Source organism: Nocardiopsis listeri NBRC 13360 (genome assembly GCF_001570765.1).
In the GTDB taxonomy this organism is placed as follows: domain Bacteria; phylum Actinomycetota; class Actinomycetes; order Streptosporangiales; family Streptosporangiaceae; genus Nocardiopsis; species Nocardiopsis listeri.
Genome location: NZ_BCSH01000009.1, coordinates 56,061 through 113,731, shown reverse-complemented (window position 1 = coordinate 113,731; position 57,671 = coordinate 56,061). Strand labels below are relative to the sequence as shown.

Sequence of the window (57,671 nt, the reverse complement as noted above, 5' to 3'; positions counted from 1 at the left end):
CACGGCCCCCTGGGACAGTGACTGCTCGAAGTCGCGCCCGTAGTGGTTTGAGGTGCCCCGAAAAGTCAGGAATAGGTCGAAGGGAACACCGTGGCGCCTACGGTGTGACCTCGTGGTCCACAAAACAGTCTTTAGGCGCCCACCGGTCGGTCGAAGACGTACAGGTGGGGCGGGTGCGGTCTGGGCGGGGTGAGCGCCAGGGCGAGCGCGCCCTCGACCGACCCTCCCTCGGGAGCCACGAACTCGGTCTCGGGCATGTGACGCAGCACTTCGGCGCGCATCGGCCCCAGCACGGTCTCGCCCACCGAGAAGAGTCCGCCTCCCCAGGACAGGCGCCGGTCCAGCCCGGGTGCGGCGGCCGCCACGGCGGCCCGACCCAGGTGGGCTCCCGCCTCCTGCCAGATCCGTCGGGCCACGGCGTCCCCGTTTCGCGCGGCGGCGGCCACTTCGGGGGCGAAGCCGGCCAGGACGGTGGCTGCGTCCACGGCCGAGGCCGCGTAGACCCGGTGTTCCAGCGCACCCACGTTTCCAAAGCGTGCGGTGAGGCGGTTCGACAACATCGACGAACCACCGCTTCGGCCGTCGTGGGCACGCAGCGCGGCCTGGAGTCCCTCCCTGCCCACCCAGGCTCCCCCACCGTGGTCACCGAGCAGGATCCCCCACCCGTCGACCCGACTCCAGGTGCGTTCCAGGTCGGTGCCGAGCGCGACCGCGCCGGTGCCGGCCGCGACCACCACTCCGGCCCGACCGCCCAGGGCTCCCACGTGGGTGGTCACCGAGTCCCCGGCGAGCACGACGGTGCCCACCGGTACGCGCTCCCGCAGGCCTCGGACCAGCTCACCGGGGTCGGGGACCAGGTCGGGCAGGCCGGTCATGCCGATGGCCACGCGGTCGAACATCGGGGCGACCCGGGTCAGGAGCACGGACAGGCGGGCTGCCAGCGCTTGCAGGTCCATCCCCCGCTCCCCTCGGGGCGCCGGGACGTCCTCACCGGAGCGGACCGTGCGGTCGCCGTCGTGGACGAGCACGCGGATACCTCCGCCGCCCACGTCGATCCCGGCGCGTCTCACCTGAATCACCCCCCGATCGAAGCGCCGTCGTCGCGGTCGGCGCCGTAGTGGTCCAGGAGTCGGCGGGAGAGGACGAGTGTGCTCTCGGTGGGCGCGGGCCGGACCGGGGGCCCGTGCCGCAGGAACCGTTCGGCGTGGTCGCTGAGGCGGTCGGACAGGCGGGCGGCGGCCCGTCCGGGTTCGTCCAGGGCTTGGGGCAGCAGCCCTCCCCACAACTGCCAGCGCACGCGGTAGTGGCCGCCGACCAGGCCCGACCACAGGCGCGCGGCGTAGTCGTCCAGCCGCAGGTTGTCCAGATTGATCCAGACGGTGAGGATGCGGCGTGCGTTGTCGGCCAGCACACGGTGGTCCTCGGTGCTGGTGGCCCAAGAAGTGGCCTTGGCCTCCCAGGTGGCGAAACGGTACTCGGGCCGGGTGTCCAGCAGGGCGTCCAGGTCGTCGAACACCCGCAGGAACCGGCCGAGTAGATCCTGGGGGACCTCCCGGTGTCGCGCCGCGTGTTCGACCAGGTCCAGGTGGCGGCGGTCGGCGACCCGAGAGAGAACCGCCATGGCCACGTCGACCAGGTCGTGCGCCAGTGGCCCTTCGGCCAGTGCCCGGTCGGTCTCGGCCGCGCCGACCAGGTCCGCCCACGCCCGCAGTAGCCGTGGCCAGTGGTACCAGACGAGCCCGTCGACCTCGGCTCGATGCCGTTCGGGTGCGGCCAGGTCGGCGAAGTCGGGGCGTCGGGTGAGGACCCCGTTGAACTGTTCGGGGAAGATCCGCACCCCCGAGGCGCCCAGGACGGTCTCCGCCAACCCCCGCCAGCCGGACAGCAGGGCGGGGGCGTCGGAGCCGTAGCGTTGCCGTACGAAGTCGGGCAGCCAGTCGGCGACCACGTCCTCGGTCCGCCACCAGATCTGGTCGGCGACCAGCTCGAAGAACGCCGGGTTGTTGCGGGTTCCCTCCATGGCCAGGCCGATGCCGGTCGGCGGGTGCTCGGCCCGTTCGGCCTCGCCGACGCGGTCCACGGCGCCCTGCAGGTCGGCGATGGGTTCGCTGCGCCCACCGAAGTTGAGCAGGGCGCACCAGGTCCAGGGGGTGCCGCCGAAGGCGTCGAAACGACTCCACTGGGGGTCGTGTTCGGCCCACAGATCGAGCAGGTGCAGGCGTTCGTCGGGGATGGCGTCGAGGAAGGCGGTGACGCGTTCGGCGCTCCAGAACCGACTCTGGTAGGAGAACGGCCAAGTCTGTAGCGCCCACACGGCGTGGGGGTCGGCGCTGGTGAGCCCGTCCAGGGTGGCGCGGGCCAGCCGCGCCGGGAATCCGGGGTCCGCGTCGACCGGGACCATCTCGATGAACGGGTCGATGGCGTAGAGGTGGTCGGTGCCGAACAGTTCCCGTTGGACGCGCACGATGTCGGCGGCGAGCTCAGGGTAGCGGGGGTCGTCGGGGTCCAGGACGTGGGTGGTCAGGCCGTGCCAGGTGCGGGCGCGGGTCCGGTCGGGGGCGAGTTCGGCCGGCACGTGTCCGGTGAACCCGGGCAGCAGCGGGGTCATGCCCAGGGAGCGTTGGCGCCGCAGGATGCGCAGACCCAGGTCCCGATGACCGTCGATCCAGGACGCGGGCAGGGGGCCGGCGAAGCCGTCCAGGTTTCCCATGTACTGCCAGGGCAGGTAGCCGGGGCCGCCCAGGAAGGCGCGCACCCGATCCGGTTCCAGGCCACGGCGGGTGTAGGTCTCGAACAGGACGGCCTCGTGTCCCACGGCGGTCAGCGGCATGGTGACGCCGTGCAGCGCCATCCAGTCGATCTCGCGTTCCCAGTCGTCCCAGTCCCAGTAGGCGCTGGTGTACCCGGTGGTGCAGAAGTTCAGGTAGTAGCCCTGGTCGACCTCGGCGGCGCCGTGTACGGGTCGTACCTGTCGGGGGTGGTCGACGCGCAGCGGCAGCGGAGTGTCCCAGGTGACCGAGCGTCCGCATTCGCGGCGCAGGTAGGTGTGCAGGGCCACGGCCGCGGCCACCGCGTCGGTCGCCTCGATGGTGAGCCTTCCCCCGTCGACGTGGTAGGTGAAGGAACGCTTCGCGCCTGGGCGCTCACGAAAGTCGATCGGACGGTGTGATCGGCCCAGGACCCGGTGGGCCAGCGCGTCCACGGATTCGCCCCACGTGGGAGGGTCCTTCGGAGTGTCGGCCATCGGATCGCTCCTCTTGCCGGGATGCTCAGGAGTTACGTACGGTACATACCTAATTCACCGACGGGCAAGGGTGGAAAGGGGCGAGGGCACGTGGACGTGCCGGTCGCAGCGGGCACGCGGTACATGCGCGAGGTCAACACGGCCGCCGTGCTCACCCTGTTGCGCACGGTCGAGCACACCAGCGCCCCTGAACTGGCCCGACAGGCGGGATTGTCCCGGCAGGCGGTGTCGCGTTCGCTGTCCGACCTGGGCGAGGCCGGACTGGTGGAGTTCCTGGCCCCGGTGCGCTCGGGGGTCGGTTCGGGGCGGCCCGCCCAGCGAGTGCGGTTCCGTGCCGAGGCCGGACACGTGTTGGGCGCGTCGGTGTCCCCGGAGAGGATCCGGGTGGGTCTGGCCGACCTGTCGGGCCGGGTCGTGGCCGCCCACGACACACCACCGCCCGTGTCCGAGGAGATCGGTTCCGAGGTCACAGCGCGGGCGCTGACCGACGCCGCACACCGGGTCCTGGCCCAGGCACGGATCGAGGTCGGTGGGGTGTGGCACGCCTCGATCGGGGTGCCCGGCATAGTCGACCCCGCCACCGGACGGGTGCGATTCGCGCCCAGCATGCCCGGCGTCACCGGCGACGTGCTGATCCGTGCGCTGGGTGAGGCGACCGGTCGCGAGGTCTACCTGGACAACGACGTCAAGCTCGCCACCGTGGGCGAACTCTGGCACGGCGGCGGACACCGCTCCATGGTGTTGATCCACTGGGGCGAGCGGGTGGGCGCGGGCGTCGTCGTGGCGGGTGCCCTGCATCGTGGCGCCGCCAACGACGCCGGGGACCTGGGTTACCTCGACCTGTTCACCGACGCGCCCGCGCCCGATCGAGGAGAAGACGACGCCTTTCTGGGCGCGTTCGAGGCCTGGACCGGCACCGGCGCGTTCGCCGCCCTGGGCCGCGAGGCCGCTCGTGAGCGGGGCGACCACACGCTGCTCACCCGACTGGCGCGACCGGAGACGCGGACCGCCACCCTCGTCGCCGCCGTGACCGATGGGGCACCCGCGGCCCTGGCGGCGTTGGAGGAGATCACCCGTCGCTTCGCCCAGGGCGTCGGCGCCGTCCGTGCCCTGCTCGACCCCGGCGTGGTCGTGGTCGGCGGCCCCATGGCGCGGTGCGGCCCCACGCTGTTGACGGCCCTGCGCGCCCACCTGCGCCGCCAACGCCTGGACCCTCCCCCGTTGGAGTTGTCCCGGCTGGGTGAGGACGCCGTGGTCCAGGGCGCCCTACGCCACTCGCTCGACCAGGTCGAACACACCCGACTGAGACCTCCTTCGACGACCGGCTGAACCGATCCGGCCCGGCAGACCCGACAACCACGGAGGACACCATGTCCACCAGGTCCACCGATCCACCGCCCATCCGTTCACGAATCGACCGAGCGCTGATCCGGGGCGCGGCCGGTGCCACGGCCGTCCTGCTCCTCACCTCGTGCGCGACCCTGTCCAGCGGGAACGGCGAACGCGACAACGTGCCCGAGGACGTGTCCACCGACATCACCGACGAACCGGTCGAGCTGACCTTGGCCTACACCGACGACCCGCCCTCCACCGAGTTGGTCGAGGGATTCACCGAGCAGCACCCCAACGTCTCCATCGAGCTTCAACAGACCCCGTTCACCGACTACGTCAAGACCGTCACGTTGTCGATGTCCTCCGACGAGGCGCCCGACATCGCCCAGTACAACCCGGGGGCGATGCGCTCGCTCATCCCGAGCGGGCACGTGATGGACCTGGAACCGTACGTGGAGGCCTACGGGTGGGAGGAGTCCTTCCCCGAAGCGACCCTGGAGCCGTTGCGCGCCGACGAGGACGCCACCCGGTTCGGCACCGGAAGTCTCTACGCCGTCCCGGGGGCGCTGTCCGTGCTGGGGGTGTTCTACAACCGCGAACTGTTGGCGCGGGCGGGGGTGGAGGAGCCGCCCGCGACCTTCGAGGAGTTCGAGGACGCCCTGGCGGCGGTGGACGAGGAGGGCATCGCCCCGTTCAGTGTGGGCGGGTTGGAGGTGGGCGGCTTCCAGGTCTGGAACACGCTGCTCAACGCCTTCGGCGACCACGAGGCCTACCGCGACTGGGTGCACGGTGCGCCCGGCTCCACCATCGAGACCGACGAGGCCATGACGGCGACCGGGATCCTCACCCGGTGGGTGGAGGCCGGGTACATACCCGAGAGCGCCAACGCCACCTCCGACGACGACGCCAAGGCCGCCTTCGGCAATGGTGAGAGCGCCTTCCTGATGATCGGTAACTGGGCGGCGTTCGAGATGGAGGAGGCCCTGGGCGAGGACGTGGGATTCTTCCTCCTGCCGGGTGAGGATCCCGATCAGGTGCCGATGACCTCCGGTTCCAGCGTCTCCTACACGGTCTCCTCGGGCACCGAACACCCGGACGTGGCCGCGGCGTTCCTGGACTACCTGTCCTCGCCGGAGGCCGCGCGGATCCAGTTGGACACCGGGTTCATGCCGGTGGACACCGATGCCTCCACCGGGGAGGGCGGTGTGTTGGAGGAGATCAACAGCGTCTACGGGACGGCCGCCGAGCAGGACGGCATCGTGCCCTTCCCCGACTTCGCCACGCCCGGCATGATCGACCAGCTCACCCCGGGGGTGCAGGGGCTGATCGCCGGGAGCACCGACGAGGAGACGTTCCTGTCCGACCTACAGGCCGAGTGGGACCGCGTCCATGGCTAGTGGCGCTCTGCTGCGCGGGAACGCGACCGCCGGGACCCGGCGTCCCAGGCGGTCGCGCCTTCGCGCCTGGCTGTACCTGCTGCCCGCGCTGGTCGTCTACGCCGGTTTCGCGATCTACTCGGCGGCCGGCACCGTGTGGTTCTCCTTCCTGGACTGGGACGGGGTGGCGCCGCCCACCTGGGCGGGCCTGGCCAACTACACGCGGGTGCTCACCGAACCACTGCTGGCCGGGGCCATCCTCAACGGCCTGGTCCTCATCGTGTTCTTCTCGCTCATCCCCATCGCGGTCGGGCTGTTGCTCACCGGCCTGTTGCTGGGCCGGGTACGTACCGGGATGACGTTCTTCCGCACCGTGTTCTTCCTGCCCCAGGTCCTGCCACTGGTGGCGGTCGGCATCACCTGGCGCTGGCTCTACAGCGACGACGGCATGATCAACCGGGCCCTGGAAACGGTCGGGTTGGGCGCCATCACCCACGCCTGGCTGGGCGACTACCACTTCGCGCTCATCGCCCTGGGACTGATCGGCACCTGGTGCATGAGCGGGCTGTGCATGGTCCTGTTCATGAGCGGCGCCCAGCGCATCGACCCGTCCCTGCACGAGGCCGCCGCCATCGACGGCGCCGGCCCCCTGCGCCGCTTCCGCTACGTGACCCTGCCCGGGCTGCGCCGCGAGGTCGGTATCGCCGCGGTCATCACCACCATCGCCGCCCTGGCCAGCTTCGACCTGGTGTTCGTCACCACCAACGGCGGACCGGCCGGACAGACCAACGTGCCGGCCCTTTTGGTGTACCGGTTGGCGTTCAACGAGGGCACCATCGGCGGGGCGAGCGCCCTGGCGGTGGTGCTGACCCTGATCGTCATCGTGCTGGTCAGCGCGATCCGCCTACTCACCCGGGAGGCCAAGTGAACCGCTCGGCGATGACGACCGCGCTGCGGTACGGGCTGCTGAGCACCCTGGCGGTGCTGGTGCTGGCGCCCTTCGTCGGGATCGCGCTGGCCTCGGTGCACCCGGCCGGCGGACAGGTCGGCGCGTTCTCCCTGCCCGAGCAGTGGTCGTGGTCCAACTTCGCACTGGCCTGGGAGAGCGGGAACTTCGGCCGGCTTATGTGGTCCAGCGCCGTCATCGCCGTCTTCGTGGTGCCGCTGACCGTCTGTTTCGCGGCACTGGCCGGGTACGCGCTGTCCATCCTGGGGGTGTGGGGCGGCAAGGGCATCTCCCTGGCCTTCGTGCTGGGCCTGACCCTGCCGGTGGAACTGCTGGTGATCGCCCTGTACTTCAACCTGCGCGAGGTGGGGCTGACCAACTCCTACACCGGGGTGATCCTGGCCGAGATCGCCCTGTTCCTGCCCTTCGGCGTGTACTGGATGCAGTCGCACTTCGCCTCGGTGCCCCGGGAGCTGGTGGAGGCCGCCCGGGTGGACGGGGCCCGTGACCACACCGTGCTGACCCGGGTGTTGCTGCCGATCTCGTGGCCGGCCATCACCACCCTGGCGGTGCTGGTGTTCATGTGGTCATGGAACCAGTTCCTGCTGGTGCTGGTCATGATGCAGGACCCGGACCTGCGCACCGCGCCCACCGGGCTGGGCTTGTTCGTGGGCCAGTACGGCACCGACATTCCCTTGTTGTCCGCGGCGAGCCTGATCGTGATCGCCCCCATCGTCGTGGTCTACCTCCTCTTCCAGCGCAGCTTCGTCAACGGCCTCACCCAGGGCGCGGTGAAGGCCTGAAGGAACACCAACGAACGGAGTCCCATGGGTTCACCCGAAGCCGCCTACCGAGCCGTTGAGGGCGGCGCCCTCGACGTCGACACCGCCTTCTACGACCGATTGGCCACGCACACCGACGACCGTGACCCGGTGGAGCGGTTCACGATCCCGATCCGTTCGGGCCGGGCCTGACGGGTGCCCGCCGGTCACCTGTTCCAGATCCTGACCCCCAGGGCCCGCAGGTGGGCGACCTGAACGTGTGGAACCGGCGCAATCCCCGGGAGCGCCTGTGGGCCTCGCCCGCCCGTCCCGGTGACTTCCTGGAGTTCTTCGCCGAGCAGGACCTGTTGTGCGCGCTGTCGACGTGTCCGGGCGGGGACCTGTCGGTGCCGTTGTGGGGTCCGCACGCGCGGGACCCGATCGACGTGTGCCGCCCCCTGGCCGTGGAGGTGTACCGGCTCGCTCCAGAGCTGTTGGAGGGCTGGAGCGTACCGGAGCCGGCCGCCTACCGGGGCGCGCACGGATTGCGTTTCCAGGGCTGAGGGGACCGGGGCCCGGAACACCTACACCACCCGGCCCTCGTCCAGGGTGAGACGGTGGTCGGCGCCCGCGGCCTCGTCCGGGAAGTGGGTGGCGTGGACGATGGTGGTCTCGCCGCGCAATTCGGCGATCACCCGCGCGATGTGTTCCCTGGCCCGACGGTCCAGGCCGGCGGACGGCTCGTCCAACAGCAGCAGGTCGGCTTCCTGGGCCAGCCCCTGGGCGATGAGCGCGCGCTGGCGCTGACCTCCGGAGATCTCTCCCAGTTGGCGGCCGGACAGGTCGTCGATACCGACCCGTTCCATCGCCCCTTCCACCACCGCGCGGTCGTGTCGGGTCGGTGGTCGCCAGAGGCCTTGATGGGCCCAGCGCCCCATGGCGACGGCGTCGCGCACCGTGAGCGGCAACGTGTCGGGGACCGCGCTGCGCTGGACCACGAAGGCGGGGCGAGCACGCCTGGCCCGAACGATCTCGCCGCCGCGTGGTCTGAGGGTCCCCGCCAGGACCGCGAGCAGGGTGGACTTGCCCGCGCCGTTGGCCCCGACCAGTGCCGTGACCCGACCTCGGGGGATGTGCGCGTCGATCCCCCTCAGCACGTCCTGGCGCCCGTACCCGGCGTGAACGTTCCGCAACTCCGTGTGGATCATCCGCTTCCTCCGCCTTTCCGATACTCGACCCGATGTGAAAACGATAATGATTGTCGTTGTAGAGTGTCGCATCATGGAAGCACTGATCGATCCGTTCGGGGTCACCTTCGTCCAGCGGGCGTTGTGGGGTGGCTCCCTCGTCTCCCTCATCTGCGCGATCGCGGGAACGTGGGTCGTCCTGCGCGGGATGGCCTTCCTCGGGGACGCGATGTCGCACGGCATGCTCCCCGGGGTGGCCCTGGCCGCCCTGCTCGGCCAGAGCCTGTTCCTGGGCGCCGCCCTGGCGGCCGGGGCCATGGCCGCGGGGGTCACCCTGTTGAACCGCTCCCGACGGCTGTCGCAGGACACGAGCATCGGACTGTTGTTCGTCGGCATGCTCTCCGTCGGCGTCATCCTGGTCTCGCACTCGGCCACGTTCGCCGTCGACCTCACCGGGCTCCTGTTCGGTGACGTGCTGGCGGTGCGCGAACGTGACCTGTGGCACCTGGGGATCTGCCTGTCGGTGGCGCTGGCGATGGCGGTCGTGGGGCACCGGGCCTTCATGGCCCTGGCGTTCGACCCCCGAAAAGCGCACACCCTGGGGCTGGCCCCGCGCGCCACCCACGCCGCGATGCTCGCCCTGGTCACCCTGGCCGTGGTCGCCTCCTTCCACGTGGTCGGCACCCTGTTGGTGTTCGGCCTACTGATCGCACCCCCCGCGGCGGCCGTGCTGTGGGCCAGGAGCGTGCCGATGATCATGTGCGTCGCCGCCCTGATCGGTGTCGCCTCGACCTACTTCGGGTTGTTGGCCTCCTGGCACTGGGAGACCGCGGCCGGGGCGAGCATCGCGGCGACCGCCGTGGCGTTCTTCTTCGTCTCCGTGGCGCTCTCGGCCCTGCGTTCTCGGCTCGCACGACGAGCACGCCCCAATCCCCCTTGCGCCACGTCCCCTTCCCACCCTCGACTCGAAGAGAGGTCGATGACCCCGTGAGACCCCTGACCACCGCGAAGGCCACGGCAGTGGGGCTGTGCGCCCTACTCCTGGCCGGCTGCGCCGGAGAGGCTCCCCAAGACGAGACACCCGAGACCGAGGAGACGCCCCACGGCTACGTCGAAGGAGCGGAGGAGACCGCCGAACCGCAGTCCCGGCTGGTCCTCGCCGACGCTGACAGCGGCGAGGTGCGGCTGGTGGACCTGATCACCGAGGAGGTCACCGAACTCGACGCCGTCCCGGGGGCGGACGGCATCGCCGAGGACGGTCGGTTCGCCTACCTTCATTCATCCGGTGATAGGACCACAGAGGTGTTCGACAGCGGGGTGTGGACGGTCGACCACGGCGATCACAAGCACTACTACCGGGCCGACACCGGGCCGGTCGGCACGCTGGAGGGGGTCACCATCGCCACGGTCGTCACCGACACCGTGCTGACCTCGGCGATCGATGACGCGGGCACCTCCCTGGTCCTGGAACGGGAGGGGTTGGAGGAGGGAACGGTCACCACCTCCGGTGACCTGGTCCCCGAGGAAACGACGCTCGCCCTGCCGTTCGCCGGTGGCCTGGTCACCGTGGGCGAGGACGGCACGGTCCAGGGTCTGGAGCGGGACGGAGAATCCGTCCAGACGTTGGACGAGTCCTGCGCCGACCCCCGAGGGGCGGCCGTCACCCGTCGCGGCCTGATCGTGGGCTGCGCCGAGGGCGCCCTGCACCTGAGCGAGGAGGACGACGCCCTCGAAGCGTCCGTCCTGCCCTATCCGGGCTCCGGGCGCGTCGACTCCTTCCATCACCGCCCCGGCTCGGCCGTCCTGGCCGCACTGTCCACCGACGGTGACCCGTGGGTCCTGGACCTGGCCGCGTCCGAGTGGCGTGCCCTCGACCTCGACGACACGGTGGCGGTGACCGCGGTCGGTGAGGGGATGCCCGTCCTGGCCCTGGACGGTGCGGGCACGCTGCACTCCTTCGACCCGCAAAACGGCGAGGAGACGGCCGGCGTCGCGCTGGTGGCGACCATCGACGCCGAACACCCGCCCACGCTCCAGGTGGACACCTCCCGCGCCTACGTCAACGACGCCGAGGCCGGTCTGGTCCACGAGATCGACTACAACGACGACCTTCGTACGGCCCGCACCTTCGAGGTGGACATCGCACCGCACCTCATGGTCGAGACGGGACGGTGATCGACGTGTATCCCCGCAAGGCGCTGACCGCGCTCACCGTCACCGGACTCGTCGTCGCGCTGGGCGCCTGCTCTCCCGACGACGGCGGTGAGGGAATCGTGGTGACCACCAACATCCTCGGCGACATCACGCGGGAGATCGTCGGCGACCAGGCCGAGGTGACCGTACTGATGAAGCCCAACGCCGACCCGCACTCGTTCGGTGTCTCCGCCCAGGAGGCCGCGAGGCTGGAGAACGCCGACCTGGTCGTGCACAACGGTCTCGGTCTGGAGGAGGGGATCGCCCGCAACGTCGCCGCGGCGGAGGAGGCGGGCGTGCCCGCTCTGGAGGTCGGCGCGAACGTCGACCCCCTCCCCTACACCTCCGACGAGAGCGAGGGCGAGCCCGACCCGCACTTTTGGACCGACCCGGCCCGTGTGCTCATGGCGGTGGACCTGATCACCGAACACGTGGTCGAGGAGGTCGACGGTGTGGACCCCGACTCGGTCCGGGCCGCCGCCGAGGCCTACGCCACCCAGGTCCAAGAACTCGACACGTGGATGGGCGAGGAGTTCGGCGCCCTGCCGGACGAGGACCGCCGGCTCGTGACCAACCACCACGTCTTCGGCTACCTCGCCGACCGCTACGACTTCGAGGTCATCGGCGCGGTCATCCCCAGCGGCACGACCCTGGCCTCCCCCAGTACCTCCGACCTCAAGGACCTCTCCGACGCCGTCGCCGAGTCGGGCGTCTCGGCGGTCTTCGCCGACTCCTCCCAACCCGACCGCCTGGCCACCGTCATGGCCGAGGAGGCGGGGGTGGAGATCGAGGTCGTCCCGCTCCACTCCGAATCCCTCACCGAGGAGGGCGGAGGCGCCGCCACCTACCTGGAGATGATGCGCGCCAACACCGAAGCCATCGCCGCCGGACTCGACGGCGACTGACCCGATCCCCGGGTCCCCGGGCCGTGGTCTCCCGCCACGGCCGTTTTCTCCCACACCGAGAACCGAAAGAGAACCATGCGCACACCACACCACCGACGCCGGGCCGCACTACCCGTCCTGCTCTGCGCGGGGCTGCTGCTGACCGCCTGCGGCACCGACGACGACACCGCGTCCGAAGCCGGAGCGGAGACCTCCGACGAGACCGGCGTCTCGGTGAACGAACCCGTCGTCACCACCTACGACGGTGGCCTCTACGTCTTGGACGGCCAGACCCTGGAGGTCATCGAGGACATCACGCTGGAGGGATTCAACCGCCTCAACCCCGCCGGGGACGAGCAGCACGTGTTCGTCTCCACCTCCGAGGGCTTCCAGGTCCTGGACGCCGTCGGCGCGCGGTTGACCGACACGGTCTTCGCCGCCGACACCCCCGGGCACGTGGTCCGGCACGCGGGACGCACCGTACTGTTCGCCGACGGAACCGGTGAGGTGACCGCCTTCGACACCGACGCGCTCGGCGAGGGAACACCCGCCGACCTCGACACCTACACCACCGAGGAGGCCCACCACGGCGTGGCCGTCGAGCTGGAGAGCGGGGAGCTCCTCGTCACCCTCGGCGACGAGGAGGAACGTGTCGGCGCCGTCGTCCTGGACGAGGACCGCGAAGAGGTCGCCCGGAGCGAGGAGTGCCCCGGCGTGCACGGGGAGACCACGGCCGAGGGCGAGGCCGTGGTCATCGGTTGCGAGGACGGTGTCCTGATCTACCAGGACGGCGACTTCACCAAGGTGGACGGCGAGGACGACTACGGGCGCATCGGCAACCAGGCCGGTTCCGACGACTCCCCCATCGTCCTGGGCGACTACAAGACCGACCCGGACGCCGAGCTGGAGCGCCCCGAGCAGGTCGCCCTCGTCGACACCGCCGACTCCTCCATGGAACTGGTCGACCTGCCCTCCAGCTACACCTTCCGTTCCCTGGGCCGTGGCCCGGACGGTGAGGCCCTGGTCCTGGGCACCGACGGCACGTTGCACGTGATCGACCCCGAATCGGCCGAGATCACCGACGGCATCGACCTGATGGACGAGTGGGAGGAGCCGCTGGAGTGGCAGGAGCCCCGCCCCGCCCTGTTCGTGCGCGGTGGCACCGCCTACGTGACCGACACCGCCACCGACCAGGTGCACGCCGTGGACCTGGCCAGTGGTGAGGTCACCGCCTCGGTGACGCTGGAGGAGACCCCCAACGAGCTCAGCGGAGTCGATCACTGATCGACTGCTCGCTCCCCGGCTTGTTCCGGGTCGCGCAGCATGGTGTGCAGGATCGGCCCGTCGGGCATGGGGACCTCGGCCAGGACACGGAACCCGAAGCGTTCGTAGAACGGCAGGTTCTCCGCGTTGCTCGATTCCAGGAAGACCGGTGCGCCGTGCAGGTCGGCCCGTTCCAGCCCATGACGCAGCAGGCCCACACCGGCCCCGACGCCCCGGGCGTCGGGGTCGGTGCCCAGTTCCGCGAGGTACCAGTGCGGCGTTCGGGGCGTGTGTTCGGAAAGGCTCGTGAGGCCCCGGAACACGGTGGGCAGCCGTTCCACCCCCAAGAGCGCGGCCAGGTGCGGAAGGGAGCGCAGGGCGCCCGGGCCCGTGGAGACGTCGGGTCTGCCCCACAGGGCCGCGCCCACGACCCGGTCGTCGAGCACGGCGACGTCGATCAGCCCGTACGGCAGGTACTCGAACCCGGCCTCGATCGCGTAGAGCCGGCGTGCCCGCCGCCCGAGGTCCTCGGGGAACATCCACGCCACGAACGGGTCCTTCTCGAAGGCCCGTGCCAGTACCCGGGACACCGCCGTCACGTCCCGGCGGCCGGCCGCCCGTATCGAGAGCCCGTCCCCTCTTTCCTCCGCGCGTCCCATACCTCCCCTTTCATGAACCGTCCAGACGGTACAGTACCGGAGGCCGGGGCATGGGAGTACCCCACCTTGGGTGTCAGGGAACGCGGTGACCTGCGGCGCGGGTCAGTTCGTACCACTCCGGGCGGGTCAGGTTCAGCTCCGATCCCTGGGCCGCTCCGGTGACCCGTTCGGGTGTGGTGGTGCCCAGTACGACCTGCATCCGCGCGGGGTGGCGGGTGATCCAGGCGGTGGCCACCGCGATGGGCGGCACTTCGTACTTCTTCGCGAGGCGGTCGATGACCGCGTTGAGTTCGGCGTGTTCGGCCGAACCCAGGAACACCCCGTCGAAGAACCCGGCCTGGAAGGGCGACCAGGCCTGCACGGTGATGTCGTGCAGGCGGGCGTGGTCCAGGACGCCGCCGCCGTCCAGGGTGGCCGACTGGGGTTCGCCGAGCATGTTCGACGCCAGGCCCTGGGTGATGATCGGGGCGTGGGTGATGGACAGTTGGAGCTGGTTTGCCACGATCGGCTGTCGCACGTACCTGCGCAACAGATCGACCTGGCGGGGTGTGTGGTTGGAGACCCCGAAGGCGCGCACCTTCCCGGCCGCTTCGAGTTCGTCGAAGGCCCGGGCGACCTCCTCGGGTTCGACGAGCGCGTCGGGCCGGTGCAGCAGCAGGACGTCGACGTGGTCGGTGTCCAGAGCCCGTAGGGAACCCTCGACGGAGGCCACGATGTGCTCGTAGGAGTGGTCGAAGTAGGGCCCGTCGGGGACGATGCCGGCCTTGGTCTGGATGGTCAGGGAGTCGCGCTCGGAGGAGGTCAGGCGCATCGCCTCGGCGAAGCGACGTTCACAGGCGTGGGTGGTGGGCCCGTAGATGTCGGCGTGGTCGACGAAGTCGATCCCCGCCTCGCGCGCGGCACCGACCAGGGCACGGATCTCCTCGTCGGTCTTGCGGGCGATGCGCATCAGCCCGAGCACGACGTTGGGAACGGTGATGCCCGTTCCGGGCAGGGTGAACGTCTTCAACAGGGGTCCTTTCCGATCGGGCGCCCACATTACGGGCACCCGATCGGAGAATCCACTACTTGACGGCGCCCATGGACAGGCCGCGGACGAGTTGACGCTGGGCGGTCCAGCCGATCACCACGATGGGCAGCGACGCCATGACCACCGCCGCCGACAGCTGCGCCACGAACAATCCCTCACTGGTGATGAAACCGGTGAGGAAGACCGGGACGGTGGCGGCCTGCGCGGCGGTCAGGTTCACCGCGAAGAAGAACTCGTTCCACGCGAAGATCATGCAGATCAGGGCGGTGGCCGCGATACCCGGCGCCATGATCGGCAACATCACCGACCACAGCACCCGGCCCAGACCCGCGCCCTCCACCCGGGCGGCCTCCACGATCGCCTTGGGTACCTCCAAGAAGAACGAGCGCAGCATCCACACCGCGATAGGCAGGTTCATAGCCGTGTACAGCACCACCAGGGTCCAGACGTTGTCGAGCATGGACAGGTGCGCGGCGGCGACGTAGATCGGCACGACCACCGCCACCACCGGCAGCATCTTCGTGGAGATGAAGAAGAACAGCACGTCGTCGGTGCGCTTGATCGGGGCGACGGCGAGCGCGTACGCCGCGGGTATGCCCAGTACCAGCACCAGGAGCGTGGAGGCCAGGGTGGCGATCATGGAGTTGCCGAGGTAGGGCAGGAAGTCGGCCCCCAGCACCGCGGCGAACCGGTCCAGGGTGGGTTGGAAGAAGAGCGTGGGCGGGTCGGTGGCGGCCTGGTTCTCCTGCTTGAACGCGGTCAGTACCAGCCACAGGACGGGTGAGACGAACACCAGCCCCACGAGCCAGGTGAACACGCTCAGGGCGATTGCGCCGATCGGCCGGCGCGGACGATGCGGGGCGCCGGCGGAGGCCGCGGGTGCGGTGGCCTGGGCGGTCACGATGTGGCCTCCTGTGCGTTCAAGAAGGTACGGAAGATCAGTCGCAGCGCCAACATCGCCACGATGATGGTGCCGACCACCACCACGACGCCCATCGCCGCCGACTGACCGATGTCGAAGCCGAGGAAGGTGCGCTGGTAGATGTAGAAGGGCAGGTTGGAGCTGGCGGTGCCCGGCCCGCCCTGGGTCATCATGTAGATCGTGTCGAAGGTGTTGACCACGTAGATCGACCCCAGCAGGACGCCCAGTTCGATGTAGCGGCGCAGGTGGGGCAGGGTGATCCACACGAAGCTCTGCCACTTGGAGGCGCCGTCGACCTGTCCGGCCTCCAGCGCGTCGGTGTCCTGGCTCTGCAACCCGGCCAGGACCAGCAGCATCATGAACGGGGTCCACTGCCACACCAGGGCGATGACCACGGACACGATCGGGCTCTGGGAGACCCAGTCGTAGGTGTCCACTCCCAACGGCGAGAGCACGAAGCCGATCAGCCCGAACACCGGCTCGAACATGATGTGCTTCCACAGCAGCGCGGTGGCCACCGGCAGGATGAGGAACGGGGTGATGACGAGGGTGCGCACCACGCCCCTGCCCCAGAAACTCCGGTCCAGCAGCAGGGCCAGCCCGATGCCGAGCAGCATCGCCACCACCACGCAGGCTGCCGTGATCAGGACCGTGTTGGCCACCGCGGCGAGGAACTGCCGGTCGGTGAAGACCGCCAGGTAGTTGGCGACGCCCACCCACGCCTGGGAGTCGGGGCGCACCAGGTTCCAGGACCTGAGCGAGTAGAAGATGGTGGCCAGGAACGGCAGCTGGGTGACGACCAGCATGAACACCAGCGCGGGCAGCAGTGGTGCCCGGCGCACCCACCCTGCGGCGCGTGGGCCGCGACCGGTGCGGGCCGCGGGTGCGGTCGGCTTCTCGGACGTCTTCTCGGCGGGTGCCGTCGCCGTGCTCATCGCCCGTCCTCCTTGTAGGTGTCGCCGACCGTCTCGGCGTACTCCTGGCTCTGCGCGAGCGCCTCTTCGACGGTGATCCGTCCGGCGATGGCGGCGCTGAGCTGCTGACTGACCCGGGTTCCCAGGTCCTGGAACTCGGGGATGGCCAGGAAGCCGATGCCGTCGTAGGGGACGGGTCGGGTGCCCGGGTCCTGCGGGTCGGCCTCCTCGATGCCCTGGAGCATGGGTTCGGCGTAGGCCCCCGCGACCTCCTGGTACTCGGGCTCCTCGAAGGTGGACAGTCGGTTGCCGGGTGGGACCCGCTGCCAGCCGTACTCCTCGGCGACCGTGCGCACGTACTCCCGGTCGGTCATCCACTCCAGGAACTCCCAGGCCTCCTCCTTGTGCTCGGAGGTGGAGGGGATGCCCAGGGTCCAGGCGTAGAGCCAGCCGCCGTAGTCGCTCTCGGCCACCGGGGCGGGCGCGTAGCCGTTGAGTCCGGCCACGGTCGCGTTGTCCTCGTCCTCGATGGTGCTGACCATGGAGGTGGAGTCGTAGAACATGGCCGCGCGGCCCTGGGAGTAGTGGTTCAGGCAGTCGCCGAAGCCGCTGTTGGCGGCGCCGGGCTGGCCGTGTTCGCGGACCAGCTCCACGTAGAAGTCGGCGGGCTCCTGGAACTGCGGGGAGTCGAGTTCGGCGTTCCACTCCTCGTCGTACCAGCGGCCACCGAAGGTGTTGAGGACGCTGTTGAACGGGCTGAGGACCTCACCCCATCCGGCCAGGCCGCGCAGGCAGATCCCGGCCACGCCCGGCTCCACCCCGTCGAGTTCGGCCGCGAGGTCGGCGACCTCGTCCCAGGTGGGGTTCTCGGGCATCTCCAGGCCGGCCTGTTCGAACAGGTCGGTGCGATAGGTCAGGAAGGACGACTCCCCGTAGAAGGGCACCGAGTACATGTCGCCGTCCACGGACAGGTCCTCGCGCAGGGAGGGGATGAAGTCCTCGTGGTCGTAGCCCTCGGATGCGTCGATGAGGGGTTGCAGGTTCTCCAGCCAGCCGTACTCGGCCCACTGGCGGGTCTCGTAGTTGCTGATCATGACGGCGTCGAACTCGCCCCCGCCGGTGGCCACGGACGTGGTGATCTTGGCGCGGGCCTCGTTCTCGGGCAGGGACACGAAGTCGACCTCGATGCCGGGGTTCTGCTCGCGGAACTCGTCCTGCAGGGAGATCGCGTCCTGCATCTGTGGGTTGGACACGATCGCGACGGTCAGCCGGACGGCCCCCTCCCCCGCGGAGGTGGCCCCCGCCCCGGCGCAGCCGGTGAGCAGGAGCGCCGAGGCCGCCACGGCGGTGGCGCCGGTGGTGAAGGTGGTGGTGCGCACGATGGTGCCTTTCCGGCTCAGGGGGAGGTCTGGGGGACGACCTGGATCTTGACCCCGCTGCCGGCCCGCATCATGGCCAGCGCCTCCGGGAACTTCTCCAGGGACAGGGTGTCGGTGAGCAGCGGCGCCGTCTGGATCGCTCCGGAGGCCATGAGGTCCACGGCGGCTCCGTAGCTGTTCAGCACGGCCATGGAGCCCACGATGGTGATCTCGTCGTTGTAGATCCGGAAGGGCGAGATCGAGATCCGGGCGTCTTCGTCGGCGACTCCGAAGACGAGCAGGCGTCCCCCTCGGCGCAGGGACATGAAGGCCGCTTCGATGGCGGGTGGAGCCCCGGTGACGTCCACCGCGGCGTCGAAGCCGTCGGCCGGTCCGACACCCTCCAGTTCGGTGACGTCGGTGGCGGTGTGTTCGGCGCCCAGGTCGGCGGAGATGGCCAGTCGGCGGGTGTTGCGGTCGACCATCGTCACTCGGGCGCCGGAGCTTTGGAGCAGCTGTTGCAGGAGCAGGCCCATGGTGCCGGCACCGATCAGCAGGAAGCGTTCACCGGTCTCCACACCGATGCGTCGCACGCCGTGCACGGCGCAGGACAGTGGTTCGACGAGGGCGCCCTCGCGCATGCTCATCGAGTCGGGCATGCGGTAGCAGTTGGCGGCGGGGACGGCCACGTACTCGGCGAAGGCGCCGTCGACGGTGTCACCGATCGCGCCCCAGTCGGCACAGAGGTTGCCGCGTCCGGCGCGACAGTACTCGCAGTGTCCGCAGAACAGCGAGGGGTCGACGGCCACCCGGTCGCCGGGGCGCAGGTCCCCGAGGGCGCGTTCGCCGACGGCGGTCACGGTGCCGGCGAACTCGTGGCCGGGCACCAGGGGGTAGGGGCTGGGCGGGAACTCTCCGTCGGCGATGTGCAGGTCGGTTCCGCAGATCCCACAGGCTCCGACCCGGACGACGACACCGTCGGGAGCGGGGGTGGGTCGCGGGCGGTCTCCCACGGAGAGGGATCCCGGTTCGGTGATGATGGCGGCGCGCACGGCAGAACCCTCCCGAAAGCTTGATCGCTCGTTTGAGCGATCTGCGTCACAGATGTTCGTACATTCAAAGCCCACCGGAATCAGCGTGTCAATGGGTGGAGCAACAATCGAGTACACTCGTGCACATATGAGCGATCGGCGCAGTGACCCTACCCCCGACGGCCCCGCGGAGATGGTGCGGCTCGCCGCGATAGCCCGCAGGTTCTACCTGGAGGGACGCTCCAAGGTGGAGATCGCCGAAGAGTTCGGGCTGAGCCGGTTCAAGATCGCCCGCGACCTGGAGACCGCTCGAACGAGCGGGATCGTGCGCATCGACATCCGGTTGCCCGCGCGTCTGGCCGGGGAACAGTCCGAACGACTCAGAGAGGCCTACGGGCTGCGTCGGGCCATCGTCGTGGACGCCATGGAGGACCCACTGGAGACTCGCCGGGCCCTGGGTTCGGTGGCGGCCCGGCTGCTGGCCGAGATCGTTCGCCCCGACGACGTGCTGGGGCTGGCCTGGAGTCGCGGCCTCCAGGCCATGGGCGCGGAGATGGTCGAACTGCCCCGGTGCACGGTGGTGCAGCTCAACGGGGTGCTCTCGGAGCACACCGAGGCCGGCGGGTCGGTGGAGACCGTGCGCAGGGTGGCGCGACTGTCCGGTGGCGCCGCGTACCCGATCTACGCGCCGCTCATCCTCCCGGACGCGGCGACCGCGCGTACCCTGCGCGCCGACCCGGGCATCGCCGCCGCGTTCGGGCACTTCGATCGACTCTCCACCGCCGTGGTGGCGATCGGCGGCTGGGGCGAGCACAACTCGACCGTCTATCCCGCACTGACCCCCCAGGCCCGCGATCGGTACACGGCGCTGGGTGTGAGCGCGGAGATGTCCGCCCGGCTCTTCGACTCCGAGGGGCGGCGCGTCCACACCGACCTGGACGAGCGGATCATCAGCATCGGCACCGACCAACTGCGCGAGGTTCCCGAGGTGGTGGCGGTCGCCGGAGCCGGTGACGAGGCCAAGGCCCGGGCGATCGGCGCGGTACTCAAGAGCGGGTTGGTCTCGACCCTGGTGACCGACGGCGACGTGGCGAAGGTGCTGCTCGCCGGGTCGTGACGGTGGCCGCCTCCACCAAAGGTCGTAGACGCGGTGTCGACCCGCGCCCGATGTGCCGAAGGGGCGCGCTCCACAAGGCTGGGATCACACACGAGAAGGAGATCAGTGATCCCGATGAAGACCGACCCGCCCACCCGCCGACACCGCACCCCGGTGACCTTGGCCGCCGCCCTCGGCGCCTTGGCCGTGCTCGCCACCGGGTGCGCCTCCGGCTCGGCCGAACCGGTCGCGGCCACCCCCGCCCCTGTGCCCCCCGCCACGGCCGAACTCACCGAAGAGGACGTCAACGCCTGGTTGGACGGGCTGGTCCCCACCGAGTTGGCCAGGACCGAGATCCCCGGCGCCTCGATCTCCGTGGTCCACGACGGTGAGCTGCTCACCGCCCGCGGCTACGGTCACGCCCACACCGGCGTCGACGGGGAGGAACCGGTACCCGTCGACCCGGAGGAGACCCTCTTCAGGGTCGGTTCCGTCTCCAAGGCGTTCACCGCCACCGCCGTCATGCAACTGGTGGAGCGAGGGGACATCGACCTGGACACCGACATCAGTGAGTACCTCGACTTCGACCCGCCCACCAACTTCGACGAGCCCATCACGATGCGGCACCTGCTGACCCACACGCCCGGGTTCGAGGAAAGCATCCAAGGGGCCATCCTCGCCGAGGGCGCCGAGAACGACCTGACCCAACGTCTGAGCACCGACCCACCTGAGCAGATCTACCCGCCCGGTGAGGTCCCGTCCTACTCCAACCACGGCAACTCGCTCGCCGGACTCATCGTCGAACAGGTCAGCGGTGTCCCCTTCGACGAGTACGTCCGGTCCGAGGTCCTGGAACCACTCGGCATGGACTCCTCCTCCTTCGCCCAACCACTCCCCGACGACCTGCGGGAACGTCTGGCCGGCGCCTACGAGGTCACCGGCGGCCCCGCCCAACCGTTCGAGACGGTGGCCGAGGCACCCGCCGGCGCGTTCACGGCCTCGGCCACCGACATGGCGCGGTTCATGCTCGCTCACATGCCGCAGGAGGGCGAGGGGGAGATCCTCGAACCCGCCACCTTGGAGCAGATGCACGCCCCGGCCCTGGACGAGGACACCCTGGGCTCCATGGCGGGTGGGCCGCGGATGACGCTGGGGCTCTTCGAGGAGGATCGTAACGGTCACCGCATCCTCGGGCACGGCGGGGACACACAGCACTTCCACACCGAGATGCAGTTCCTGCCCGAGGCGCGCAGCGGCATCTTCGTGACGCTCAACGGCAGCGGCAACGCGGGCATGGCCAGCCACCTCCTGCGCATGGACATCGTGGACGGATTCTTCGACCGGTACTTCCCCGCCGAGGAAGGCGGCGTCGAGGAGGTCTCGGTCGAGGACACGGCCGCCGAACACGCCGCCCTCGCCGAGGGCTCCTACATCGGCTCACGGCAGATGGAGAGCAACTTCCTCGTCGCCCTGAACCTCCTGGGGCAGACCCGGGTACAGGACCTCGGCGACGGAACGATCCTGGTCTCCCCCGGACCGGAAACGTTCGTTCCAACGGTCTACGAGGAGATCGAACCGTGGGTGTGGCGCCAGGTCGACGGGCACAGCGTGATCGCCATGCGCCCGGACGAGGACGGGCAGAGCGTCGAGGCCATCGGCTTCGCGTCGGCGTTCACCCTGCTTCCTGTCGACGGTGAGCGTCAGCAGGCGGTGGTGTTGCCGATCATGGCCGCAGCGGTGCTCATCCTGGTGGTGACCGTGCTGTCGTGGCCGATCGGGGCCCTTCTGCGGCGCTGGGCCGGCAAACCCGGGCGTGGTCGCGAAGGTCGGCTCGCCCGTGTCCTCACCAGGGTCGGCGTGGGGTCCACCGTGGTGGCGCTCTCGTCCTGGGTATTGGTCGTCATGGCCATCTTGGAGTTCCAGACCATCCCCACCCTGGTGCTGCGCACGATCCAGGCGCTGCAACTGCTCGGGATCCTGGCCATCCTGCCCGCGGCCTGGAGCCTGTTCCAGGACGTCCGACGGCGCGCGGGATGGAAGTATGTGGTGGGCGGTTCCCTGGTCCTGGTCGCCCTGTTGATCGTGCAGTGGTTCGCGGTCACCTTCGGACTGCTCTTCCCCAGCGTGTCCTACTGAGTCGAGAGGTCATCACCATGGATCGGTCGGCGACGCACCGTTTCGATCATCTGCTGGACGGTCTGGGGCTGCGGGGGGACACCCGCCGCGACATCGCCCTGGGCCTGCTGGTGGGAGCGGTGTCCGTCGCCGTCCTGTGGGTGTCCCTGCCCGCCTTGGAGTCGTTGGAGGGCGTCGTGCTCGCCCGAGGAACGATCGTCTCCTCCGGCCTGGTGTTGCTGGCGCAGGCCCTGCCTCTGGGGCTGCGTCGGCAGAACCCGGTCCTGTCCCTGGTGGGGGTCGCGGCGCTCCAGGTGTTGCTCGCGTCCCTGACCCCGGCCGGATTCAACTTCCATGGGCCGGCCCTGTTCATCGCCGCCTACACCTGCGGCACCGTGCTGTCGCTGTCGCGGTTGTCGGTCGTGCTGGTGGCGTGCGCCCTGGTGTACGGGGCGGCGGAGGGCCTGCTCACGGGCGCTCTGGCACCGGCGGCAGGGCTCTCGCCGGTGCTGCCGGGCGAACCACCGTCCTGGGTGACGGCGCCGATCCTGACCGTGCCGGCGCTCCTCGTCCCGGGCCTGATCGGCATCTACGTGGGAACCCACCGCCGTTACGCGGAGCTGGTGAGGCTGCGCGACGCCGAGGAGATACAGGCGCACAAGGAGCGCGCACAGACCGCGATCCGGGCCGAACGCACCCGCATGGCGCGGGAGCTGCACGACATAGCCGCCCACCACCTGTCCGGCATGGTCGTCCAGGCGGGGGCCGCCGAACGGCTGATCGGTCGCGACGACGAGGCCGCCCGCCACGCGATGGTCTGGGTACGCACCCAGGGCAAGGAGACCCTCACCGGCCTGCGGGCCGTGGTGGGCGCACTGCGCGACCCGGACGAGGAGGAGACGCGGCCCGGCCACGATACGGAGGCACGGGACGCGCCGGTTCCGGGACTGGCCGCCGTGGAACGGCTGGTGTCGACGGAACGGGAACTGGGCACCGACCTTCGCCTCGTTCGTGAGGGCAGCCCCTACGAACTGCCGCCGATCGCCGACGTTACCGCTTACCGGGCGGTGCAGGAGGCGCTGAGCAACGCCCGCGACCACGCCGCCGGCGCGAACGTGTCCGTGCGGTTGTGGTACCGACCCGAGCGGTTCGCGTTGGAGGTCGAGAACGAGGCGGGCGGCGCCCGCGACGTCGACCGGAACGGCCGAGGGCTCGGAGTGTTGGGGATGCGTGAGCGCGCTGGCGTGGTCGGCGCGCGGTTGGACGTGGGACCCACGGACCGCGGAGGTTGGCGGGTCCGATGGGAGATTCCGGTGGAGCGGGAGGAGACGCGTTGATCAGGGTGCTGTTGGTGGACGACCAGGCCATCGTTCGGACCGGATTCCGGGTCATCCTGGAGCTGGCCGAGGACATCGAGGTGGTGGGCGAGGCCGCCGACGGGCCGAGCGCCGTGGAGTCGGCGCGACGCTCGAAACCCGACGTCGTGCTCATGGACGTGCGCATGCCCGGGGGCGACGGGTTGTCCGCCACCCGGGAGATCCTGGACCACGCCGCCGGACAGCCGCCCGAGGTACTGGTCATCACCACGTTCGACCTCGACGAGTACGTGTTCGGAGCGTTGGAGGCCGGTGCCTCCGGGTTCGTCCTCAAGGACACCGACCCGGACGAACTGGTGGAGGCGGTGCGACGGTTGGCGCGCGGCCAGGGGCTGATGGACCGGGCGGTGACGCGGCGGGTGATGACCGAGTTCGCCCGGCGGCGACCGCCCAAGGAGCGCACCCCGGACGTGGTGGAACTGCTCACCTCACGCGAGACCGAGATCGTGCGGATGCTGTCGAAGGGGATGTCCAACGCGGAGATCGCCAAGGCGCTGTTCATCGAGACCAGCACCGTGAAGTCGCACCTGGGGCGGGCGATGACCAAGATCGGTACCCGGGACCGGCTTCAAACGGTGGTGTGGGCCTACCGCACGGGCGTGGCCCGACCCTGAGGCGTCGAGTACCTCAGGCCAGTTCGAGGGTGGTCAGACAGGTGGGGTCGTCCGCACCGGTGGAGATCGACGTACTGCCGGAGCGGCCCTCGTACTCGACGGTGACGGTCGCCTCGATGTCATCGGGCAGCCAGTAGCCGACGAACCCGTTGTCGAAGGTGGGGGCGGTCTCCTCCACCAGCACGGTGTCGTCGGCGTCGTCGGTGATGGTCACGGTGACCTCCGCACCGCGCAACTCGCCCATGCAAGAGGTGAGGCTGTGGTGGAAACAGTCGTGGGTCCGATCCACGTAAGGGGCCATGGACAGGTAGAAGAGGTCCTCGGGCAGGTCGAGTTCGACCTCCTCGCCCCCGGCGGTGTCGGACAGGAGCAGCGAGCCGGGCCGCACCGAGGCCATGAGGTCGGTGGGTCGATCTTCCACGGGCATGAGGTCGAGGCGGGCGACGAGTTCCCGGGGGTCGAGCCCTTCGAGGTCGTCGAGCCCGTGCGCGGCCAGGAGTTCCGTGGCCTGGTCAGAGGTGGACCCGCCCGTGGGGGCGCCCCCTTGGGTCTCCGGAGCCGCGCACGCCGTGAGTGTGAGCGCCGCGGCGGCGACCGTGGCCATGGCCGTGTACCTCATGTCCGATTCCCGTCCCGATCCCGTGGTCGACGTCGAGCGGGATCAGCCTATACCCGCCCGGGGTACCCCGGGCGGCGGATCGGCGGAACGCGCGGGGTTCCACGTCAGCATGCGTTCTCCGGTTCGCCTTCCGCGGTGACGCCGTCCAGGTCGTCGGTGATAGACAGGTCGGTGTCGGCGGAGGAACTCCCGGAGAAACCGTTCCAGTCGGTCCCGGCGACCAACTCCAGGGTCTGCTCCAGCCCCTCGGCCTCCTCGGTCACGGCGTTCTCCAGCGAACCGGCGAGCAGCTCGGCCGCCGCCTCCGCGCCCGGACCGTGGTAGACGGTGGTGGCCTCGGGGACACGCAGCTCGGGGTTTCCGGTACCGGTGACCACGTAGCCCTCCCGGACCAGGACGGCCTGGATCTCCAGGGCGAGCCCGTCGACCCCCGTGTTGTTGACGATCTCGACCGAGATCTCGGATGGGTCGGCCGCGCCGTCCTCGGTCTCCTCTTCGGAACCGTCCCCGTCCTCTCCCCCGAACACATCCGCTCCCGCGTTGATCGCGTCGAACAGCTCCGAGGCCCGGGGCTCACTCATCATGATGCGGTTCTCGTCGTCGGGATGGGCGCCGTTGGGGACGGTGACGAACCCGACCCGGTCCAGGTCGACCTCACGCATGGAGATGACGATGTCGGTCATGATGTCGACCGTGAGGTCGTCGTCGGTGGTGATGGAGTCGGTCACGGCGCCGAGGAAGTCGGTGATGGTGATCGGGTTGGTCATCACCTCACTGCTGAGGACCTCGCGCAGCATGGCGCCCATGAACTCCTGTTGGCGGTCGATCCGGGAGAGGTCGCTGCCGTCGCCCTGGGCGTAACGGGAACGCACGAAGCCCAGGGAGTCCTCACCGTCGAGCGTCTGGAGCCCGGCGTCCAGTTCCAGTTGGGCCTTGGGGTCCTCCACCGGCTCGGGGATGCACATCTGCACCCCGCCCAGGGCGTCCACCATGTCCTTGAACCCGGTGAAGTCCATCATGAGGAAGTGGTCCAGGTGCACACCGGTCACCTGCTCGACGACCTTCCACTGGCAGCCCACCCCGCCGAAGGTCATCGCGGAGTTGATCATGCCCTGTTGGGGGGCCATGCCCTCGTAGCCCTCCACCGCCTCACAGCCGGGCAGGTCGACCACCAGGTCCCGGGGCAGGTTCACCAGGGTCACCGCGCCTTCGTCCACGTTGATGCCGGCGATGAGCATGGTGTCGGGGCGCTCGCCCTCGGCCTCGCCGTAGTCGGCGTTCTCACCCGAGCGCACGTCGGACCCGATGACGAGGAGGTTCATGACCCCCTCGACGTTGGTGGGCCGGTCCCACTCGTCGGTGTCCACCTGAGCGGTCGTGATGTTACCGACCAGACCCTGGTACCAGCCGTAGCCGCCCAGGCTCGCGACGATGACCAACGCCGTGACGACACAGGCCACCCGCTGTCCAGTGGACAACCGAGGGGATCGTGGACGTGACAACCCCTTCTCCTCTCTCACTCCGGCCGAACCCGCCCAGCGTGTCAGTGGTTTCTGAGTTCTTCCTGAAAAGAACCTGAAAGTCGCCTTCAGGTGGGGACCGAAGAGGGACGAGGAACCGCCGGAGGTTCCGGTCAGCGACCGTCAGTCGTTCGCTCGAACATCCACGACCACGCCCGAGAGGTCGAGGATCACGTGGTACTCCTGACCGTCGGAACCCCGTACCCGGACCTGCCACCCACGCCTGCCGTCCTCGTCGACGCGCTCGGTGTCGGTGGCCCGAGCCCCCTCTCCGACCGCCTCCTCGGCGGCGAGGGCCACCTCGGCACGGTCGGCCTCTCGTGAGGCCCCGGGGTCCTCCCACGGGGCGGGCCCGCCATCGGTGTCCCGGAGGGTCGATCCGTTGATGGTGAACACACCGGCCTCGTCCCTGTCGGAGTCATAGCGCACACCGAGCGTGACCTCGGCGCCCTCCAGGGCGCGCAGCTCCTCCAGGACCGGGTCCGCTACACCGTCGCCGTCGAAGTCCCCTACGATCGCATCGGTGAGCAACCACGCGCGAGGACCGAAGTCGACCCCGACACCCGCGACGTACCAGTCCTCGACGGCCTCGCCGGAACGCAGGCCACCGACCAACTGTTCAAGGCCGTCGACCGGCCGGGACGGACCTTCCCCGACCGGGGAGCGGAGGGTGGGAGCACCCGTGAAACCTTCGAGGCGGATCGTGTCGACCGTCCTTTCCGGATCCCCGAGCAGGACGTAACCGCCCATGGCCAGGGCCGACAAGGCCGCCGCGAAGGTGACGAGGAACGTCGTCCGGCGTCGCATCATCGGCTCCTTCGTCGATGGGGTGTCGAGCGAACCTCATTGTCCACCAGCGCGATGATGGGAACCTGAAGCCAATCTGAAGCCCGCTTTCAGGTTTCCCTCATGCTGGGCTCAGCAACGACCGGCATGCTGGACCGGTCCAAGGAAGCAGGAGGGTGCGACGCGGTGACGATTCTGGTGGTGGAGGATGAGGAGGGCATCGTCTCCTTCGTCCGGCGCGGCCTGGAGGACGCCGGGCACCGGGTGGTGACCGCCTCCGACGGTGTCGACGGATTGGTCATGGCGCTGTCCACCGACGTCGAACTGATCGTCCTGGACCTGGGATTGCCACACCTTTCGGGTGAGGAGGTCCTGCGCCGGCTCCGCCTGCGCCGCCCCTCGGTACCGGTCATCGTGCTCACCGCCAAGGACGCGGTCAGCGACCGGATCGCCAACCTCGACGCCGGCGCCGACGACTACATGGTCAAACCGTTCAGCGTGAACGAACTCCTGGCCAGGGTCCGCGCCCGGCTGCGTACCGGCGGGCAGGACCGTACCGACGCCCTGACCGCCGGGGACATCACCTTGGACCTGGCACGACACATCGCCTTCGTGGCGGGTGCCACCATTTCCCTCTCCGCCCGGGAGTTCGACCTGTTGTCGGTCTTCCTGCACCACCCCGGTCAGGTATTCTCCCAAACCCGGTTGCTGGACCTGGTCTGGGGTTACGACTTCGACGGCGCCTCCAACGTCGTCGAGGTCTACATCAGCCAACTGCGCCGCAAACTCGGAGCGGAGCACATCCAGACCGTGCGCGGTGTCGGCTACCGCTTGAGCGACGGCGCGAGGTGAGCCTCACCAGGCGCCTGGTCCTACGGTCCCTGCTGGTGATGGTGTTGGTGGTGGGCGGTATCACCGCCCTGACCTACGAACTGGTCCTGGTCTCCGGCCGAAACGACGTCGACGACCTGTTGGGCCAGGAGTCCGAGCTCCTGAGCGACACGTTGGGGGAACAGATGCCCACCGCCGCCGGACTGGACGGTGTGGTGTCGGGTCCCGAGGCCGAGCGCGCCGCGCGCCGGGCACTGTCGATCCGCCCCAGCGGAGCCCGGCACGTCTCCCTGATACACGTCGACGGGGTCCGTCTACAGAGCACCGGCGGTCCTTCCCGGGTCGCGGGTCTCATGCGCGGCGACGACGCGCCCGCTTCGGTTCCCGGGGTCGCCCGAACGATGGACACCGACGTCGGGAGGGTCCGTGTGCTGGACACGCCCGTCACCGACGCGACCGACGAGGAGATCGCCGTGATCACCGTCGTCGCGCCTTTGGACGTGGTCCACGACACGGCCGCCACGGTCCTGTTGGTCACCGCCCTGGCCGGGGGGATCGGTGTCGGTGGAGGCGGGATCGCGCTGTGGTTGGTGGTGCGTCGCACCTTGGCCCCGGTGCGGGAGGTGTCGGCGGCCGCGCAGGAGATCTCCCCGGCCGATCTCACCACACGCGTGCCCGTCCCCGACACCCGAGACGAGGTCACGGAACTGGCCACCGAGATCAACCGGATGCTCACCCGTATCGAACAGGCGGACACGGGTCGGCGCCGCTACCTGGCGGCGATCTCCCACGAACTACGCACACCGCTCGCGGTCGCCGAGGGACACCTGGAGCTGCTGGGAGGACCGGAGGCGGAGATCGTGCACGCCGAACTCGAACGGTTGCGTCGGGTCCTGGAGGACCTCATGGCGGTGGCACGCGGCGGCGACGAGATCGACGCCGACCGCGGTCCGGTCTTCCTGCCCGACCTGTTCGGTGCCGTGCGAGCCAGGATCGAGTCGCTCCCCTTCGCGCGATCGGTGCTCTTCCATGAGGCCTCGCCCCAGGTCGTCCTCGGAGACCAGACCAGGTTGGAGCAGTGCCTGATGAATCTGATCTCCAACGCGATCGACCACAACCCCCCGGGCGTGGTCGTCGACGTGGCCACCGAAGTCGATGAGGGCACCGTGGCACTGACCGTCACGGACGATGGATCCGGGGTCGATCCCGACCTGCTCCCACACGTGTTCGAACCGTTCGTGACGACGCGCTCCGGTCCGGCGGGAGGGCTCGTCGGTCTGGGGTTGCCGATCGTGCGGTCCCTGGTGAAGGCACAGGGAGGCCGTGTGGCCATGGAGAGCGGGTCCGAGGGGAGTTCGGTCCGTATCCTCCTGCCCATCGCCACGGCCTGAAGGCCGGCCCGGCGGGGAAGAAGATCCTGTTCCCCCCTTGCCGGACAGCCAGACTAAACGTAAGGTAACTTTCCAATACCAGGGGTCACCGAACCCGTACCCACGGCCGACGTGACCCACAGGGATCGACTCCGCCCGCCACGCCCCCTGGGCCCTCCCCCCGGAGCACGCCATGCGCACCCTGACCTCCTCGACCGCCGCCCTCCTCACCGCGGTCGCCCTTCTCCACTCCCCCGCCACCGCCTCCGCCGAAACCAAGGAACCGGCGCCCACCGCGGCGACCCTGGTCTGGTCGGACGAGTTCGACGGCCCCGCCGGCTCCGCCCCGAATCCCGCCAACTGGAACCACGAGACCGGCGACCACGGCTGGGGCAACAACGAACTGCAGAACTACACCGACAGCCGGGCCAACTCCGCACTGGACGGCAACGGCCACCTCGTCATCACCGCCCGACAGGAAGCCGACGGTTCCTACACCTCCGCGCGCATGACCACACAGAACAAGGTCCAGCCCCAGTACGGCAGGATCGAGGCACGCATCCAGATCCCGCGAGGACAGGGCATCTGGCCGGCATTCTGGATGCTGGGCGCGAACTTCCCCCAAACACCTTGGCCGGACTCCGGCGAGATCGACATCATGGAGAACATCGGCCGCGAACCCCACCTGGTGCACGGCAGCCTGCACGGGCCCGGATACCACGGCGGCAACCCCCTGACCGGTTCGTACATGCATCCGCAGGGGTGGTCCTTCGCCGACACCTTCCACGACTTCGCCGTGGACTGGCGGCCCGGATCGGTGACCTGGTCGGTCGACGGCAACGCCTACCAGACCTACACCTGGGAGGACACCCGGGGAAACCCGTGGGTGTACGACCAACCGTTCTTCATGATCCTCAACGTCGCCGTGGGCGGCGACTGGCCCGGCTACCCCGACGGCAGTACCCAGTTCCCGCAGGAGATGCGCGTGGACCACGTACGCGTGTACTCCTTGGACTGACCGAGTGAGCGGCGGGGGTGTCGGGTCCGGGGCCGTCCGGGCCGGGCATCCCCGCTTTCCCCTGGTGACGCGGCTTCCGGCAGGACGAAGGACACCGTGATGATCACCGACGCACAGATCCGAGCCACGCTGACCGACTACCTGCGACGTCATCCCGAAGAAGCGGACGCGCTCGCCGAACCGGCCCGGATGCTGCGGCAGGGCCGCGACCTCGCCTCACGTCGGACCTTCCCCATGCACGTCACCGTCGGCGCCCTGCTCGTTCGCCATCGGGCCGAGATCCTACTGGTCGAACACCGCGCCTACGGACTCACCCTGCAACCCGGCGGCCACCTTGAGCCGACCGATTCCACGCTGATCGCCGGCGCCGCACGCGAGTTGGGGGAAGAGACCGGCATCGACGCCGAAACCGTGGCCCCCACCCAACAGGTACCCGTCTACGTCGAGTTCGGCGAGGTCCCCGCCCGGCCGGACAAGGGCGAGCCGACACACTTCCATCTCGACTTCGGATTCGCCTTCACCACGACCCGAGGGAAGATCGGACGCGTCCAGGAGTCCGAAGTCGAAAGCGCAGCGTGGTACCCGTTGACGAAGGCCGAGCGCCTGGTCGGTTCCCGAGTCATCCGAGCGTTGGACCCATCGGCGCGGCTCGGGTAGGTGGGTAGGTGGCAAGGGGGTGGGGTGAGGACGCTTCCAGCGTTTTCGTACGGAGCCGATCGACTCGGGCGAAGGACACCGCCCTGACCTTCGAGTCCCGACCCGCGCCCTCCGGTGTCAACCGCAATGGCACTCCATTAGAGCCTTCGAGCGGTCTGGAGCAGCGGTGGGTGTGCGGGTGGGTCCTCCCTCCTTCCCCCGACCACCAACCTCGAAGCGCCAGAGACCCCGGGCGCCCCACCCACACACCCGAACGAAGACCAACAGCTGGTGGGCTCTCTACCTCCGACTCCCCCGTCTCTCCCTTCGCCTCACCTGCCTCACCGCGCTTCCTCCCAAGACAAGGTTCGGGTTCATCGTCCGGTGCTACCGTCGATCAGCTCCCGAAGGATGTCCAGGTGACCGGCATGACGACCGGTCTCCTCGATCATGTGCACCAATGCCCACCGCATCGACGGCGCGGACTCACCCGAGTGAGCCGGCCCTTCGATGTCCACGCAGCCCGCGATCACCTGGTTCGCTGCGGAGACAGCTTCGCGATATCCCTGAAAAACGCTTTCCGTACTCTTCCGCGGATCGGCTTGGAAGGTGGCCGCCCAATCGTGGGGTCGCTCTCCGAGGAAGAGCCGGCGTTCGACATGGGTCAGGTGTTCGATGAGACCGAGCAGGTTCGTGCCAGAAGCGACCCCTGGAGCACGCACACGCCCCTCGGGCGCGTCGGTGACCTTTGCCAGGGCGCTTTCGCGCAGGTAGTCCAGGAAACCGGTGAGGACCTCCATCTCGCTCGGGCCGGTCCTGGGAGGTGGCCGGTCGCGTCGTTGGTTCGGGTCGGGCATCGGATCTCGTCCCTTCACTGTCGAGCGGTTCACGTCGTCGAGCGCCGGCGCGCCACCAACACGTTGTCGATCACCCACGCGGTCCGAACCTCGGCGCTCTCCGACCCTTGAGCGCCCTCCGCAGCCCCGACGCTCCCTGCGCCCTCTGAACCCCCGACGTTCTTCGGGCTCTGGGCGATGCGGGAACGTCGTTCGCATACGAGGGCGGACCAGTCGGCTCCCAGGTCGAGCGAGTTCCACAGGTCCTCCGGTGTCGGATGGTCCTCGCGTTGCACCCACGACCAAGGGGCGCTGGAACCGTGGTCGATGACGATCAACAGTCCGCCTTCGACCACCGAGTCCGAGACACGGCGCAGAATGGTGGCGCGGTCGATGTCCGTCGCGGTGTGGAAGTAGTTGGCGTAGACCAGACCCCACGCCTCGGGTTCGGGCGTCGAGAGGGCCAGGTCGTGGTGCCGCGTGCTCAGACGATCTGTCAGGCCGGCCATGCGAGCGCGTTCGTTCAGTGTGGCCAGTACGTGTTCCGAGATGTCGACGGCGGTGACGTGCCATCCCTTGGCGGCCATCCACAGGGCGTCTCCTCCGCGACCACAGGCGAGTTCGAGCGCCCTACGGGCGCCCGTGGTCGGTGGTACGAGGGCCGGATCCTCCATGAGCGCGGTGAAGGCCGGGCTCGGCTCGGGATCCGGCGAGGAAGGATCCTCGTCGCGGTACCGGCTTTCCCAGAACTCACGATTGGACGAGAGCGGTGCGGTTTCTGATTCCATGTCGCCATGGTGGGCGCGACCGGGGCTCGGGAGCACACCCCTGTGCAGATGTGCAAAGAAGTAGATGTGTAAGAACCATCCGCGCCGAACCGTTCGGCTCTCGTGTCGGTTCTTGTGCCGGCCCTTGGTTCAGCTCTCGTACAGGCGGACGCGTTCACCCTGGGTTCCGAAGACCGCGAGGACCTCGGCCGGCTCTCGTTCGGCGGGGTTCCCGATCCAGTGCGGCGTACGGGTGTCGAACTCGATGGCTTCCCCGGCCTTCAACAGGAGGTCCTCTTCGGTGCCCAGGACCAGCCGAATGGTCCCCGAGAGCACGTAGAACCATTCGTGTCCTTCGTGAGTACGCATGCCGGGCGGCGAAAGGGTCCGGGCGGGCGGATAGACGACCTTGTAGGCCTGGACTCCACCGGCACGCCGAATGAGCGGGACGAACGTCAGACCGAAGCGGCGCACAGGGTGCAGGTGCACACGCGGATCACCCACCCGGGGTGCGTTCACGAGTTCGTCCATCGGGAGCCGATGGACCCGTGAGAGCGGCAGCAACTGTCCCAGGTTCGGCTGGACCCTGCCGGTCTCCAATCGCGAGAGGGTACTCGGAGTGATCCCGGTCCGCTGCGCCAATTCGGTCAGGGTCAGGCCCGCCTGCTTACGGAGATACCGCAACCGGACGCCCACCTCGCCGAGCACCGCTTGATCGCCGTTCCGGTCAGTGCCTTCGGGGTCTTCGGAGGTTTGTGGGCCTTCGGGTTCGCTCATCGGTTCATCTTCACTCATCGGTTCAGCGGAATTCGACCTGACCGAACATGACGAATTCGGCGAGCTGCCCTGGTAGTCGCTCAAGCGGAAGCAGCACGTGGAGACACCGGGTCGGAACACCCTCCTCCTGGCAGCGTTCGACCCATCCCCACGTGCGTGGGGCTCACGAACCGGCGCCCACGATGGTGCACACGGTGTCCGGTCCATCCCCACGTGCGTGGGGCTCACAAGAAGCCGTCACGTTGCGTGACGGCGGGACCCGGTCCATCCCCACGTGCGTGGGGCTCACGACACGGTCTGTACGACCTTTGAGCCGTCGGTCGGTCCATCCCCACGTGCGTGGGGCTCACTCGTAGACGACCGGGTCGGTCAGCCGTCGAGCGGTCCATCCCCACGTGCGTGGGGCTCACTCACCGCGTGGAAGCCCGCACGGCCGCAGCGTCGGTCCATCCCCACGTGCGTGGGGCTCACATGTGGGCGTGCAGGTGGGGGTCGGCCTCTCCCGGTCCATCCCCACGTGCGTGGGGCTCACACCGTGCTCACCCTGGTTCGGAACCGGGGACGCGGTCCATCCCCACGTGCGTGGGGCTCACGTCGCCGCGGTGATGGGCGTGATCGGGCGGGCCGGTCCATCCCCACGTGCGTGGGGCTCACCGGAAAACCCCGACATGCGCCACGCGCACGCACGGTCCATCCCCACGTGCGTGGGGCTCACATCGTCGTGATGTCGCGGCCCGAGGGCGGAGTCGGTCCATCCCCACGTGCGTGGGGCTCACAAGAAGGGGTCGGCCGGCGCCAAGGCGTTGACCGGTCCATCCCCACGTGCGTGGGGCTCACCCCCGACGAGGAAACCCGTCCTCGTCGTTGAGCGGTCCATCCCCACGTGCGTGGGGCTCACCCCATCATTCCGGCGGCCTCTGCGTATTGGGACGGTCCATCCCCACGTGCGTGGGGCTCACCCCGGGGGTGAGGTTGGCTGTTGGCAGTTGGGCGGTCCATCCCCACGTGCGTGGGGCTCACCTGGAGTGCGGCCAATCCTATCCCGTCGATCACGGTCCATCCCCACGTGCGTGGGGCTCACGCAAGCTCTGACAGCATGACCGTCAACCCAAACGGTCCATCCCCACGTGCGTGGGGCTCACCACCCGGGCCCACGTGGCCTCGTTGGTGACCCCGGTCCATCCCCACGTGCGTGGGGCTCACAGTTAATGACCTGCAAAAACGCAAGCCGTTATCTCCGCGTTATACTCTGGCCGGTTTACCGCCTGGCCGGAGTCGGCCAAAGCTCACAAACCACCGTCAGAACACTGTTCCTAGCCTTAACGTCGTCTTCATTCATGCTCCCACAGCCCCCTGGAGCTCACCAGGATGACCGAGGTTCCCCCTACCCACCCTTCCTACATCGATCTGCGGATTTGGGCCAAAGAGCGTGGTCTACGCGGAATGCGCTACCCCTACGCCTGCCACGCGCTCGACGCCACGGCCGCGACTCTGGTGCTCTGGGACCGCGCCCTCTCCCCCGGCCTCAAGGCGCGGATCAGCCACGGTCTCGGCACTGACCATGCCCACGCCCGTTCCTTGGCCGGGTTCTGGGCTGGATGTCATGACACGGGCAAGCTCATCCGCGAGTTCCAAGAGCAGATCCCCATGGACCTGTCCAGCTATCCGCACACCCCTCGCCAGGCGGACCGAACCGGCCACGCCTTCGTCACCTACGAGTGGCTCACCACCGCCCTGCCCCGTCTGGACTACTCCGACGACGGCTACCTCCTCTCCCTGATCGCCCAGCTCCTCGGAGGCCACCACGGCACCTACCCGTCGCCTCTGGACGACTTCCAACCACCCGCCTTCGACAAGGGGGCCTGGGAGGAGCAGCGTGAACGCACCATGTTCCTCGTCCACGAGGCCGCAGGCTCTCCTCCACCACCCGAACAACTGGAACCACCGGTCGCCGCGCTGCTCTGTGGCCTGGTGATCCTCTCCGACTGGCTCGTCAGTCAAGAACACTTCCTACTCGCCCAGCTGGCCACACCACCCGTTGACGGCAGCGTTCCCACGCTCTTGGGCCATTTTCGGCGTTCTCTGGAACCGATCGGTGAACTGGTGCGCGCCGCAGGTCTGCATCGCCTCACCACGAGCCCGGTTTCCTTCACCGATTCCTTCCCTGGTTTCACACCCAACGGCCTCCAGGCCTCACTCGCCCGGCACCTGCCCGACCTGTGCGAGGAGGGCGGGTTGGTCCTCATCACCGCCCAGCCTGGCGTGGGCAAGACCGAGGCCGCCTTCCACGCCGCCGATCTCCTCGGAGCCGCCACCGGACACGACGGTCGCTTCGTCGCCCTGCCCACGATGGCCACCGCCGACCACATGTACACCCGGTTGCGGAAGTACGCCGAGCACCGCGCGGACGTGGCCGCGCCCCTGACCCTGCTGCACTCGATGGCCTGGCTCAACCCCGACTACGTGCCCTCCGACCAGCCGGTCTCCCCCGTACTGTCGAAGGACCTGGAGCCCACCGACTGGTTGATGGGCTCCAAACGCGGCCTGCTCGCCTCATGGTCGGTGGGCACGATCGACCAGGCCCTGATGGCGGCCCTTCCCACCCGGCACAACTCACTGCGCATGTTCGGCCTGGCGGGCAAGGTCGTGGTGATCGACGAGGTCCACGCGGTGGACCCGTATATGCAGACTCTTCTCGAACGGCTGCTGCACTGGCTGGGCGTGTTCGGCGTCCCCGTCGTTCTGTTGTCGGCCACCCTGCATCACTCGATGGCCAACGCACTGGTGAAGGCGTACCTGACCGGCTCGCGTGGTAGGTGGCGCAAGAGTTATCCCGCGCCGGTACCGGAGATCCACTACCCCGGTTGGTTGCACGTCCACCCCCGAACGGGGACGGTCACCACCAACCCGGAGCCGTTCCCCACCACGGAGCAACCGCCCTTGGAGATCGACCTGATCCCGGTGCCCGTGGTCAAAGGAGCGCCCGAGCGTGCGGCTGCGCTGCGTAACCTGTTGGCACCGCTGATCGCCGAGGGTGGATGCGCGGCCGTCATCTGCACCACCGTGGCCGAGTCTCAGCGAACCCGGGACCTGTTGGCCGCGTGGTTCGACGAACTCGACTCTCCGCCCGAACTCCATCTGCTGCATTCCCGTTTCCCGCAGGAGCAGCGTACCGAGATCACCCAACGACTCACCGAAGCACTGGGCAAGGACGGTCCCGCCAACGGAACCCGCCCCCGACGGTGCGTGGTGGTGGCCACCCAGGTCATCGAGCAGTCCCTGGACTTGGACCTGGACCTGCTGGTCTCCGACCTGGCTCCGGTGGGTTTGTTGCTGCAACGGGCCGGCCGTTGTTGGCGCCATGAGCATCTCGGAAGGGTCGCCCGCCCCACCTGGTCGAGCGGTCCCCGCATGGCCGTCCTGGTCCCCGAGGAACGTGAGAGTCGTGGTCACGTCCCCATGTCCTGGCAGTACGTCTATCCGTTGTCTCTGCTGCTGCGCACGCACACCCTGTTGGAACGGCGCGCCGGCGAGAAGGTACGTGTCCCCGAGGACGTGCAGCGACTGGTGGACGACCTCTACGACGACGAGACCCTCATCGAGGACGTCGAGGCCGACGTCCGCCGGCTCGGCGAGGAGTTGGCCCTGCGCACCCACGGACGCAACGTGGTCGTGCCAACCTCTCGAGAGTTGGGGTCGGATCTGTACCCGCTCACCTCCTCCGACCTGGAACTGGGCGATCACTACCTGGCCACGCGGTTCGGCGCGGACTCGGTTCGGGTGCTGTGCTGCTTCCGCGACGTCCAGGGCGAGTTGTGGCTGGACCCCGAACTACGTCGGCCGCTCCCCGAACCCGACGGGGAGGGCCGCATGTCGCGAAAGAACCTCGCCGCCGTCATCGCCCGCACCATCCCGATGCGCGCCGATCACAGCACACAGCCGCCGTTGGAGGAGGCCAACCGGGTGCCGGAGTCGTGGTCCCAGGTATTCCATCTGCGTGACCTGGTGCTCCTCATCCATCGGGTCACCCCCGAAGGCGAGGTCGAGCCTGCCCGCCTGGGCGAGCGTCACCTGTTCCTCAGCCCTCTCAACGGACTCGAAGAACGCCGCTGAAGTATCAGCCGCATTCAAGAGTCCCCATCTCCATGAACACACGTGATACCCACGTCAGCCTCTCGGAGCAGCCATGACTTCTTCCTTTTCACTGTCCACACGGCCCTGGCTGCCGGTTCGCTCCGGTAACGGCTCTCCCGCCCCACCCATGGGACTGTACGACCTGTTCACCCGGGCCCATGAACTCTCCGACATCGAGCTGCCCTTCCCGCCCTCCTCCGCCCAACTGTGGCGGGTCCTGACCCTGTTGACCGCACGGATCACCGGTCTGGACAGCGCCGAGAGCCTGAATGACTGGTACCGGCAGCGCGCCCAGGTTCTCGACCAAAGCCACTTCTCCGAAGCATCCGTGGGCACCTACTTCTCCGCCTGGGAGCATCGCTTCGACCTGTTGCACCCCGAACGTCCCTGGTCACAGGATCCCCGACTCCTCGAACAGTGCTCCAAGCCCTCCGGAGTGAACAAACTCGCCTGGGGCCGGACAGCGGGACAGAACCAGGTGTGGTTGGGCGGCCATCACCACGATCTCGACCCGGTCCCGCTCCCCCCGGACGAGGCCGCCTGGCATCTACTCGCGACCCTGGGATACGGCCCCTCCGGTCGCTGCACCGCACGCAAGGTCGGGGAGCGCTCCGAGGCCAACAGCACCGCCGGCCCTCTTCGAGGCACGGTCTCCTTCCATCCCGTCGGCCGCAACCTGTTCGAGAGCCTGCTCCTCAACATCCCCTACCCCGGGGAGGAGGACGAACCAGGCGACGTCGAACCCGCGCCATGGGAACGCGACGAGCTCCCCGATCCGCTGGCTGCCCCACAAGAGTCCACGGGTCTGGCCGGGACCCTGCTGAACCAGGCCTCCCACGCCGTACTCCTGGTGCCGTCCAGCGATGGCACTCAGGTCGTGGATGCCTACGTCACCTGGGCCAGGCGTGAACGTCCCGTGCCACCGACCGACCCCTACCTCATCCACCAGACCAGCAAGGAGGGGCGCCGTTACGCCCGTCCCGCCGACGCATCGCGAGCCATCTGGCGGGATCTCGACTCGCTGCTGTCGGAGAACGGCCAGGAGCGGTTTCGCCCCGAACTCTTCACCTACCTGACCGGTCGCACCAGCCTGCCCACCGATCTGCGCAAGACGCTACGGCTGCGCGCCTTCGCGTTCGACCAGGACGGGCAGACCCGCGACCGGCAGTGGTTCACCGCGAGCACCCCACCGGTTCTGCGCTGGCTGGAGGACTCCACCGACACCTCCGAGGAGAGCGCCTCGGCCCGGGATCGGATTCGCCTCGCCCGACAGTCCGCCGAAGCCCTCGGGCGCCGTCTACAGCATTCGCTGACCGACGCGTGGAAGGAGAGCAACAGCCCCACGGGCGGTGCCTCGCGTACCGACACCGGAACCGGCCCTTGGCTTCGGCGCGGCCTGGCCCGGTACTGGTCCACTGCTGAGAAGGAGTTCTGGCGTTTGGCCATGGACCCGGAGTCGCGAGGCCCGGGCGTCGTGTTCTCCCAGCTGGCCCTGGCCGCCTACGACGAGGTCACCGCCCCCTACTGTTCCCGCCCTCGCGCCGCGAAGGTCGTCGAGCGTCACCGAAGCGCCTTGTTCTCACGGACAGAAGCATCCCGAACCATTCAAGGAGACAACGCGGCATGAGCAGCGACATCCCTCTTCGGGAACGCATCCTCTGGAACGCCGACCGCATGGTGGAACGACTGAACACCCAGGTCGTCGACGAGCCCGCCGTCCGGGCGACGCTTCGGCGCGCCATGGGCAAAGAGGTCACGGACCCGGTGGTGCTCCCGGTCCACGGTTTCGTCACCCCCTACCTTCCCGACCTCTCGGAGAAGTCCGAACCGCACGAGCGGTACCGCTTCCCGGAGGCCGCCGTCGAGCGAGCCTTCTATACGGTGGCCGCCCTGATCGCCGGCCAGACACGTCAGGCACGTGACCAGGGAACCGGAGACGAAATCAACTCCACCGAGGGAGGGGCCCCGGCGGCGGACGCGTCCGGCGAGAAGAGCGAGCGGTCGCGCCGTAAGCGACGCCTCAACCTCGGCGCCACTCTCGGCAAGGCGGTCACCAAGGATCTACTCAACGCCGACACCACAGAGGGCCGCCTCCACATGCTGTGCCGACAGTCATTGGAGGGCGCTCACAAACAGCTCCCCCTGTTGGCTCTCCACCTGCGCGGTCGAGAGATGCCCATCGATTGGGGTCTTCTGACCTTGGATCTGGCCCGTTGGGGTGGCGACCGGGACGCCGTGGCCAAGGAATGGGTTCAGGGCTACCACCGCGTCATCCAGGCCCAGGACCGAGCCCGACAGAGCAAGTCCCAGAACACCGACGACGACAAGGACGGCGCATGAGCACCCCCGATTCCGCACACACCCCCAAGTTCCTGGACGTCCACGTCCTGCACACGCTCCCCTACTCCAACGTGAACCGGGACGATCTGGGCTCCCCGAAGACGGTCGTCTACGGTGGCCGTGAGCGCACCCGGATCTCCAGCCAGAGCTGGAAGCGTGTGGTCCGCCACCAGGTCGAGGAACGTCTGGGTGACCCGGCGATCCGCACCAGGCGCATCATCGGACAGATCGCCGCCGAACTCGTCGAACTCGGTTGGGAGGCGCCGCTGGCCGAGCAGGGTGGTCGACAGATCGTCCTGTCCGCGGCCAAGGGCGGCATCAAGCTGGAGAAGGAGAAGGACGGCGAGGCGCCCGCCACCTCCGTGCTGTTCTACCTGCCCACTTCCGCCATCGCAACGCTCGCCGGGATCGCCGGCGAACACCGGGAAGCGGTGGCCAAGGAGTCGGCGAAGAAATCGCCCAAGGCCGTGCTGCCCGTCGACGACATCGTGGCTGTGCTGCGTGAGCGCAACGCCACCATCAACCTGTTCGGTCGGATGCTCGCCGAACTGCCCTCCACCGAGGTCGACGGCGCCGTGCAGTTCGCGCACGCCTTCACCACGCACTCGACCAGCGTGGAGGTGGACTTCTTCACCGCGGTGGACGACGTACCCAAGGACGACGACCACGGCAGTGGCCACATGAACGTGGGCCAGTTCAGCACCGGCACGTTCTACCGGTACGCCAACGTCGACGTGGCCGGTCTCCTGCGCAACCTGGACGGGGACACCGACGCCGCCCGTGAGTTGGTCACCCACTTCCTGTCCGCTTTCCTGTCCACCGTCCCCTCGGGCAAGCAGAACGCGACCGCTGCGATGACCGTGCCGGACCTGGCCCACGTGGTGGTGCGTTCGGACCGGCCGGTGTCCTACGCACCGGCGTTCGAGCGTGCGGTGTGGGGCGGGGAAGGGTTCAGCGGCCCGTCGGTGGATCGTCTGGCCGAGTACGCCGGAAAGGTCGGTGAACTGTGGTGGCCCGAGACGGTCCTGAGCTCGGCGCACACCGGCGTCGAGGACAAGAGCGTCGAGCACCTGGGGGAGCGCGTCGGTGGGTTCCCCGTTCTGGTGCAGGGTGCCGTCTCGACCGCCTTTCCCGAGGTCGACTCGTGAGCGGGTCGGTGCTGCGCTTGGCCGGGCCGATGCAGAGTTGGGGCGAGCACAGCGAGTTCGGGGATCGCGATACCCTGCCCTACCCCTCACGATCCGGCCTGATCGGCATGTTCGCCGCCGCCCAAGGGGTAACGCGGGATGAGTCCTTGGAGCGTTACGAGAACTTGCGGTTGACGCTGCGGATCGACTCCCCCGGGTTGCACATGTCCGACTTCCACACCATCGGCGGGGGTCTACCCCGGGCTCGGACCGTACCGACCGCCGAGGGTAAGCGTCGGCCGGAGAACGCCACCACGATCGTGACCCGGCGGTCCTACCTGGCCGACGCGGTGTTCACCGTGGCCGTCACCGGCCCGGGGGCCGATGACATCGGTCGATCGTTGCTCTCCCCGCGCTGGCAGTCCTACCTGGGCAGGCGCTCGTTCGTTCCCGACCCCTTGTTGGTGTTACGGACCGAGGTGCCCGACCCGGTCCAGGAACTGCGCACGGGCGTCCCGTTGCCGTGGAGGCGCCTGCCGGCAGGAGCGCAATCGGCCGATGTCGACCTGGTCACCGAGGATCGAGCGGACGTCGCGAGCCGCACCGTCCTCAACGACGTCCCCCTCTCCTTCACTTCACGTGCGCGCCGGTACGCGAGCCGAGAGGTGAGGGTGGATTCGGTGGAAATCCCGGCGCGCCTGGTCGCCCCGAGCAGAAGGGACTACCAGGACCTCCTCTTCTCCTACGTGAAGGAGCACCGTTGAGCTGGCTCACCAAGATCACCCCGGACCTGTCCTCCAAGCGGGTCCGAACCGCCTTCGCCAACGCCGGGGCGGTGCACCGATTGCTCATCGATATCTCCGCCCGCGAACTGGGACCGACCCCGGTGGAAGCACCCCGGCAACGGGTCGGTCTGTTGTTCCGAGTGGAGGAGACCCCTGGGGGGCCGGTGCTCCTGGTGCAGAGCCACCACCGGCTCGACCTCGACAAGGTGGCGGCGCGGCTGGGGCACGACTTCGGGCGAACCGCCGAGCGGGACCTGACTCCCTTCTTCGACAAGCTGACCAAGGGGCAGGAGTTGCGTTACCGGTTGGCGGCCGCGCCCAGCAAACGGCTCGGAAAGTCGGAGAAGAACGCCGAACGCCTGGGCAAACCGGTCGAGACCAAGGCGAAGGCCTACACGCGGCCACTGTTCGGCGCGGACGCCGAACAGTGGTGGCGTGAACGCGCCGACCGGCATGGGTTGGATCTGCGCGATGTGGCGGTGAGCGGGACCGCTCCGGCCCTGGATCCGGGGCGCGGCGGGCGTCGGAACGTACGGCACCACGTGAGCCGGTTCGACGGGCATGCGACCGTCACGGACTCCGACGCTCTACGCCAAGCCTTGCTGGAAGGGGTGGGCCGGGGCAAGTCGTTCGGCTGCGGCCTGCTCAGCCTCGCACCGGTGGGCGGGTGATCAGGTGAGCGGCATGGACGAGAAGAAGGCGAACAAGTCGCTGGCGAGGCCCACCCTGGCGATGCTGCCAAAGGTGTCGGACAACCTGTCGTTCCTGTACGCCGACATCTGCCGGATCGTGCAGACCGACACCGGGGTGTGCGCCGAATACGCGGCGGGAGCCGGGAGCGTGCATCAGGTGCCGTTGCCGACGGCCTCGCTGGCGTGTCTGTTGTTGGGGCCGGGAACGTCCATCACCTCGCCCGCCCTGGCCACTTTCATGCGGCACGGGACGACTGTGGTGTCCTCGGGTTCGGGCGGGATTTTGCACTATGGGGCGGTGGTTCCCGAGTCCCGCACCACACTGTGGTTGGACCGACAGGTGCGTGCCTACGCCGACGACGCCTCTAGGTCGGCGGTGGCGCGCCGAATGTACGAAATGCGTTTCGGCGAGGAGGTGGACGAAGGGGTCGGAATCGAGCGGCTGCGTGCCTTGGAAGGGCAGCGGATGAGGGCGCTCTACAAGCGTTTGGCCGCCCAGCACAAGGTGAAGCCGTTCAAGCGCAACTACAACCCCGAGGAGTGGGAGGAGCAGAACCCGGTCAACAAGGCGTTGTCGGCCGGGAACGCGGCACTCTACGGGGTGGTGCACTCAGTGGTGGCGCATCTGGGGTGTTCGACCGCTCTGGGTTTCGTGCACACGGGCAAACAGCACTCTTTTGTGTACGACATCGCCGACTTGTACAAGGCGAAGACCACGATCCCGTTGGCGTTCTCCCTGCACGACGCGGAGAACCCGGAAGGTCGGGCACGGTTCATGTTGCGCAGCGAACTGAAGCTGTACCGGTTGGTCCCGAAGATGGTGCGGGACATTCAGTCGCTGTTGGGTCCGGATGTGGAGGAGGAAGAGGAGGAGAGCCGGCCGGAGCGTTGGCGCGTGGTCGACCTGTGGGACCCCTCCGGGGCCAAGGTGGCCGGCGGCGTGAACTACGCGGGGGACATCGGCTGATGGGGACAATGGTGGTCATTTCAACGACGGCCGTTCCCGATCGGGTGCGGGGTTCTCTGTCCCGATGGATGGTGGAACCGGGGCCGGGATTGTACGTGGGGACCATGAGCGCGCGGGTGCGGGAGAAGCTGTGGTCTGCGGTGCGGGAGACCGTGGGTGAGGGGATGGCGGTGTGTCTGCACGTCGCCGACAACGAGCAGGGGTTCGTGATCCTCACCGCGGGGGAACGCCGCCGACAGGTAGTGGACTTCGACGGGCTACAGCTCGTGCAGTTCCTCGCGCCGGTGGAAGTGGAAGAGGAGACGGATATTCCCGGTCTCCCTGTAGCTCCAGAGCCACCTCCTGAGGAAGAATCCGCGGGATAGCAGCTGAAGACCATCCGGTCCGATTGAATAAGGGAGAAGGCGCGAGACTCGAAAGGGTTTCGCGCCTTCTCGGGTGTGGGGACTCACCCCGTTCTTCTGGGTGAAAGAGACGTCGGGCCCGGTCCATCCCCACGTGTGTGGGGCTCACGCGGCGACCTTGTCCAGGTCCAGCCCACCGGCCGGTCCATCCCCACGTGCGTGGGGCTCACCAGCCGTAGGCGTCGGAGATGTCGTTGGCCAACGGTCCATCCCCACGTGCGTGGGGCTCACATGTGGGTGGGTGTTGGTGGGGCGGCGCGTTCCTTCGGTCCATCCCCACGTGCGTGGGGCTCACCGGTCGGGCGGTCCCCTCGGTCGGGCGGTCCCCGGTCCATCCCCACGTGTGTGGGGCTCACTGGGGGCGGCCCTGGAGGGGACCGCCCACCACCGGTCCATCCCCACGTGCGTGGGGCTCACGTGTCGGCCAGGGCGGCCAGGGCCCCCACCGCCGGTCCATCCCCACGTGCGTGGGGCTCACCAGGAGGTCTTCGTCCACACCAGCACCCCAGGCGGTCCATCCCCACGTGCGTGGGGCTCACGCCAGAACGTCCAGTCCCAGGTGCTGGCCGGGCGGTCCATCCCCACGTGCGTGGGGCTCACCAGGCCGCCGCCGTCCTAGCCGCCACACCCGGCGGTCCATCCCCACGTGCGTGGGGCTCACTCCGGGGCGTGTTCGTGCGTCATGTGGTGTTCCGGTCCATCCCCACGTGCGTGGGGCTCACGACGAGGACGCCATATAGGGAGAGGAATACGACGGTCCATCCCCACGTGCGTGGGGCTCACTTGACGAAGACGGGGCCGAAGTGATCATTCACCGGTCCATCCCCACGTGCGTGGGGCTCACTGTGGGGTTCCCACTGGGAACTTTGGTGGGAACGGTCCATCCCCACGTGCGTGGGGCTCACCAAGGCGAGGTGTGCGCGGAGCCGTGCGATGTCGGTCCATCCCCACGTGCGTGGGGCTCACTGGCCGTCCCGGTTTCGGTGACGACCAGCCGCCGGTCCATCCCCACGTGCGTGGGGCTCACTCTAGGACCTTCGGGGTGGCCATGATGTTCGCCGGTCCATCCCCACGTGCGTGGGGCTCACGGGTTCATCCAGGCCGCCAGACGCTCCAGGACCGGTCCATCCCCACGTGCGTGGGGCTCACCACCTCGAGCCACCCCTCGCCGGGGGTGAGCCCGGTCCATCCCCACGTGCGTGGGGCTCACGGGACGCCAGCCTGTCCGACCAGCTCACGGGCCGGTCCATCCCCACGTGCGTGGGGCTCACGGCCTGACGGGGTGTGGTGGGGCGGCCCCGGGCGGTCCATCCCCACGTGCGTGGGGCTCACGCAAACTGCGATCCCTCGGCGGCATGTTCGCCCGGTCCATCCCCACGTGCGTGGGGCTCACGGGCCACCATGCCCGCGTCCTCTACCGGGGAACGGTCCATCCCCACGTGCGTGGGGCTCACCCGGACAGTCCGGCGCATTGGCTCAGGCGCCGCGGTCCATCCCCACGTGCGTGGGGCTCACGCCCCGGCGGGAATGGTCATTGCCGCGTCCGACGGTCCATCCCCACGTGCGTGGGGCTCACATCTGGGCCGGCCTGCTGGCGCGGGGCGACACCGGTCCATCCCCACGTGCGTGGGGCTCACGCATGGTGTGCACCGGGTGTGGGGCCACCTGGAGGTCCATCCCCACGTGCGTGGGGCTCACGGTGACACTCACCTAACCCAGGGGCCGAGCCGCGGTCCATCCCCACGTGCGTGGGGCTCACGCCCACTCCCGTGTGGCCCGCACCGGCGCCGCCGGTCCATCCCCACGTGCGTGGGGCTCACAACCGAATGACTCCGGCCAACCGATCACGGTTCGGTCCATCCCCACGTGCGTGGGGCTCACAGTTAACGACCTGCAACAACGCGGAGTGTTATCTCCGCGTTATGCCCCGGTCGATGTGAAAACCTGGCCGGAACCACACCTTCGTCTTCGCCATGCTCCCATATTCGGCCCGAGGCAGCGGCTCATAGAGTCGCTGAGCGAGCAGGCAAGAACAGCATCCACGCTCGCCTGGCACCATGGGGGGGTCAGACCCGGGGTGGGACGGCGTGAGGAAAGCCCAACTCCTGGAGGGCCGTGCGCAATTTCTCGGCGGCCGCTTCCAAAACGCTCCGGTCTTCTTGCTCCTCCACCGTGGTGAAGTCGAAGTCGGACAGGTCCCAGACCGGCGCCACGTGGATGTGCATGTGCGGAACCTCGAAACCCGCGATCACCACCCCGGCGCGAGGCGCGTCCCAAGCCGCTCTCACACCCTGCCCGATCGCCTGGGACACCTCCATGCACCTGGTCAGCAGCGCGGGTTCGATCTCGGTCCAGCGATCGACCTCGGCTCGGGGGACGACCAGGGTGTGCCCCGGGCGTAGCGGGGCGATGGACAGGAAGGCCACGACCTCGGGGTCCTTCCAGACGAAGTGTCCGGGGAGCTCGCCGGCGATGATCTTAGAGAACAGGGTCGGCATGGGAATGGCCCTTCTTGTGCGCGAATGTCGTCTTCGAGGTTCTACCAGGGCTGCCGGTCGGTCATTCGAGGCCGAGCCCGTGTTCGTCGGCCAACGGTCGCAGCCATGCCTGGAACTCTCTATCCGGGTGTACTTCCCACATACGCGGAACGGTGACCTCGAACTCGGATTCGACCCAGGCACGGAACCGAGCGTGGGCCTCCTTGGAGTCCTGCCCATCACTCTCGTCCTCATCATCGAACGCATCGGGTTCGGCCCCGAAGGCGTAATCGACGAATTCGGGATAGCCGATCGCGACCAGCCTCAGGAAGTCGACAGGGTCGTCCGCGAGGCGGACCGCTTCGTCTCCTTCGGAGGACAATCCCACGAAGCGAGGAGCACCGGAGTCGTCGAACCAGAGCAGGGCCTGGCCACCGGACCCATCGGTCTCCGCGATCGGGACGAGGCGCTCGGCCCCGGGTGCGTCGGGATCCAGCCACCCGCGAATCGACAGGTCCGCCGAGAACACCGGACCTAGCTGGAATTCCCCCGGGTACGGGGTCAGGAACGGTTCCCCATTGGCGCCCTGGCCCGACCACCCCTGTGACTCCATGAACGACCACGCGCGACCGAGTTGCTCGGGGAGGACGGCACCGGACGGGAGGGTCGCGGCCAGGCGCCCCTCGACGGCCGAAACCTGTGGAGCTTCGCCCGTCAAGTCGAAGACCGCGTCCTCCACGGCGGCGCGGGAAAGGACCAGGAAGGTCACCATGAACCGCAGTTCCTTGTCGCCCTGGCCCCTGAGCAGGGCGATGTAGCGGCCCTCCCGCTGCCAGGCCAGGGCGGTCGTGTGGTCGAGCGTGGTGAGGACGACGTCCAGGACCGTGCAGGCGTGGGGGTCGTCCGAGATCTGGACGACAGCGGGTTCGCCCCAGGCCTCACGTGCCGCGCGCTCCATCGTGTTCGCCACCGGCTCGGCCTGTTCCAGCACTGCGGCGTGCAGCTCACCGGTGGAGTCATCGAAGAAGTCCGGGCTGCGAAGCAACTCGATCTCGTGCAGGTCGACGTCGTCGCTGGACGTGATGCTGATGTCGCCGATGCGGTGTTCGAAGGGGGTATCGGCGTCTGTGTGCCAAGGTTCCACGAGCATCAGCTCGACAGCCTCGATCGCCTGTTCGGGTGAGGCGTCGGCGAACACCTCGAACAGGTACTCCTCCACATCCTCGACCACGGCATCCTCGTTCCGTTCTCCCCTCTGGGGAAAGCCCTTCGTCGGCACCGTTCGTCCTTCCGGTTCTGCGTGGCCACGACCGTGGGAACCCTTGACGGAACCCGTGATCACGGCCCGGGGCCATCGACGATATCCGTGCCGGTGTCACCAGAGCCCGTCTCCCCCACGCGCGGGGTCCTCGACACCTCGCACACGCGCAGGGCCAGGCGCCGGTGCCGTCTCCCCCACGCGCGGGGTCCTCGACGTCATGGCGACAAGGTCAACACCAGCTTGCCCACGTGACGACGTTCGCCCAGGGCGGCCTGGGCCCGATGCACCTCTGCGAGGGGGTATGTGCTGGCCACCACCGGGCTGACCGCCCCTTGACGGGCCAGGGCCACCAACCGATGAAAATGTGCCGGAGTGTGCATGCTGGAACCGATGAGGCGCAGTCTTCGCGTATAGATCCTTCGTACGTCCACCCGGGCCTCGTTACCGCCCAACGCTCCACCGATCACCCATCGCCCACCGAGGCGCAGTCGGTCCATCCCCTCCGTGATGCCGTGGCCGCCGACGACGTCGAGCACCGCGTCGACACCTTCGGGTACCTGTTCCCACACACCCGTCGTGCCGCGGTCCAATACCGTCCCGGCGCCGGCCTCACGAACCGATGCCAGCTTCGAGGAACTGCTGATGGCGATGACGTGGGCTCCCCGGGCCACGGCCAGCTGGACCAGGGCCAGGCCCAGGCCGCCGGAGGCGCCGGTGACCACGACCGTTTCACCTGCTTGCACTCCCCCTCGCTCCAACATCCCCAGAGCGGTTCCGTAGGAGGTCGGCAGACAGGCCAGTTCGACATCGCCGAGTGGGGAATCCTGGACGAGGTGGACCCGATCCGCGGCCACCACCGTGTACTCGGCGTAGCCGCCGTCGCGTTCGCTACCGAGCAGACCCACCGGTTCGGCGTGCTCACCGGGACCGTCATAGAGGGCCGGGTCCACCAGAACCCGTGCGCCGAGCAAGCCGGAGTCGACGCCCTCACCGGTCAGCGCGACGGTGCCTGCGATGTCGGCCCCTTGAATCCTCGGGAAGTCGATCGCTCCGAGCCATCCGGCGCGGGCCATCGGTTCACCCGGCAGGCCGTAGGAGCCCTCCCGGGTCCACACATCGGTGTTGTTCAACGCGGCCGCGCCCACACGCACCAGGACCTCACCCGTTCCCGGCGTCGGGACCCGCACACGGGCCAACTCCAGGGCTTCGGGTCCGCCGTGTCTCAGCAGTCGAGCCGCGAGCATGGTCTCGGGGACGGTCGTGAATTCGCCTTTCGTCGCGAGCGCGCAGATCCGTGACCTCCACATTCCCTATTCCAGGTCCCCGACTCCAGGGAATCCGGGATTACGGTGACGCGGGACGTGTGATACGACGGATACACGTCGAAACACGGTTCGAGGAGGTGGTGGTGATGGGTCTGTACGCCTAGCCACTCGCCCGGAGGTTCCGGGATCACGAGTGGCGGGTTCCGAAAGGAACGAGATGTCCCGTACGGACAAGACCAAACCACTGTGGGTACGCCGCCGCGAACACTCTCCGTCAGCGATGCACGACCACCGATGGGGTGACTGCGACCTGCCGCCCGGCCCGACCCGCGAGGAACCGACGACCCACTGCCGTTGGGAACACCCCGATTCCATGCTCTTTCGTCGCGGATGCTGCGCCGGGTGCCACAAGCGTGGATGCACCGCCGAGTGGCAGGCCTTCAACAAGGAAGGCAACCGCAAGCGCCGCCACCGGGACCGGCTCCTGACCCTCCGTTCGGTGCGCGAGGCCAACACCCGTTAGACGTTCCGGGACGCCCTCACGGTACTTCGCCGTGGGGGCGTCTCGTTTTCACTCGGACGTCATGGTCTGTCGGTTCACCGACCCGTAGCATGTGCCCCGCGATCACCCCCGCTCGGAAGGACGCACATGCCCCTCAGAACCGCCACTGTCGCCGCCGTGGCCCTTCTCGCCATCCCGCTTGCGCCCGCTGGACCCGCGGCCGCCGATGACACCTACTCCAGTTACGCCGAACTCGCCGCCAACGAGACCGAAGGCACCGACTACCGGCGTTCCACCAGGGATGGTGAGACCGACGTCGCCCACATCGCCATCCACGGTGGCGGTATCGAACGCCCCACCACCGAACTCGCCGACCACGCGGCCCAGTCCGGTGACCACGCCTTCGCCACGTTCGAAGGGATCAAGTCGACCGGCAACAGCGTCCTGCACATCACCTCCACCAACTTCGACGAGCCCATGACCGTCGACATCGTCGCCGACTCCGACTACACCGTGTCCTGGCACGGAGCCGCCGGCGACGAGGCGCTCACCTACGTGGGCGGCCTGGACACCGACCTGCGTGACGCCGTGCGCGAGGAACTGCGCGATGCCGGATTCGAGGTCCCCAACACCATCCCCGATCATCTCAAAGGCGAGAGCCCCGAAAACATCGCCAACCGCAACGCGAGTGGCGAGGGCGTCCAACTCGAACTCACCCGCGGCCAGCGCGACGAACTCATGATCGATCGCACGCCCACCGACGCCTTCGACGACTACATCGCCGCCGTCGAAAGGGCCGTCGCCCAGCGCTGACCCGGTTCATCGTTGTCCGAAGTGTTGTGGCCACTCGCCCGTCAACGCCTTACCGAGAACGGAAGGTCGGAGTTCGTGCAGGCTCCTGATGTCACTGACGTGAAAGCACAGGTCAGGGGCGGATGGAGTCCGGGCGGGCGGTGGCCCTGCACCGGCGGCGTGCGAACACCCGCCCATCTCACACCGTCGAGGGCTGCGACTCGCACGTGGGTGAGACCTCGGAGGAGCCCACGCCCAGCCGGTGGGCGCGTGCGGCTCGGGTGCCGTTGCCGATGACCACTACTTCGGCCACCTCGTACACCTGCACCACCGAGGCCGGCCCGAGGGCCCCGAACAACGCCAAGGACCACGTAGGCGACCGGTTCACCCGTCAGTACCGAGCGAGGCCCTTACACAGAAGACCATTTCGTGGTCGAGGTACCGACCTTTGACAAGTTGACTTCCTCCCCACGGCTGAAGCAGGCGGTCTGCGCCGCTAAAAATCGATCAGGCGATGGGGTCGTCGTGTGGTCGGATGCCGTATCGGAGAATGTGTGACCGAATCAGTGCGCCGGAACGACACCGGATGCGGCGAGTGTGGTGGTCGCCGGGAGGATCCATTCGTGTCAGAGGCGGTCGAGACGGGCTCGGCCATGCCATGCACGTCTTCGCCTCAGAACTCCTCGTACGTGGCGGGGTCCTGACCCGCCAATCGGCCGTCAGGGCGCCCCAAGGCCGTGATCGCCGCGACCTCGGTGTCGGTGAGGGTGACATCGAGCGTGCCGAGGTTCTCGACTTGACGTTCGTCGGAGGCGGCTTTCGGCAACGGGATGGCGCCACGCGCGATCTGCCAGGCGAGCACCACCTGCCCGGGTGTGGCGCCATGATCCCGAGCGATCGCGCCTATGTCGTCACGATCGAGCAGATCGTTGCCGCGCCCGAGCGGACTCCACGCCTGGGTGAGGATGCCGTGCTCGGAGTCGTAGGCGAGCTGTTCGGTCTGGGGAAAGTACGGGTGCAGCTCGATCTGGTTGACGTCGGGTAGTACGCCGGTGCGCTTCTGGAGGGTTTCGAGGTGTTCGGGCAAGAAGTTGCAGACACCGATCGCGCGAACGAGGCCACGCTCTCGCGCTTCGATCAGTGCCTCCCACGCCTGCACGTACAGTCCCTGCTTCGGATTCGGCCAGTGGATGAGGTAGAGGTCGAGGTGGTCGAGCCCGGTCCGGTAGACGCTCTCCTCGATCGTGCGTATGGCCTTGTCATACTTCTGGTGCCGGCCCGGAAGCTTCGAGGTGACGATCAGGCCGTCGCGGTCGACGCCCGACGCGCGAACCGCACGGCCCACCGCGCCCTCGTTCTCGTAGTTGAAGGCCGAGTCGAGCAGGGTGTACCCCTTGGCGATCGCACGGGAGATCCCGTCGACGCCTTCCGCTCCATTGAGCTTGTACGTACCGAACCCGAGCCCCGGCAGCACGAGGCCCGAGTGCGAGGTGTGCGTGGTGGTCATGCTTCCCCCTGTTTCTGGTCGTGTCCTGTGTATCGGGCGTTACCCATCACGGCACGGTTCAGGCGTCACCCCGGCGTGGCGGGACCCGGCCATCGCCATCGACCCCCGAATCAGTCGCCCGCCAGGCACTACCCGCACTTCATGAACACTCCCCCGACGTACGTGGGGCTCACGAGCGGGGTCATCGCCGGCCTCCTTTGCGGATCGGTCCATCCCCACGTACGTGGGGCTCACACCGGCGAGAACGCGTGTTCATCGTCGCCCGGCGGTCCATCCCCACGTGCGTGGGGCTCACCGATGGGATCCCACTGGCTCCCTCGGTTCTTCCGGTCCATCCCCACGTGCGTGGGGCTCACGGGGCGTCCCCCGTACCGGACATGACCAGGGACGGTCCATCCCCACGTGCGTGGGGCTCACAGCCGTCCACCATGCGTAACTACAGGTCCATCCGGTCCATCCCCACGTGCGTGGGGCTCACTCCAACCCGCCGTCACCGCCACCGCCGCGGTTCGGTCCATCCCCACGTGCGTGGGGCTCACTCCAGTGGGAGCACGGTCGCCGCTCACCCCGTCGGCCCATCCCCACGTGCGTGGGGCTCACTCTGTCCACCGCCGGAGCCACTGCCGTGTCTGCGGTCCATCCCCACGTGCGTGGGGCTCACCCTGGCACACACCAACCGCTTCGACCCCGGCGCGGTCCATCCCCACGTGCGTGGGGCTCACCCCTCGGTCGGCAAATCGGTGGTGGCCGCGGACGGTCCATCCCCACGTGCGTGGGGCTCACGGTTCGATCGGCGGTTCGGGGTTGGTGGTCTTCGGTCCATCCCCACGTGCGTGGGGCTCACCGGCACCACCGCCGAGACCGCCGTCGTCAAGTAGGTCCATCCCCACGTGCGTGGGGCTCACCCTAATACCGTGCGTGATGCACAGTTCATAGGCGGTCCATCCCCACGTGCGTGGGGCTCACATGACCACCTGTTCCCCGACGAGGTGCTTGTACGGTCCATCCCCACGTGCGTGGGGCTCACTGGATGGAGCCGCGTTCGATCCTGACGCTGATCGGTCCATCCCCACGTGCGTGGGGCTCACGTCCACCGGGCCACCATGCGGTCGATGGCGTCCGGTCCATCCCCACGTGCGTGGGGCTCACGCCGGCCCGCATCAGCGCGTCGCGCAGGATCGCGGTCCATCCCCACGTGCGTGGGGCTCACACATGGCGGAGCGGACGCAAAAGCTAATGTCCCGGTCCATCCCCACGTGCGTGGGGCTCACTGCCACTCTGTGAACAGGTTCTGGTCGAAGGCCGGTCCATCCCCACGTGCGTGGGGCTCACCCCGGGTTGGTCTCCAACACGGGCGCCAACACCGGTCCATCCCCACGTGCGTGGGGCTCACCCACCGCATCATCGGAATCGGATCAAACTCCGCGGTCCATCCCCACGTGCGTGGGGCTCACGTGGGTGGGTGTGTGGTGGGGCGGCCCCGCGTCGGTCCATCCCCACGTGCGTGGGGCTCACGGGGTGAAGGTCCACTGCCCGTCGCTCATGGACGGTCCATCCCCACGTGCGTGGGGCTCACGGAAGGCGCGGTTCGTGTGGTCACTGGTGTCCCGGTCCATCCCCACGTGCGTGGGGCTCACGCGGTGATCAGGGAGTGAGCGCGCTGGCGGCTCGGTCCATCCCCACGTGCGTGGGGCTCACCGGTGTTGTGGATGGTGGTCATGTCGTATTCCCGGTCCATCCCCACGTGCGTGGGGCTCACCGGCCCACCGAAAGGAACACCACGATGACCACCGGTCCATCCCCACGTGCGTGGGGCTCACAACATCAGCTCATGCGTGCAAGCGTGGGGGACCGGTCCATCCCCACGTGCGTGGGGCTCACGGTTGGAGATGGACCCCGAAGAAGTCGAACGGCGGTCCATCCCCACGTGCGTGGGGCTCACGGCGCCGGCATCCCTGAAGCGCCGGTGTCGCCCGGTCCATCCCCACGTGCGTGGGGCTCACGTCGCGAAACGCTGTGAGAACGCCCCTCCGGACGGTCCATCCCCACGTGCGTGGGGCTCACCACGCCGTCGACCCTTCGTGACAACTCACCCGCGGTCCATCCCCACGTGCGTGGGGCTCACAAGCGCTCGACCCCACCGACGCGGGTCGGGCGCGGTCCATCCCCACGTGCGTGGGGCTCACGTCCGCGCTCCCGCCACGGTTCGGGCGATGACCGGTCCATCCCCACGTGCGTGGGGCTCACGTGGGCGCACAGGGCGTGTAGGGCGCGGGCCGCGGTCCATCCCCACGTGCGTGGGGCTCACCAGCACCGCCCCCAGGTCCAGGTCGTCGATGGCGGTCCATCCCCACGTGCGTGGGGCTCACACTTTGGTCCCGGCGGCTCTGATCATCGCCGGCGGTCCATCCCCACGTGCGTGGGGCTCACTGACCTCGGCCCCCACCCTTCCTGGGTGGGGGCGGTCCATCCCCACGTGCGTGGGGCTCACATCGGGGTCGCGTGCCGTGACGGATCTGCGGACGGTCCATCCCCACGTGCGTGGGGCTCACCCTGAGCAGGTGGCCGCAGCCTCCCAAGCGTCCGGTCCATCCCCACGTGCGTGGGGCTCACCGGGATCGGTGGGCAGGATCGCGATGCCCACCGGTCCATCCCCACGTGCGTGGGGCTCACAGTTAACGACCTGCGACAACGCGGGCCGTTACCCCCGCGTTACCTTCCAGTCGACCCGGGTTCAGGCCGATCAATGCCGCCGCTCCCCCATGCTTGCACACCACACTTCAGGGAGACCACTGATTCCGTGTCCAGGTCGTGGGGTGGTGGGCGGGGCTCCACCCACCACCCCACGACCGCTACGCCTCGGCCTCGACCTTGGGGCGGTCGCGGAAGGCCACACCGGTGTAGACGGCCGTCCCCAACGCCACCGTCGCCAGCAACACGAACCCGAAGGTGTAGGCTCCCGAAGCCTGGAACACCACACCCATGACCAGCGGTGGAAAGTACCCGCCCAGACCACCGGCGGCTCCCACGAGCCCGGTGACGGTACCCACCCGGGCCGGTTCCACCAGCTGCGCGACCAGGGCGAACACGCCCCCGGTGCCCAGCCCCAGGAAGGCCGCCATCAGTAAGAACACCGTCCCGGCGGCCAATTCCGCCGGTGGCTGGAAGACCAGCGCGCCCGCCATGAGCGTGGTCCCGACGAAGGACACCATGCACACCCGCACGGGGCCGACCTGGTCGGAGAGGATGCCACCCGCAGGCCTGGCCACGACGGCCACCAGGGCGAATCCGGCGGCGCGCATACCCGCCTCGGTCTGAGCGAACCCGTAGGCGTTGTGCAGCAGGGTCGGCAGGTAGGTCGAAAAGGCCACGAACCCGCCGAAGGCCACCGCGTACAGCAGGATGTTCTGCCAGGTCGCCTTCAGCCCGAGGGCGCCGCGCAGGCGCGGCGTCAACGGGTCGGTGGAGGGCTCCCACCCGGGCGGGTTGCGGCACACCACCAGTACGAGCACGCCCATGAGCGCGAGCGCCACGGCCATGAACACGTGCGTGCCCAGTAGTCCGATCGTTCCGGCCAGGTAGGGGGTGAGGAACGCCGACAGCGCCGTTCCGCCCATACCCGCGCCGAACACACCTGTGGCGAATCCTCTCTTCTCGGCGGAGTGCCAGCGGCTGACGAACGGCACACCGACGGCGAAGGAGGTTCCCGCGATCCCGAGGCAGAATCCCAGCACCAGCAGCATCGGGTAGGAGTCCCCGACGAAGCCGAGCAGCAGTACCGGCACCACCGAGACGAAGGCGACCGCCGCCATCATCACCCGGCCGCCGTAGCGGTCGGTCAAGGCCCCGACGGGGATCCGCCCCACGGCCCCGATCAGCACGGGGAAGGCGATGAGCACGGAGGTCTGGGTGGGGCTCAGGTCCAGGCGCGCGGCGTAGTCGGGTGCCAGGGGCGCGATGAGGTTCCACGCCCAGAACATGAGCGCGAACGCCGCCGTGGCCAGGACGAGGTTGGTTCTGGCTCCGCTGTTCATGGCGTCCGGCTCCCGTCCTCCACGTTCTCCCAACCGCGGCGCCCACGGCGCTCACCCATCCGTGTGTCCCGTGACCGGTACAGCACGTAGGGCCGCCACAGGTAGCCGAGCGGCGCGCTGAACACGTGCACCAGTCGGGTGAACGGCCACAGCGCGAACAGCGCGAGGGCGCAGAGCGTGTGCGCTTGGAAGGTGAGCGGCGCGGCGGTCATCAGGTACGGGTGCGGGTCCAGTAGGAACAGCCCGCGGAACCAGATCGACACCCCTTCCCGGTAGTCGTAGTGGCCGATGACGTTGCCGACGATGGTGTTGGCCATGCCGGTGACGATCACCAGGCCGAGCCCCACGTACATGAGCTTGTCCATCCGGCTGGTGGCCCGGAAGACCGGTCCGACCAGGCGTCGACGCAGGATGAGCAGGGTGAGTCCCACGACCACCGCGATCCCGGCGACCAGGCCGAGACCGACGGCCATGACGTGGTAGAGCTCGTCGGTGACACCCACGGCCGCGGTCCACGTCTTGGGGATGAGCAGGCCGACGACGTGGCCGCCTATGACGGCGAGCATGCCGAAGTGGAACAGGGGGCTGCCCCAGCGCAGCAGTCGGCTCTCGTAGAGCTGGGTGGACAGGGTGGTCCAGCCGAACTTGTCGTAGCGGTAGCGCCAGTAGTGGCCGACGAGGAAGACCGCCACGCAGGCGTAGGGGACGATGACCCACAACACCGTTTCGGGTGCGGTGTTCATGAGTGCACGCTCCTGGTTCGCGGAGGTGGGAAGGGGGCGAGACCGACTTCTTCGGCGGGTGGCCCTTCGGCCACGAGCCGGGCGACCTTGTCATCGATCCGGTCGGTCTTGGGCGGCAGGGTGGCGTTGATCGCCGTGACCGCGCCCGTGTAGAGGGAGTCAGCGTCGCGCAGGGCCAGGTGCAGCAGTTCCAGCCCGGCCCGGTACCGGTTCAGTAAGCGCGTGCCGCCGGCGGGGTCGACCGTGGCGGCGAACTCCAGGACCACGCACAGGTGGTCGGGGAGTTCGTCCTCGTCGAGGAGGAAGCCGGCCCTGCGGTAGGCGTTGGAGAACGACAGCAGGGCTGCGCCGCGGTTTCGGGTGTCCCCGTGGGCGTAGTAGGTCAGGTGCAGGCACGACCGCCGGTGCAGGTCGAAGGTGCCGACGTAGGTTTCGGCGAGTTCGGGCGGCGGGGTCGAGGCGAGTCGGTCGATCACCCCGAGCAGGTCCGCGCGCGGTGGGTCGGGCAGTTCCTCGGTGGCCTGTCGCAGCATCGGCAGGTCTGCCAGGAGCCGCTCGTCGGGGTGTGCCAACACCAGGGCGGCGATCCTGTGGGTCAGGGCGCGTTGCCGGCCGGTGAGGCGGTGACGTTCGAGCGCCTTGAACAGGCTCATGTGCGCTCTCCCGACCGGCGCACCGAGGGCATGGGCAGTGAGACCCTGCCTCCGGTGAGCGGTCCGCCCTTGTCCGGTCCACCGGCGCCGGGGCCGCCCATTCCGGGCCCGCCCTCGGTGTCCAGGCTGCATCCGGTGGCGAAGGCCTCCAGGGAGTGCGCCTGTTCGGTGTGCGCGGGCGGGATGACGTAGCGGTCCTCGTACTTGGCGAGTGCGAGCAGCCGGTACATGTCGTACACGCTCTCGCCGTCCATTCCCACGGCTTGGGGAATGCGTTCGTCGGTCTCCCGTCCGAGGTTGATGTCGCGCATGTAGGAACGCATCGCGGCGAGGCGGCGCAGTGAGTCGGTGACGGGTGCGGTGTCTCCGGCGGTGAAGAGTTCGGCCAGATATTCGATGGGGATGCGCAGGCTCTCGATGGCCGCGAAGAGGTTGTCGCGGTCCTCGGCGTCCTGGCCCGTTTCGGACACGGCGTCCACGACCGGGGACAGCGGTGGAATGTACCAGACCATGGGCATGGTGCGGTA

The 57,671-nt window shown here is 68.7% G+C and carries 49 protein-coding genes, 3 pseudogenes and 3 CRISPR repeat arrays (2 of these 55 cut by a window edge); of the genes and pseudogenes, 27 read left to right on the top strand and 25 right to left on the bottom strand.

The annotated features are described in order from the left end of the window. The 3 genes and pseudogenes from NLI01S_RS26785 to NLI01S_RS04410 all read right to left on the bottom strand — a co-directional run. Window positions 1-48 (bottom strand): annotated as a pseudogene (locus tag NLI01S_RS26785) (IS982 family transposase); its annotated part reaches 250 nt to the left of the window's first position; the annotation flags it as partial. 83 nt (window positions 49-131) lie between these two features. Then, window positions 132-1,070 (bottom strand): N-acetylglucosamine kinase, encoded by a 939-nt coding sequence (locus tag NLI01S_RS04415; protein ID WP_223809110.1) that lies wholly within the window; start codon window positions 1,068-1,070, stop codon window positions 132-134. A gap of 5 nt (window positions 1,071-1,075) precedes the next feature. Then, the gene (locus NLI01S_RS04410; protein WP_067599534.1) at window positions 1,076-3,244 is read right to left on the bottom strand and encodes an alpha-N-acetylglucosaminidase; all 2,169 of its coding nucleotides are present in this window, start codon (window positions 3,242-3,244) and stop codon (window positions 1,076-1,078) included. A gap of 96 nt (window positions 3,245-3,340) precedes the next feature. Here NLI01S_RS04410 and NLI01S_RS04405 point away from each other — a divergent pair, with 96 nt between their 5' ends. The 5 genes and pseudogenes from NLI01S_RS04405 to NLI01S_RS04385 all read left to right on the top strand — a co-directional run bounded on the left by NLI01S_RS04405 (window position 3,341) and on the right by NLI01S_RS04385 (window position 8,222). Next, on the top strand, window positions 3,341-4,573 hold the full coding sequence (locus NLI01S_RS04405) for an ROK family transcriptional regulator (protein WP_223809109.1): 1,233 nt from the start codon (window positions 3,341-3,343) through the stop codon (window positions 4,571-4,573). Window positions 4,574-4,614: 41 nt separating this feature from the next. Continuing rightward, entirely contained in the window at window positions 4,615-5,973 is a 1,359-nt protein-coding gene (locus NLI01S_RS04400) for an ABC transporter substrate-binding protein (protein WP_067599528.1), read from the top strand. Continuing rightward, complete coding sequence (locus tag NLI01S_RS04395) at window positions 5,966-6,880, top strand: carbohydrate ABC transporter permease (RefSeq protein WP_084392298.1); 915 nt, start codon at window positions 5,966-5,968, stop codon at window positions 6,878-6,880. The genes NLI01S_RS04400 and NLI01S_RS04395 overlap by 8 nt, the downstream gene beginning before the upstream one ends. 11 nt (window positions 6,881-6,891) lie before the next feature. Further along, the gene (locus NLI01S_RS04390) at window positions 6,892-7,701 is read left to right on the top strand and encodes a carbohydrate ABC transporter permease (RefSeq protein ID WP_084392310.1); all 810 of its coding nucleotides are present in this window, start codon (window positions 6,892-6,894) and stop codon (window positions 7,699-7,701) included. Between the two features lie 24 nt (window positions 7,702-7,725). Further along, a pseudogene (locus NLI01S_RS04385) lies at window positions 7,726-8,222 on the top strand (DUF1989 domain-containing protein). A gap of 21 nt (window positions 8,223-8,243) precedes the next feature. Here the strand turns inward: NLI01S_RS04385 and aztA are convergent. Continuing rightward, the gene (gene aztA, locus NLI01S_RS04380) at window positions 8,244-8,867 is read right to left on the bottom strand and encodes a zinc ABC transporter ATP-binding protein AztA (RefSeq protein ID WP_067599523.1); all 624 of its coding nucleotides are present in this window, start codon (window positions 8,865-8,867) and stop codon (window positions 8,244-8,246) included. A 73-nt stretch (window positions 8,868-8,940) separates the two neighbouring features. On the opposite strand from aztA, the gene aztB reads away from it, so the two are divergent. The 4 genes from aztB (at window position 8,941) to aztD (ending at window position 13,207) form a co-directional block, all read left to right on the top strand. Then, entirely contained in the window at window positions 8,941-9,837 is an 897-nt protein-coding gene (gene aztB / locus NLI01S_RS04375) for a zinc ABC transporter permease AztB (RefSeq protein ID WP_067599521.1), read from the top strand. After that, window positions 9,834-11,021, top strand: coding sequence for an ABC transporter (locus NLI01S_RS04370; RefSeq protein ID WP_067599519.1), 1,188 nt, complete (start codon window positions 9,834-9,836; stop codon window positions 11,019-11,021). The genes aztB and NLI01S_RS04370 overlap by 4 nt, the downstream gene beginning before the upstream one ends. Before the next feature lie 23 nt (window positions 11,022-11,044). Beyond that, window positions 11,045-11,944, top strand: a complete 900-nt coding sequence (aztC, locus tag NLI01S_RS04365; protein ID WP_371850601.1) for a zinc ABC transporter substrate-binding protein AztC — start codon at window positions 11,045-11,047, stop codon at window positions 11,942-11,944. Between the two features lie 75 nt (window positions 11,945-12,019). Then, on the top strand, window positions 12,020-13,207 hold the full coding sequence (gene aztD, locus NLI01S_RS04360; protein ID WP_067599515.1) for a zinc metallochaperone AztD: 1,188 nt from the start codon (window positions 12,020-12,022) through the stop codon (window positions 13,205-13,207). Here the strand turns inward: aztD and NLI01S_RS04355 are convergent. From NLI01S_RS04355 to NLI01S_RS04330, 6 genes are all read right to left on the bottom strand, one after another. Further along, on the bottom strand, window positions 13,201-13,845 hold the full coding sequence (locus NLI01S_RS04355) for a GNAT family N-acetyltransferase (protein ID WP_067599509.1): 645 nt from the start codon (window positions 13,843-13,845) through the stop codon (window positions 13,201-13,203). The genes aztD and NLI01S_RS04355 overlap by 7 nt on opposite strands. A gap of 73 nt (window positions 13,846-13,918) precedes the next feature. After that, window positions 13,919-14,854, bottom strand: a complete 936-nt coding sequence (locus NLI01S_RS04350; RefSeq protein ID WP_067599507.1) for an aldo/keto reductase — start codon at window positions 14,852-14,854, stop codon at window positions 13,919-13,921. Between the two features lie 55 nt (window positions 14,855-14,909). Continuing rightward, window positions 14,910-15,776: a carbohydrate ABC transporter permease gene (locus NLI01S_RS04345; protein ID WP_067599504.1), complete on the bottom strand. Its 867-nt coding sequence runs from the start codon at window positions 15,774-15,776 to the stop codon at window positions 14,910-14,912. Then, on the bottom strand, window positions 15,773-16,732 hold the full coding sequence (locus NLI01S_RS04340) for a carbohydrate ABC transporter permease (RefSeq protein WP_067599502.1): 960 nt from the start codon (window positions 16,730-16,732) through the stop codon (window positions 15,773-15,775). The genes NLI01S_RS04345 and NLI01S_RS04340 overlap by 4 nt, the downstream gene beginning before the upstream one ends. Further along, window positions 16,729-18,090, bottom strand: coding sequence for an ABC transporter substrate-binding protein (locus NLI01S_RS04335; protein WP_067599500.1), 1,362 nt, complete (start codon window positions 18,088-18,090; stop codon window positions 16,729-16,731). Before NLI01S_RS04335 ends, NLI01S_RS04340 begins: the two co-directional genes overlap by 4 nt. Before the next feature lie 17 nt (window positions 18,091-18,107). After that, window positions 18,108-19,121, bottom strand: coding sequence for a zinc-dependent alcohol dehydrogenase family protein (locus NLI01S_RS04330; RefSeq protein WP_067599498.1), 1,014 nt, complete (start codon window positions 19,119-19,121; stop codon window positions 18,108-18,110). Window positions 19,122-19,293: 172 nt separating this feature from the next. Here NLI01S_RS04330 and NLI01S_RS04325 point away from each other — a divergent pair, with 172 nt between their 5' ends. The 4 genes from NLI01S_RS04325 to NLI01S_RS04310 all read left to right on the top strand — a co-directional run bounded on the left by NLI01S_RS04325 (window position 19,294) and on the right by NLI01S_RS04310 (window position 24,301). After that, complete coding sequence (locus NLI01S_RS04325) at window positions 19,294-20,217, top strand: sugar-binding transcriptional regulator (RefSeq protein ID WP_084392309.1); 924 nt, start codon at window positions 19,294-19,296, stop codon at window positions 20,215-20,217. Between the two features lie 114 nt (window positions 20,218-20,331). Then, window positions 20,332-22,332: a serine hydrolase gene (locus NLI01S_RS04320; RefSeq protein WP_067599681.1), complete on the top strand. Its 2,001-nt coding sequence runs from the start codon at window positions 20,332-20,334 to the stop codon at window positions 22,330-22,332. 17 nt (window positions 22,333-22,349) lie between these two features. Then, window positions 22,350-23,648 carry a sensor histidine kinase gene (locus NLI01S_RS04315; RefSeq protein ID WP_067599491.1) on the top strand — a complete coding sequence of 433 codons (1,299 nt, stop codon included), beginning with the start codon at window positions 22,350-22,352 and terminating at the stop codon, window positions 23,646-23,648. Continuing rightward, window positions 23,645-24,301: a response regulator transcription factor gene (locus NLI01S_RS04310; RefSeq protein WP_067599488.1), complete on the top strand. Its 657-nt coding sequence runs from the start codon at window positions 23,645-23,647 to the stop codon at window positions 24,299-24,301. Before NLI01S_RS04315 ends, NLI01S_RS04310 begins: the two co-directional genes overlap by 4 nt. A gap of 13 nt (window positions 24,302-24,314) precedes the next feature. Here the strand turns inward: NLI01S_RS04310 and NLI01S_RS04305 are convergent, their stop codons facing one another. From NLI01S_RS04305 to NLI01S_RS04295, 3 genes are all read right to left on the bottom strand, one after another. After that, complete coding sequence (locus tag NLI01S_RS04305; RefSeq protein ID WP_067599487.1) at window positions 24,315-24,920, bottom strand: CueP family metal-binding protein; 606 nt, start codon at window positions 24,918-24,920, stop codon at window positions 24,315-24,317. A gap of 104 nt (window positions 24,921-25,024) precedes the next feature. Beyond that, a complete protein-coding gene (locus NLI01S_RS04300) occupies window positions 25,025-26,422 on the bottom strand; it encodes an LCP family protein (protein ID WP_067599486.1) in 1,398 nt (465 codons plus the stop codon). A 141-nt stretch (window positions 26,423-26,563) separates the two neighbouring features. Further along, a complete protein-coding gene (locus NLI01S_RS04295; RefSeq protein ID WP_067599485.1) occupies window positions 26,564-27,250 on the bottom strand; it encodes a hypothetical protein in 687 nt (228 codons plus the stop codon). Window positions 27,251-27,412: 162 nt separating this feature from the next. Here NLI01S_RS04295 and NLI01S_RS04290 point away from each other — a divergent pair, with 162 nt between their 5' ends. The 4 genes from NLI01S_RS04290 (at window position 27,413) to NLI01S_RS04275 (ending at window position 31,102) form a co-directional block, all read left to right on the top strand. Continuing rightward, entirely contained in the window at window positions 27,413-28,078 is a 666-nt protein-coding gene (locus NLI01S_RS04290; RefSeq protein WP_067599678.1) for a response regulator transcription factor, read from the top strand. Further along, window positions 28,075-29,448 carry a sensor histidine kinase gene (locus NLI01S_RS04285; RefSeq protein ID WP_067599483.1) on the top strand — a complete coding sequence of 458 codons (1,374 nt, stop codon included), beginning with the start codon at window positions 28,075-28,077 and terminating at the stop codon, window positions 29,446-29,448. The genes NLI01S_RS04290 and NLI01S_RS04285 overlap by 4 nt, the downstream gene beginning before the upstream one ends. A gap of 172 nt (window positions 29,449-29,620) precedes the next feature. Further along, window positions 29,621-30,445 (top strand): glycoside hydrolase family 16 protein, encoded by an 825-nt coding sequence (locus tag NLI01S_RS04280; RefSeq protein WP_067599480.1) that lies wholly within the window; start codon window positions 29,621-29,623, stop codon window positions 30,443-30,445. A 99-nt stretch (window positions 30,446-30,544) separates the two neighbouring features. Continuing rightward, a complete protein-coding gene (locus tag NLI01S_RS04275; protein WP_223809108.1) occupies window positions 30,545-31,102 on the top strand; it encodes an NUDIX hydrolase in 558 nt (185 codons plus the stop codon). A gap of 353 nt (window positions 31,103-31,455) precedes the next feature. Here NLI01S_RS04275 and NLI01S_RS25940 read toward each other — a convergent pair whose 3' ends face one another. The 3 genes from NLI01S_RS25940 to NLI01S_RS04260 form a co-directional block, all read right to left on the bottom strand. Continuing rightward, a complete protein-coding gene (locus tag NLI01S_RS25940; protein ID WP_067599474.1) occupies window positions 31,456-31,938 on the bottom strand; it encodes a DinB family protein in 483 nt (160 codons plus the stop codon). 29 nt (window positions 31,939-31,967) lie between these two features. Beyond that, on the bottom strand, window positions 31,968-32,705 hold the full coding sequence (locus NLI01S_RS25935) for an SAM-dependent methyltransferase (RefSeq protein ID WP_067599471.1): 738 nt from the start codon (window positions 32,703-32,705) through the stop codon (window positions 31,968-31,970). 129 nt (window positions 32,706-32,834) lie between these two features. Beyond that, the gene (locus NLI01S_RS04260) at window positions 32,835-33,461 is read right to left on the bottom strand and encodes a helix-turn-helix domain-containing protein (RefSeq protein WP_067599468.1); all 627 of its coding nucleotides are present in this window, start codon (window positions 33,459-33,461) and stop codon (window positions 32,835-32,837) included. 138 nt (window positions 33,462-33,599) lie between these two features. Beyond that, window positions 33,600-34,664: direct repeats of the CRISPR family, unit length 29 nt; unit sequence CGGTCCATCCCCACGTGCGTGGGGCTCAC. Window positions 34,665-34,829: 165 nt separating this feature from the next. On the opposite strand from NLI01S_RS04260, the gene NLI01S_RS04255 reads away from it, so the two are divergent. The 8 genes from NLI01S_RS04255 (at window position 34,830) to cas2e (ending at window position 43,871) form a co-directional block, all read left to right on the top strand. After that, the gene (locus NLI01S_RS04255; RefSeq protein WP_084392296.1) at window positions 34,830-37,574 is read left to right on the top strand and encodes a CRISPR-associated helicase/endonuclease Cas3; all 2,745 of its coding nucleotides are present in this window, start codon (window positions 34,830-34,832) and stop codon (window positions 37,572-37,574) included. Window positions 37,575-37,647: 73 nt separating this feature from the next. Then, a complete protein-coding gene (gene casA / locus NLI01S_RS04250; protein WP_067599466.1) occupies window positions 37,648-39,222 on the top strand; it encodes a type I-E CRISPR-associated protein Cse1/CasA in 1,575 nt (524 codons plus the stop codon). Continuing rightward, window positions 39,219-39,935: a type I-E CRISPR-associated protein Cse2/CasB gene (casB, locus tag NLI01S_RS04245; protein ID WP_067599464.1), complete on the top strand. Its 717-nt coding sequence runs from the start codon at window positions 39,219-39,221 to the stop codon at window positions 39,933-39,935. Before casA ends, casB begins: the two co-directional genes overlap by 4 nt. Beyond that, window positions 39,932-41,083 carry a type I-E CRISPR-associated protein Cas7/Cse4/CasC gene (gene cas7e / locus NLI01S_RS04240; RefSeq protein WP_067599461.1) on the top strand — a complete coding sequence of 384 codons (1,152 nt, stop codon included), beginning with the start codon at window positions 39,932-39,934 and terminating at the stop codon, window positions 41,081-41,083. The genes casB and cas7e overlap by 4 nt, the downstream gene beginning before the upstream one ends. Next, window positions 41,080-41,826, top strand: a complete 747-nt coding sequence (gene cas5e / locus NLI01S_RS04235; protein ID WP_067599458.1) for a type I-E CRISPR-associated protein Cas5/CasD — start codon at window positions 41,080-41,082, stop codon at window positions 41,824-41,826. The genes cas7e and cas5e overlap by 4 nt, the downstream gene beginning before the upstream one ends. Further along, on the top strand, window positions 41,823-42,518 hold the full coding sequence (gene cas6e, locus NLI01S_RS04230) for a type I-E CRISPR-associated protein Cas6/Cse3/CasE (RefSeq protein WP_067599454.1): 696 nt from the start codon (window positions 41,823-41,825) through the stop codon (window positions 42,516-42,518). The genes cas5e and cas6e overlap by 4 nt, the downstream gene beginning before the upstream one ends. Window positions 42,519-42,531: 13 nt before the next feature. Next, a complete protein-coding gene (gene cas1e, locus NLI01S_RS04225; RefSeq protein WP_067599448.1) occupies window positions 42,532-43,506 on the top strand; it encodes a type I-E CRISPR-associated endonuclease Cas1e in 975 nt (324 codons plus the stop codon). Beyond that, window positions 43,506-43,871: a type I-E CRISPR-associated endoribonuclease Cas2e gene (gene cas2e / locus NLI01S_RS04220; RefSeq protein WP_067599445.1), complete on the top strand. Its 366-nt coding sequence runs from the start codon at window positions 43,506-43,508 to the stop codon at window positions 43,869-43,871. The genes cas1e and cas2e overlap by 1 nt, the downstream gene beginning before the upstream one ends. Before the next feature lie 119 nt (window positions 43,872-43,990). Continuing rightward, window positions 43,991-45,791: a CRISPR direct-repeat array (repeat unit 29 nt; unit sequence CGGTCCATCCCCACGTGCGTGGGGCTCAC). Window positions 45,792-45,976: 185 nt separating this feature from the next. Here cas2e and NLI01S_RS04215 read toward each other — a convergent pair. The 3 genes from NLI01S_RS04215 to NLI01S_RS04205 form a co-directional block, all read right to left on the bottom strand. Next, entirely contained in the window at window positions 45,977-46,408 is a 432-nt protein-coding gene (locus NLI01S_RS04215; protein ID WP_067599438.1) for an HIT family protein, read from the bottom strand. Window positions 46,409-46,469: 61 nt separating this feature from the next. Further along, window positions 46,470-47,618, bottom strand: a complete 1,149-nt coding sequence (locus NLI01S_RS04210) for a hypothetical protein (protein ID WP_157090953.1) — start codon at window positions 47,616-47,618, stop codon at window positions 46,470-46,472. Window positions 47,619-47,863: 245 nt separating this feature from the next. Next, a complete protein-coding gene (locus tag NLI01S_RS04205; protein ID WP_084392307.1) occupies window positions 47,864-48,892 on the bottom strand; it encodes a zinc-binding dehydrogenase in 1,029 nt (342 codons plus the stop codon). Between the two features lie 238 nt (window positions 48,893-49,130). Here NLI01S_RS04205 and NLI01S_RS04200 point away from each other — a divergent pair, with 238 nt between their 5' ends. Both NLI01S_RS04200 and NLI01S_RS04195 read left to right on the top strand, forming a co-directional pair. Further along, a complete protein-coding gene (locus tag NLI01S_RS04200) occupies window positions 49,131-49,436 on the top strand; it encodes a hypothetical protein (RefSeq protein WP_067599429.1) in 306 nt (101 codons plus the stop codon). A 126-nt stretch (window positions 49,437-49,562) separates the two neighbouring features. Then, window positions 49,563-50,228, top strand: a complete 666-nt coding sequence (locus NLI01S_RS04195) for a poly-gamma-glutamate hydrolase family protein (RefSeq protein WP_067599427.1) — start codon at window positions 49,563-49,565, stop codon at window positions 50,226-50,228. A 178-nt stretch (window positions 50,229-50,406) separates the two neighbouring features. On the opposite strand, the gene NLI01S_RS25600 is transcribed toward NLI01S_RS04195, so the two are convergent. The 6 genes and pseudogenes from NLI01S_RS25600 to narH form a co-directional block, all read right to left on the bottom strand. Next, window positions 50,407-50,571 carry a hypothetical protein gene (locus tag NLI01S_RS25600; protein ID WP_223809107.1) on the bottom strand — a complete coding sequence of 55 codons (165 nt, stop codon included), beginning with the start codon at window positions 50,569-50,571 and terminating at the stop codon, window positions 50,407-50,409. Window positions 50,572-50,880: 309 nt separating this feature from the next. Beyond that, window positions 50,881-51,714, bottom strand: coding sequence for an aldo/keto reductase (locus NLI01S_RS04190; protein ID WP_067599418.1), 834 nt, complete (start codon window positions 51,712-51,714; stop codon window positions 50,881-50,883). 205 nt (window positions 51,715-51,919) lie between these two features. Beyond that, a CRISPR array of direct repeats spans window positions 51,920-54,387; the repeat unit is 29 nt; unit sequence CGGTCCATCCCCACGTGCGTGGGGCTCAC. Window positions 54,388-54,566: 179 nt separating this feature from the next. Beyond that, window positions 54,567-55,748: an MFS transporter gene (locus tag NLI01S_RS04185; protein ID WP_067599415.1), complete on the bottom strand. Its 1,182-nt coding sequence runs from the start codon at window positions 55,746-55,748 to the stop codon at window positions 54,567-54,569. Then, window positions 55,745-56,491: a respiratory nitrate reductase subunit gamma gene (gene narI, locus NLI01S_RS04180; protein WP_067599412.1), complete on the bottom strand. Its 747-nt coding sequence runs from the start codon at window positions 56,489-56,491 to the stop codon at window positions 55,745-55,747. The genes NLI01S_RS04185 and narI overlap by 4 nt, the downstream gene beginning before the upstream one ends. Then, window positions 56,488-57,144 carry a nitrate reductase molybdenum cofactor assembly chaperone gene (gene narJ, locus NLI01S_RS04175; protein ID WP_067599409.1) on the bottom strand — a complete coding sequence of 219 codons (657 nt, stop codon included), beginning with the start codon at window positions 57,142-57,144 and terminating at the stop codon, window positions 56,488-56,490. The genes narI and narJ overlap by 4 nt, the downstream gene beginning before the upstream one ends. After that, a pseudogene (gene narH, locus NLI01S_RS04170) lies at window positions 57,141-57,671 on the bottom strand (nitrate reductase subunit beta) (it continues 1,032 nt past the right edge of the window). The gene narJ and the pseudogene narH overlap by 4 nt, the downstream one beginning before the upstream one ends.

Coding starts and splice junctions, on each gene's coding strand:
- NLI01S_RS04410 (WP_067599534.1), bottom strand. CDS start 3,244: ATGGCCGACACTCCGAAGGACCCTCCCACGTGGGGCGAATCCGTGGAC.
- NLI01S_RS04400 (WP_067599528.1), top strand. CDS start 4,615: ATGTCCACCAGGTCCACCGATCCACCGCCCATCCGTTCACGAATCGAC.
- NLI01S_RS04395 (WP_084392298.1), top strand. CDS start 5,966: ATGGCTAGTGGCGCTCTGCTGCGCGGGAACGCGACCGCCGGGACCCGG.
- NLI01S_RS04390 (WP_084392310.1), top strand. CDS start 6,892: ATGACGACCGCGCTGCGGTACGGGCTGCTGAGCACCCTGGCGGTGCTG.
- aztA (WP_067599523.1), bottom strand. CDS start 8,867: ATGATCCACACGGAGTTGCGGAACGTTCACGCCGGGTACGGGCGCCAG.
- aztB (WP_067599521.1), top strand. CDS start 8,941: ATGGAAGCACTGATCGATCCGTTCGGGGTCACCTTCGTCCAGCGGGCG.
- aztD (WP_067599515.1), top strand. CDS start 12,020: ATGCGCACACCACACCACCGACGCCGGGCCGCACTACCCGTCCTGCTC.
- NLI01S_RS04355 (WP_067599509.1), bottom strand. CDS start 13,845: ATGGGACGCGCGGAGGAAAGAGGGGACGGGCTCTCGATACGGGCGGCC.
- NLI01S_RS04340 (WP_067599502.1), bottom strand. CDS start 16,732: ATGAGCACGGCGACGGCACCCGCCGAGAAGACGTCCGAGAAGCCGACC.
- NLI01S_RS04325 (WP_084392309.1), top strand. CDS start 19,294: ATGGTGCGGCTCGCCGCGATAGCCCGCAGGTTCTACCTGGAGGGACGC.
- NLI01S_RS04320 (WP_067599681.1), top strand. CDS start 20,332: ATGAAGACCGACCCGCCCACCCGCCGACACCGCACCCCGGTGACCTTG.
- NLI01S_RS04315 (WP_067599491.1), top strand. CDS start 22,350: ATGGATCGGTCGGCGACGCACCGTTTCGATCATCTGCTGGACGGTCTG.
- NLI01S_RS04305 (WP_067599487.1), bottom strand. CDS start 24,920: ATGAGGTACACGGCCATGGCCACGGTCGCCGCCGCGGCGCTCACACTC.
- NLI01S_RS04295 (WP_067599485.1), bottom strand. CDS start 27,250: ATGATGCGACGCCGGACGACGTTCCTCGTCACCTTCGCGGCGGCCTTG.
- NLI01S_RS04280 (WP_067599480.1), top strand. CDS start 29,621: ATGCGCACCCTGACCTCCTCGACCGCCGCCCTCCTCACCGCGGTCGCC.
- NLI01S_RS04275 (WP_223809108.1), top strand. CDS start 30,545: ATGATCACCGACGCACAGATCCGAGCCACGCTGACCGACTACCTGCGA.
- NLI01S_RS25940 (WP_067599474.1), bottom strand. CDS start 31,938: ATGCCCGACCCGAACCAACGACGCGACCGGCCACCTCCCAGGACCGGC.
- NLI01S_RS25935 (WP_067599471.1), bottom strand. CDS start 32,705: ATGGAATCAGAAACCGCACCGCTCTCGTCCAATCGTGAGTTCTGGGAA.
- NLI01S_RS04260 (WP_067599468.1), bottom strand. CDS start 33,461: ATGAGCGAACCCGAAGGCCCACAAACCTCCGAAGACCCCGAAGGCACT.
- NLI01S_RS04255 (WP_084392296.1), top strand. CDS start 34,830: ATGACCGAGGTTCCCCCTACCCACCCTTCCTACATCGATCTGCGGATT.
- casA (WP_067599466.1), top strand. CDS start 37,648: ATGACTTCTTCCTTTTCACTGTCCACACGGCCCTGGCTGCCGGTTCGC.
- casB (WP_067599464.1), top strand. CDS start 39,219: ATGAGCAGCGACATCCCTCTTCGGGAACGCATCCTCTGGAACGCCGAC.
- cas7e (WP_067599461.1), top strand. CDS start 39,932: ATGAGCACCCCCGATTCCGCACACACCCCCAAGTTCCTGGACGTCCAC.
- cas1e (WP_067599448.1), top strand. CDS start 42,532: ATGGACGAGAAGAAGGCGAACAAGTCGCTGGCGAGGCCCACCCTGGCG.
- cas2e (WP_067599445.1), top strand. CDS start 43,506: ATGGGGACAATGGTGGTCATTTCAACGACGGCCGTTCCCGATCGGGTG.
- NLI01S_RS04215 (WP_067599438.1), bottom strand. CDS start 46,408: ATGCCGACCCTGTTCTCTAAGATCATCGCCGGCGAGCTCCCCGGACAC.
- NLI01S_RS04205 (WP_084392307.1), bottom strand. CDS start 48,892: ATGCTCGCGGCTCGACTGCTGAGACACGGCGGACCCGAAGCCCTGGAG.
- NLI01S_RS04200 (WP_067599429.1), top strand. CDS start 49,131: ATGTCCCGTACGGACAAGACCAAACCACTGTGGGTACGCCGCCGCGAA.
- NLI01S_RS04195 (WP_067599427.1), top strand. CDS start 49,563: ATGCCCCTCAGAACCGCCACTGTCGCCGCCGTGGCCCTTCTCGCCATC.
- NLI01S_RS04190 (WP_067599418.1), bottom strand. CDS start 51,714: ATGACCACCACGCACACCTCGCACTCGGGCCTCGTGCTGCCGGGGCTC.
- NLI01S_RS04185 (WP_067599415.1), bottom strand. CDS start 55,748: ATGAACAGCGGAGCCAGAACCAACCTCGTCCTGGCCACGGCGGCGTTC.
- narI (WP_067599412.1), bottom strand. CDS start 56,491: ATGAACACCGCACCCGAAACGGTGTTGTGGGTCATCGTCCCCTACGCC.
- narJ (WP_067599409.1), bottom strand. CDS start 57,144: ATGAGCCTGTTCAAGGCGCTCGAACGTCACCGCCTCACCGGCCGGCAA.